Consider the following 55682-nt stretch of genomic DNA (forward strand, 5'->3'; position numbering starts at 1 on the left):
TGATCAAGGAGCTGTGGGCTTACTCCGATACGCGCATCGCCGTGCGTTACGCCTATGAATGGCACGATGATTCGGGTAACTGGTTCCGCTCTTATGGCAACGAAAACTGGGAATTCGATGAGCAGGGCCTGATGTTCCAGCGCTATGCCTGCATCAACGACATGCCGATCAAGGAAAGCGAACGCAAGTTCCACTGGCCGCTGGGCCGGCGCCCGGATGATCACCCGGGCCTGTCTGACCTCGGTCTGTAACAATCGACCCTGTAGGAGCTGCCGAAGGTTCGGCAGCTCCTACAGGGGATTTGTGGGTGTCAGGCGACAGCGGCAGTCTTCTCGGCCTCCAGTTCGCGCACCAGCGGTAATACGCGCCGCCCGAAATATTCGACCTCTTCCTGAAAGTGCAGGAACCCCGCCAGCACCAGATCCACACCCACTGCTTTCAACGCCACAATCCGCTCGGCAATCTGCAACGGCGTGCCAATCAGATTGGTCTTGAAGCCATCGTTGTACTGCACCAGATCCTCAAACGTCGATTTCGCCCAGTTGCCCTCACCCTCCGGCGATGCCCGGCCCGCCTGTTTCGCCGCATCACCAAAGGCGTTCACCGCTTCCGGGTCAGCCTGATCGATGATCTGCGCGAGCACGGCGCGCGCCTCTTCTTCGGTATCACGGGCGATGACAAACGCGTTGACGCCAACTTTCACCGAATGATGATTCGCCGCTGCTTTGGCACGAATATCGTCGACCTGCGCCTTGATCCCCTCGACGCTGTTGCCATTGGTGAAATACCAGTCCGAGACCCGGGCGGCCATGTCCCGCGCTGCACGGGAACTGCCGCCCTGGAAAATCTCCGGACGGCCCAGCGGTTTCGGTTTCAGGCTGTAATTGTCGAAGCGATAGAAATCGCCGCGAAAGCTGAAGTTGTCCTGACTCCACACGCCTCGTAGCGAGCGAATGAACTCTTCGGAACGGCGATAACGCTCGTCGTGCTCCAGCCAGTGCTCGCCGATGGCCTGGAACTCGCCTTTGAACCAGCCGCTGACGATGTTCACCGCGATACGGCCGTTGGTGAGTTGATCGATCGTCGCCAGTTGCTTGGCCGCCAGCGCTGGTTGCCACGGGCCGGGCAGGATTGCCGCGATCACTTTGAGTTTGCTGGTGGCCGCGAGCAACGCGTGGCTGAATGCCACGGATTCATGCTGGAACTCGGCACCGTAACCGGCGGTGAAACGGATCTGTGTCAGCGCGTATTCGAACCCGGCGGCCTCGGCGATCTGCGCCAGTTTGCGGTTGTAGTCGATGCCCCAATCGGTGCGCTGTTCGATCTTGCTGACCACCAGCCCACCGCTGACGTTCGGCACCCAGTAGGCAAATTTAACGGCTTGCTGACTCATTGGCGTTTCCTCGGGACGTTTGCGGAGATGAGAGTGGTAGAGCAGCAAGCGTGCCAGGGTTGAAATGCCCGGTTTTATTGATGTTCGGCGTGGGATTGATGTTTTGTAGAGGGGGATTTGTTGGCGGGTTGTTGTGTGGGCAACAGTTGGTTTATTTGTTGGCGCGACTGTCCTCATCGCTGGCAAGCCAGCTCCCACAATGATCAGGGTGAACAATGATCTTGGGTACAACGCAAAAAACTGTGGGAGCTGGCTTGCCAGCGAAGGCTGTCAGACGGGTCGCCGCAACACTTGGAAATGAGTAACATGACCGCCCTCCCCGCAGCCAAATCTGCGCCCTGCCGAATAAGCCGATTCCATGCCTTTCGAACTCAGCGTTGACCTCACCACCCTCGCCATCCTGGCCGTTGTCGCCTTCATTGCCGGTTTCATCGATGCCATCGCCGGCGGTGGCGGTCTGTTGACCACGCCTGCCCTGCTGACGGCCGGCCTGCCGCCGCACCTGGTGCTCGGCACCAACAAATTGAGTTCGACCTTCGGCTCCGCCACCGCCAGTTTTACCTTCTACCGCCGCAAACTATTCCACCCACGGCAGTGGGTGCACGCGATTGTCGGCACGCTGGTCGGCGCATTGACCGGCGCCATCGTCGCTCATTACCTGCCGGCCGAATGGCTGAACAAGATGCTCCCGGTCATCGTCTTCGCCTGCGGTCTCTACCTGCTATTCGGCGGCACGCCAAAAGCGCCACTCGACAGTGACGCCCCGATCAAAAAGAAATGGCAATCGAGCCAAGGCTTCAGCCTCGGTTTCTACGACGGCGTGGCCGGGCCCGGCACAGGCGCGTTCTGGACGGTGAGCAGCCTGCTGCTCTATCCGATCGACCTGGTCAAGGCCAGCGGCGTAGCGCGCAGCATGAACTTCGTCAGCAACATTGCGGCGCTGTCGGTGTTCGTGTTTTCCGGGCAGGTGGACTGGATCATCGGCCTGAGCATGGGCCTGTCGGTGATGGTCGGCGCGTTCTTTGGCGCGCGCACCGCAATCAGCGGTGGCGCCAAGTTCATTCGCCCGGTGTTCATCACCGTGGTGCTGGGTTTGACCGTGCGCCTAGCCTGGCAGCACTGGTTCAGCGTGGCCTAAGCGCCGCGCCACGTAGACGTCGATCAGGTAGCGGGCAATCGACTTGGACGCCGGCAGCGGCGGCAGGTCGTGCACGTTGAACCACTGGGCATCTTCGATCTCGTCTTCCTGACAGACAATCTCGCCACCGGCGTATTCGGCATGGAAGCCGAGCATCATCGAATGCGGGAACGGCCAGCACTGGCTGCCCAGGTACTGAATGTTCTGCACCTCGATCTGCACTTCTTCGCGCACTTCCCGAATCAGGCAATCCTCGGCCGACTCGCCCGGCTCGGCGAACCCGGCCAGCGTGCTGTAAACCCCGGTGACGAAACGCGGTGAACGCGCCAGCAGAATCTCGTCGCCGCGGGTGATAAGCACAATCATGCTCGGTGAAATGCGCGGATAACTGCGCAGATCGCACGGCTGGCAATACATCGCCCGCTCACGCGGCACTTGCGTCATGGCTTGCCCGCAATTACCGCAGAAACGATGCTCGCGGGCCCACGTACCAATCTGCGCGGCATACCCAAGCACTTTGTAGATCGTGTGATCGCCATCGAGCATGAACGCCCGCAGACCTTTCCAGTTGCAACCCGGCACTTCGCTGGCACTGCGCAGTTCCAGCAGGTACACCGGCTCGCCATCCAAATGGCCAATGCCGTGCTCGGCGAGGACCCACAAGTCCTGCCGCTTGAGCCATTCCCGCGGGAACAGTGCGCCGTTGTCGTCGAACAAAAAGCCTTCCGGGCTGCGCGCCACGGCCCAGCCGCCGGGTTGATCGGTGTCCAGTACTGCAGTGGTCCAGCGAGATGTCATGGTTTCTCAGTCCAGGAATTCGGGTTTCTGTTTGCTCATATGGGCGGCCATGGCCACGCGCAAGTCGGTGGATTGCAACATGGCGGCGTTCCAGGTGGCAACGTATTCGAGACCGTCGTCGATGCGATGGTCGCGCATGTAGCTGATCATTTCCTTGGTGCCGGTCACCGCGATCGGCGATTTCGAAGCGATGTCGCGAGCGATGTCGAGCACACCTTCGAGCAGCGCGTCCTTGTCGCTGTAGACGCGATTGACCAGACCGATGCTGCGCGCCTCTTCGGCGCCAAAAGTGCGACCGGTGTACGCCAGTTCACGCAGCATGCCGTCACCGATGATCCGTGGCAACCGTTGCAAAGTGCCAACATCGGCGGCCATGCCGATATCGATTTCCTTGATCGAGAATTGGGCGTCTTCAGCGGCGTAACGCATGTCGCAGGCGGCGATCAGATCGATCGCGCCACCCAGGCAGTAACCTTGAATAGCCGCGAGTACCGGTTTGCGGCAGTTGTCGACGGCGTTGAACGAGGCTTGCAGGGTGAGGATCTTGCGGCGCAGCAGGCGCGCATTGCGGCCGACGTCCTTGCCCAGTTCATTGGCGACGCCGGCGAGCATCATCAGGTCGATTCCCGAGGAAAAATGTTTACCGTTGCCACTGAGCACCACCACGCGCACTTCGTCGGTGTCGTCGATCCACTGGAAGATCTCGACGATCTCGCTCCAGAACGCCGCGTTCATCGAGTTGATCTTCTCCGGGCGATTGATCTGCACATGGGCGATGTTGTCGGCCAGTTCGACGCTGAAGGCGGAGTATTGAGTCATGGCAGTGATCCTTTACCGGGCTGAAAATGAGGCCCGAACTATAACAAGGCATCACAGTGGCGGTTCGGCCAAATGCGGGACTGGCTTGAGTTTTACTTTGCCTGTGCCGGCCTCTTCGCGAGCAAGTCGAATCGTCGCACCGTCGCTCCCACATTTAGAAATGCATTCCCCTGTGGGAGCGAGCTTGCTCGCGAAGGCGTCCGATCAATCACTACAAATCATCTGGCCAAACGCCTTAGCCCAAACAACATCCCCCCCGCCCCCAGCAACATCACCGCCAAAAACAGCGGATAAGAAACCCACCACGGCGTCCCCGCCGTCATCATGCTGAACTCCGACATGCCGCCAATACTGGCAATCAGGTTCAACGGCAGAAACACCACGTTGATCAAGGTCAGCTTGCGCAGCAGGTTGTTCATGCTGTTGTTCATCAGATTGCCACGCGCATCGATCAGCCCGGAAAACACCGTCGAGTAGATTTCCGCCTGCTTGTAGCATTGGTTGTTTTCGATGATCAGGTCGTCGATCAGGCCGAGCGCTTCACTGCCGAAGTGCTGTTTTTCCGCATGATTGCGCAGGCGCGTCAGCACCGCGCCGTTGCTGTGCAGGGCATTGATGTAATAGATCAGGCTTTCGCTGAGGTTGAACATCTGCACCAAGTGCTGATTCTGCATCGAGGCGTTGAATTTTTGCTGCAGCTCGCGGGCGACCAGTTTGATCACCTTCAGGTGCCCGAGGTAGTGATGGATGTTGTTGAACAGCAGATCAAGCAACACATCCAGCGGCGTATTCAACGGCTGGCGGGTACCGAGGCCGTGCAGCGGCGTGTCGTCGGTGGCGATCACTAGCAATTGCCCCGGCGCGAACAGCAGTCCGCAGGACGACACCTCAAACGCCAGACTGCCACCGCCGGAATAATTTTCCGGTCGTTTCCAGATCAGGAACAAGTGGTCGGGATGAAACTCGATGCGCGACACCTCGTCCGGGTCCAGCGCTGACGCCAAGGCGTGTTCATCAACCTTGAAATGACTGTGCAGCAAGTCGCGCTCGGCGGCATCGGGGTTGCTGAACAGCATGACCTCGGCGTCCAGTCGCTCGACCCGCTGCAGGGCGCCGTGGCTCAATGCGAAGCTGTTGATCATCGGGGTTTCACCAGGCCTGACCGCGACGCTTGAGTTCCAGGCGGCGCACGAACTCTTCCAGCACCAGTGAATACAGATCGTCGTGCAAATAGGCGTCTTCAATGCCGGCGTCGAGGTTGGGGTTGTCGTTGACTTCGATCACCACAACCTTGTCGCCCGCCTGTTTCAGATCGACACCGTAGAGGCCGTCGCCGATCAGGTTGGCGGTCTTCACCGCCAGCTCCACCACCGCACGCGGCGCCTCGTGGATCGCCATCGTTCGGCATTCGCCATTGACGTCCTGACCCTTGGCCTTGTGGTTGTAGATTTGCCAGTGACCTTTGGACATGAAGTATTGGCAGGCAAAGATCGGTTTGCGGTTGAGCACGCCAATGCGCCAGTCGTACTCGGTATAGAAAAACTCCTGAGCCAGCAGCAACACCGAGTGTTCGAACAGTTCGGCGGTCGCTTCGAGCAAGGCCTGCTGGCTTTCGACCTTGATCACGCCCCGGGAAAAACAACCGTCGGGGATCTTCAGCACCAGCGGGAAACCGAGGCGTTCGCCGACGCGTTCGAAGTCCTCCGGTCGCTCCTTGTAGAGAATTTCGGTGGCGGGCATGCCCAGTTGATGGCTGTTGAGCAGGTCGGTCAGATAGACCTTGTTGGTGCAGCGAAGGATCGACGTCGGGTCATCCATGACCACCAGCCCTTCACTTTCGGCCTTCTTGGCGAAGCGATAAGTGTGATTGTCGACGCTGGTGGTTTCGCGAATCAGCAAGCCGTCGTACTCGGCCAGACGCGCGTAATCCTTGCGCTCAATCAGTTCGACGTCGATGCCCATGCCTTTGCCAACCCGGACGAAATTCGCCAGTGCCTTGGCGTTGGATGGCGGCAAAGCTTCTTGTGGATCGTGCAGTATCGCCAGGTCGTAACGCGCCACTTGCGGCGAGCGCGGCACTCGCCAGACTTTACGGCTGAAACCGTCCAGCGCATTGGCAAACTGATCTTCCTGATCATCGCGCAACTTGTGCAAGGCGCCGGACTTTATACCTTCGATGTGCCAGCCGTTAGTTCGACGAAACTCAACTAACAAAATCGGACAGGGAAATACTTCAAACAATTGCCGGGCCAGATCCTGTAAGGGCTCAATATGTGTTCGGCCAAAATACAGGGTCAGAGTAAAACCTTCGGTATCACTGTAGAGATGATGACTAAGGGCTTTCTCCAGGGTTTTATCAAGATCGTCCAGCGCCAGGCCGTAGAGTGATTTTTTCGTCAGTTCGCTGATGGTGCGCACCGACGGAATCACCTTGTGCCCCCGTGCTTCGGCGAGTAGCGAGCAGTAGTAACCGTGGCCCAGGTACTTATAGCTGCGGCACAGATTGATCACCTGCACACGCTTGCCCGGCTCGCTGTCACAGCTGTGCTCGAGGTATTCCTGAGCCGTCAGGATGTCTTCACTGGGAAAATATGAAGCCCAGTCTTCCTTGCGCTCGACAATAATCAACACTTGACTGGAGGCTTTAATCGCTGAACTTAAAAGAGTTGCCGCCGGCAAACTTTGCTCGGATACTTCGCGCCAATGACCCTGTACCGCTGACATAGAGATTGATCCGTTGGAGAACAAGACCTTTTCTATTAAGCACGAAGTTTTTTGAAAGTCTCGTTTCGTTACGCAACTTTTACGGTGGTCATATGAAGGCTGTTTTTCGTTTGGCGGTAGTTGAAGACTTGCCGGCGCTGCTGGCACTGGAAATGCAATGTTTCACCACGGACCGGCTTACCAGTCGCAGCTTTCAATGGATGATCACCCGTGCTCACGGGCAGTTGCTGGTGGCGGAGTGCGACGGTCATTTGTTGGGTTATGCGTTGGTGTTGTTTCATCGCGGCACTTCGCTCGCGCGGCTGTATTCCATCGCGATCGCCGTTGAATCGCGGGGGACGGGCCTGAGCAAGCAACTGCTGCAATGCATCGAAACGCTGGCGCTGGAGCACGATTGTGCGTACCTGCGCCTGGAGGTGCGCCTCGACAACCCTGCGGCCATCGCGCTGTACGAACGCAATGGCTACCGGCGTTTTGCGCTGATTCACGATTACTACGAAGACCACGCCGATGCGCTGCGCCTAGAGAAACGTATTCTCCAGCACCGCGACTCGCGCAGCATCAAAGTGCCTTACTACCCGCAAACCACCGATTTCACCTGTGGCCCGGCGTGCCTGTTGATGGCCATGGGCGCACTGCAATCGGAACGTTTATTGGAGCGGCGCGAAGAACTGCAGATCTGGCGTGAAGCGACCACGGTGTTCATGACCTCCGGCCATGGCGGTTGCAGTCCGCAGGGATTGGCGTTGGCGGCGTGGCGTCGGGGGTTTCGCGTCCGTATGGCGCTGAGCATGAGCGGGCCGTTATTCCTCGATGGAGTGCGTGACGCGCATAAAAAAGACGTCATGCGCCTGGTCCATGAAGAGTTCACGGCGCAATTGCAGGATACCGATGTCGAGTGTGTAATCGGTGCGTTGCTGGATCTGCCGCGACTGCTGGATGCCGGTGGGCAACCGCTGGTGTTGATCAGCAGCTATCGGCTGACCCGCTCCAAGTCGCCGCACTGGGTAATCGTGACCGACTGCGACGAGGATTTCGTTTACCTGCATGACCCGGATGTCGATCACAGCCAGCATCGGCAGCCCATGGACTGCCAGCATGTGCCGGTCAGCCATGGGGAGTTCGAGAAAATGTGCCGGTTTGGCCGGGGTAAATTGCGTGCGGCGGTGGTGCTGTATCCCCGCGAAACGTGAGAACTCACCTGTAGGAGCTGCCGAAGGCTGCGATCTTTTGATTTTGAAAAACAAGATCAAAAGATCGCAGCCTCGTTGCACTCGACAGCTCCTACAGGAGGATCGTCTTTAGAGCGCGGGCTTCAGGCCGATCTTGTACAGCGAGCCATTCTCTTCATCCGTCAACACATACAGATAACCATCCGGCCCTTGCCGTACATCGCGAATCCGCTGCTTCAGCTCGCCCAGCAAGCGCTCCTCGTGCACCACCTTGTCGCCATCGAACTGCAAGCGGATCAATTCCTGAGTCACCAACGCGCCAATAAACGCATTGTGTTGCCACGGTTTAAAGCGATCGGCATCGTAAAACGCCATGCCAGTGACGCCCGGCGACTTCTCCCATACATGGTGCGGCGCGACCGTGCCTTCGGCCGTTTTGCCCTGGGCTTCCGGTATTGGCTGCATTGAGTAATTGATGCCGTGGGTCGCCAGTGGCCAGCCGTAGTTCTTGCCGCGTTCGATAATGTTCACCTCATCGCCGCCGCGCGGGCCGTGCTCGTTCTCCCACAGCGTGCCAGTCCATGGGTTGAGCGCCGCGCCCTGTGGGTTGCGCACGCCGTAAGCCCAGATTTCCGGGCGAACGCCGGACTGGCCGACAAAGGGGTTGTCATCCGGCACCTTGCCGTCCGGGTAGATGCGCACGACCTTGCCTTGCAGCTTGTCGAGATCCTGCGCGGTCGGCCGGTCATTGTTCTCGCCCAAAGTAATGAACAAATAACCGTCGCGATCAAACACCAGCCGTGAGCCGAAGTGATTGCCGACCGAAAGCTTCGGCTCCTGGCGGAAGATTACTTTGAAATCCTTCAGCGTCTTCAAGTCATCTGAAAGCCGTCCGCGCCCCACAGCGGTGCCGGCCTTGTCGCCGGCACCGCCACCTTCGGCATAGGACAGATACACCAGACGATCCTGTTTGAAATCCGGCGACAGCGCCACATCCAGCAACCCGCCCTGCCCCTTGGCCCAGACCTGCGGCACACCGGTGATCGGCGCCGATAGCTTGCCGTCGGCCGCCACCACGCGCAGATTGCCGGGACGCTCAGTGACCAGCATGCCTTGGCGATCCGGCAAAAACGCCAGCGCCCACGGATGTTCAAGGCCTGCGGTGATGGTCGTGACTTCGAGGGTGCCCTGTTCGCTTTGCAGCTCTTTGGGCGCGGCGGCAAAGGCCGGTGCACTGATCAGAGCACCAGCACACAGTGTGGCTAGAAGGGTTTTACGCAACATGCACGATTCCTTTTGTTCGTTTGTGGGGCCGGCAGGACTTCAGTTCTGCCGCTCAACGGTTGCTGTCTCCGCTGCGCGAAGGTGGATTGGGAATGAACGTGGGTGGCGTGCTCGGCACCGAGCGGATCGGCTGGCCATTGCCGATACCACGGTTCTCGACCGTAGGCTGACGTGGCGTCGGCACAGTGTTCGGCCCCCGAATGGGCGGAGCGCTCGGCTGGGTGCCCTGCATGCTGTTGGGGTTGGCCCGGCGGATCGGGCTGTTGTAAGGGTTATTGCTGTTGCCGGTCGGGCTTTGCGCCAGCAGGACATCGGCATGAACAAGCCCGCCACTGAGGGCCAGGACGACGATGCCAAGCAAAATTCGGTTCATGACGCTGCCTCTCGATGGGCCGGGGATAGAGCGTTCGAGTCCACGCTACGCTCAGGGTTCGGATTTGTTAACCCGCAAGCCTTAAACAACATGTAACACGGCTTGACCAAGTCATCGCCAACCCGCGCATTTCGGGGAAACTTTCCGCCAGGGCAGCAGGTCATCCGATCATCACTCGGAGAACTCACCATGGCTCGGGCAATCTGGAAAGGCGCAATCAGTTTCGGACTGGTGCACATCCCTGTCGCACTGGTCTCGGCGACCTCGTCGCAGGGCGTGGATTTCGATTGGCTCGACAGCCGCAGCATGGACCCGGTGGGCTATAAACGGGTGAACAAGGTCACCGGCAAGGAAGTCACCAAGGAGCACATTGTCAAAGGCGTGGCCTATGAAAAGGGCCGTTATGTGGTGCTCAGCGAAGAGGAAATTCGCTCGGCGCACCCTGTTTCAACGCAGACCATCGACATCTTTTCCTTCGTCGACGCCGAACAGATTCCCCTGCAAAACATCGACACGCCCTACTACCTGGCACCCGACAAGCGCGGTGGCAAGGTCTACGCATTGCTGCGCGAGACACTGAGCAAAACCAATAAAGTCGCCCTCGCCCGCGTGGTCCTGCATACGCGCCAGTACCTGGCGGCGCTGATGCCGCTGGAAGATGCATTGGTGCTGGTGAAACTGCGCTGGCCGCAAGAGGTGCGTGGCCTCGGTGAGTTGGAATTGGGTCCTGAAGTGACCAAGCCACAGCTGGCCAAGGGTGAACTGGACATGGCCAAGCGGTTGGTGCAGGACATGAGCGCCGACTGGAAGCCCGAGGATTACAAGGATGAGTTCGAAGACAAGATCATGGCGCTGGTCGAGAAAAAGGCCCATGAAGGCAAGATCGAGGATGTTGAAACGGTGGGTGGCGAGGAAGAGCGTAAAACCGCTGATGTGATCGACTTGACCGAGCTGCTCAAACGCAGTCTGGGTGGCAAAGCGCCGGCCAAGCCGAAGGCGAAGGCCGCGACCAAGACAGCGCCAGCCAAGAGGACAAAGAAGGCCTCGGGAGAATGACAATAGAAGGATTGTCAGCCAACTGACAGGTTGTATTTGAGAGAGTCTTCGCGAGCAGGCTCGCTCCCACAGGGTTCTGAGTCGAGTGCGAAATTCGCATTCACCCAATTTCACTGTGGGAGCGAGCCTGCTCGCGAAGGGGCCAGCCAAAGCAATGCAAAAACTCAGATCAGAATGAACACCGCCAGCAAACCACCGAAGATCGCCCACTTTTCCATGTAGTAACGTTTGCGATTGCGTTTCTTCAGCTCTTTACCACGCAGGCGAATCTTGTAGATCCGGGTAAACAAACGGTTGATCCCGCCCGTGCGGTCGCCAGCATCGTTCGGCGCGCCTGCCGCCGACATAACGGTACGGCTGAACCAGCTGTTGAACGCCGCCGCCCAGCGGTACTTCATCGGTCGTTCAATGTCGCAGAACAGGATGATGCGGTTCTTGTCGGTGGTGTTTTCGGCGTAATGAATAAACGTCTCGTCGAACATCACCGCTTCGCCGTCACGCCAGTGGTAGCTCTCGCCGTCGACGTTGATATAGCAGCCAGCGTCGTTTGGCGTGTCCAGACCCAGGTGATAGCGATACGAGCCTGCATACGGGTCACGGTGACGCACCAGTTTCGAACCCGGTGGCAGCTCGGCAAACATCGCGGCCTTGATCGAACCGATGCTCTGCACCAGTTCGGTGGTGCGTGGGCACAGCTTCATCGCCGACGGATGGCTCTCGCCGTACCACTTCAGATAGAAACGCTTCCAGCCGCTTTTGAAGAACGAGTTGAAACCGACATCGTCGTACTGGTTAGAGCGTTTGATCTCGCCGGCACGCAGCAAATTCTGCCCTTCTTCGCGGATTTCTTCCCAGTGCGCCTGCAACGGGCTCAAGTCAGGAAACTCGCTCGGGTCCAGGTACGGCTTGTTCGGCTTCTTCGAAAACAGATAAAGGAAGCAGTTGATCGGCGCAAGAAACGTCGAATGGTCACTCAGTTGTCGACCGAGCTTGTGGCGCACACGCCCACGCAAATGAACGTATGCAATGGAAATGACATAAATAGCAGCAATGATGAGTTTCACGGAAATCGTCACACGTCAGAAAGTGAACAAACTGCGCACCCGGCGGCCTGAGGCCTAGCGTCTTATGCAGTGGTCTGAATACACATGGCACGTCCTTGAGCCCGCGCCAGAAACCGGACGCTCGGTGAAAGGTGGCATTTTAGCCACAGTTTGTAACCGATAGTGAATCTTCAACTGTGAAAAACTGTCCCGTGATCATGCCAATCGGCGATCGTGGCGTGATCGCCCTATCGTTTAAAGAGCCAGACCAGTACAATCGCCGCCAAACTTTACGCGCCCCCCTTGGTTGATGACGGGACTCTCCCGCTTCAGCGCACTTTGACTCGGGCCAAGCGCTGCAGCCGCACCCTCGCTTTTTAAGAATGCTTCGCAGGAATAACTCTTGATTTCTACAGCTAACATCACGATGCAGTTCGGCGCCAAGCCGCTCTTCGAAAACGTTTCGGTCAAATTCGGCGCGGGCAATCGCTACGGTCTGATCGGCGCCAACGGTTGCGGCAAGTCGACCTTCATGAAAATCCTCGGCGGCGACCTCGATCCGTCCGGCGGTCAGGTCATGCTCGAGCCGAACGTGCGTCTGGGTAAATTGCGCCAGGACCAGTTCGCCTACGAAGAATTCACCGTGATCGACACCGTGATCATGGGTCACGAAGAGCTGTGGAAGGTCAAGGCTGAGCGCGATCGTATCTACTCGCTGCCGGAAATGAGCGAAGAAGACGGCATGGCCGTGGCCGAGCTGGAAACCGAATTCGCCGAGATGGACGGCTACACCGCCGAATCCCGCGCCGGTGAACTGTTGCTGGGCCTGGGTATTGGCATCGAGCAACACTTCGGCCCGATGAGCGAAGTCTCGCCAGGCTGGAAACTGCGCGTGTTGCTGGCGCAGGCGCTGTTCTCCGATCCGGAAGTGCTGTTGCTCGACGAACCGACCAACCACCTGGACATCAACACCATCCGCTGGCTGGAAAACGTTCTGACCCAGCGTAACAGCCTGATGATCATCATCTCCCACGACCGTCACTTCCTGAACAGCGTGTGCACGCACATGGCTGACCTGGATTACGGCGAGCTGCGTCTGTTCCCGGGCAACTACGACGAGTACATGACCGTGGCGACCCAGTCCCGCGAGCAACTGTTGTCGGACAACGCCAAGAAGAAAGCGCAGATTTCCGAGCTGCAATCGTTCGTCAGCCGCTTCTCGGCCAACGCCTCGAAAGCCAAGCAGGCTACCTCCCGTGCCAAGGCGATCGACAAGATCCAGCTGGCCGAGGTCAAGCCTTCGAGCCGCGTGAGCCCGTTCATCCGCTTCGATCAGAACAAGAAGCTGCACCGCCAGGCGGTCATCGTCGAGAAAATGGCCAAAGGCTTCGACGGCAAACCCCTGTTCAAAGATTTCAGCTTCCAGGTTGAAGCCGGCGAGCGCGTGGCGATCATCGGCCCGAACGGTATCGGCAAAACCACCCTGCTGCGCACCCTGGTCAACGAACTGACCCCGGACGCCGGCAGCATCAAGTGGACCGACGCCGCCGAACTGGGCTACTACGCCCAGGACCACGCGCACGACTTCGAAGACGACGTTACCCTGTTCGACTGGATGGGTCAGTGGACTCAGGGCGAGCAGATGATTCGCGGTACTTTGGGCCGCATGCTGTTCTCCAACGACGAGATCCTCAAGTCGGTCAAAGTGATTTCCGGTGGTGAGCAAGGTCGCATGCTGTTCGGCAAGCTGATCCTGCAAAAGCCGAACGTGCTGATCATGGACGAACCAACCAACCACTTGGACATGGAATCGATCGAGGCGCTGAACCTGGCGCTGGAAAACTACCCGGGCACGCTGATCTTCGTCAGCCACGACCGTGAGTTCGTATCGTCCCTGGCCACGCGCATCATCGAGCTGAGCCCGGATGGCGTGACGGACTTCAGCGGCACTTACGATGACTACCTGCGTAGTCAGGGTGTTGTGTTCTAAAAGCAGCTTCAAGTGTTGAGCTGCTAGCTTCAAGCTAAAGCCCTGTCCATGTGACGGGGCTTTTTGCATTCCAAGGTGAGGGATTTGCGGGTGCGGCTACCTTCGCGAGCAGGCTCGCTCCCACAGGGGAATGCATTCCAAAGGTGGGAGCGAGCCTGCTCGCGAAGGGGCCATCAGCCGCACCATCAATCCCCAGGGAAAGTAGTTAGCCTGCTTTCTTTTATCTGACACCCAAGCCATGATGCGAACTCTCCCACCGCCGCCCGCGAACGAGTCCTCATGTCTGCGCAGCAACTGCCACCGCAAAGCTCCATGGCGATCACCCTGCAGATCGTCTCCATCGTGTTCTATACCTTTATTGCGTTCCTCTGCATCGGTCTGCCGATCGCGGTATTGCCCGGTTACGTGCATGAGCAACTGGGTTTCAGCGCGGTCATTGCCGGGCTGGTGATTGGCTCGCAATATCTGGCCACCCTGCTCAGCCGGCCGATGGCCGGGCGCATGTCGGATACGGTCGGGACCAAGCGGGCGATCATTTATGGCTTGTGGGGAATTGTCCTCAGCGGTTTGCTGACGCTGCTCTCTACGCTGCTACAGGACTTTCCGCTCGCCAGCCTGATCATTCTGATTATCGGCCGTTTGCTGCTCGGCATCGCGCAAGGGCTGATCGGCGTCGGCACCATCAGTTGGTGCATGGGCCAGGTCGGTGTCGAGCACACCGCGAAATCCATCGGCTGGAACGGCATCGCTTCCTATGGCGCGATTGCGATTGGTGCGCCGTTGGGCGTGGTGATGGTCGCCGATTACGGCTTCACCAGCCTCGGCATCGCACTGGCCGTGCTGGCAGCCGGTGCACTGGTGCTGATCCGCAATAAGCCTTCGGTGCCGGTGATCCGTGGCGAACGGTTGCCGTTCTGGGCGGTGTTCGGGCGGATCGCCCCGTATGGCGCCAGCCTGACCCTAGCCTCGATCGGCTACGGCACGCTGACCACTTTCATCACCCTGTATTACCTCAACCGTGGCTGGACCGGCGCGGCGTACTGCCTGACGGTGTTTGGTGTGTGCTTCATCCTGTCGCGGCTGATGTTTATCTCGGCGATCAGTCGGTTTGGCGGGTTCAGGTCCGCCATCGCGTGCATGACCATCGAAACCTTGGGGCTGGTGCTGTTGTGGCTGGCGCCGTCGACCGCGTTCGCCTTGATCGGCGCGGGGCTGGCGGGGTTTGGCCTGTCGCTGGTGTATCCGGCGTTGGGTGTCGAGGCGATCAAACAGGTGCCCAGTTCCAGTCGTGGTTCCGGGTTGGGCGCTTATGCGGTTTTTTTCGATCTGGCGCTGGCGATTGCCGGGCCGTTAATGGGCGCGGTGGCGTTGAATCTGGGGTATTCGTGGATATTCTTCTGTGCGGCGCTGTTGTCGGTGATTGGGTTGGGTCTGACCCTGCTGCTCCAGCGCCGGGCGATTTCCTGAACCTTGAACCAAACCCTGTGGGAGCGAGCCTGCTCGCGAAAGCGGTGAATCAGTCAGCACATATATTGACTGACACTACGCTTTCGCGAGCAGGCTCGCTCCCACAAGGGTTCTGCACCTGACTATTGATCCGCGGTCTGCATGCCGGCCCGGGTCGGCTTGCCCAGAGTATGCGAGAAGAACCGCCCGGCCTCGGAGATCAGGTTGCGATGGATATCCTCGCGATCCACGCCATCAGCATCGGTACACAACGCCGGCATCGCGCGAATCTGCTCTTCGTTGCACGGTGCCATAAAGACGAAGTGCCCTGCCCCGGCCAGTAGTTTGAAATCCGGCGCCGTTGGCAGTTTGCGCGCCAGCGCGGCAGCGTTCTTGTCGAAGGCCACCAGTTTGTCGCCATCACCGCTGTAGAGCAGCACCGGCACATGCACGTCAGCCAGGGTGTGACGACCGAACTTGAGGCTCAGCGGTGCCATTAACAGAAGCGCATGGACACGCGGATCGGCCACCGGTTGCAGGTCATCACGATCGACGATCAATTCGCCCTGCGTATTGCAGGCATCACGATCATCCGGACGTTCCTGGCAATAACGCCGCAGACGATCCAGATCCGGTTGCGCCCCGGACAGGATCAACGCGGTCTCGCCGCCCGCCGAATAACCGATCACCCCGACCTGATCGGCGTTGACGTACGGCGCAAGCATGCGGTCGCCAAGGGTCGCGGTAATCGCTTCGGAAATCTGGATGGGCCGCCCGTAGAGATTGCTCAGGGTGCCGAGCCGGCTGTGGTCTTTGGAGTTGTCGCCGGGATGAATCACCGCCACCACCACAAAGCCTTTGCGCGCCAGCGAGGTCGCGAGGTCGTGCAGCGCCAGCGGCGTGCCGGTGTTGCCGTGGGAAAGCATCAGCATCGGAAAGCGGCCGATGGCGACTTTGGTGTCTTCGCCGGCCTCGACTGAATAGCCTTCGAGCAGGCTCATGTGTTCACGGTCGCTGGAAGGATAGAAGGCAATGGCGCGCATCGGCTGCAAATCCAGCGGATCGAGGAACGTCATCTCGTGATAACCGACGCTCCACACCGGGTGTCGCCCAGGCGCAGCCTGCACTGAATTCAGGCTGCCAAGCAGGCAAATCAGTAACGCTGCACAAAGACGCATCATGGGATGCCCCACCCTGTTGTTACTCAATCGAAAGATCCGTGGCGTTGCGGGCCAGAAACGCCGGGGATTCGGCGTTTCGGTACGACAATGCACTCAGACGCTGATTGTGTGATTGCATAACCCGGGCCAGATTATGTAACAGCCAGAAACAAAAAACTCCGTATTCGCCCCTTGCGGAACCAGAATACAGAGTTTTTTGGGTGTTACCTGAACATCAGCTGTTCTTTACGCAAGCCTTACGCGGCGGCGAACAGTTGCTCGCTGATCTTCGCTTGTGCAGCGGTCATAGCGTTGTTGCGCACTTCTTCGCCATAAGCGAGGCCTTCGGCACGAACGATTTCGATGTCGGTGATGCCAAGGAAGCCCAACACCAGCTTCAGGTACTCTTCGTGAGCGATGCCACTGGCCTGACCGGCATGAATGCCGCCGGAGGTGGAAACGATCACCACTTTCTTGCCACCGCACAGGCCTTCAGGGCCGGCTTCGGTGTAACGGAAGGTTTGACCGGCGACTGCAACGCGGTCGATCCACGCCTTAAGCTGGGTCGGTACGGTGAAGTTGTACATCGGTGCGGCGATGACGACGGCGTCGGCAGCGATGAATTCGGCCAGGGTCGAAGCGCTCAGTTCGGCTTCGTGCTGTTGAGCAGCGTTACGCAGCTCAGCGGTGGTGCCGGCGGCGACCAGGGTGGTCGACGAGAAGTGGCTGATGGCGTCGGCGGCCAGGTCGCGGTAGGTCACCACGGCGCTTGGCTCGGCGGCTTGCCAGGCTTTGACGACTTCGCCGCTCAACTGACGGGAAGCCGAGTTGTCGCCCAGAATGCTCGAATCGATATGCAGCAGTTTCATGTGGAATCTCCTGGAAGGAATCGCCGGTGGCGACGGAATGGAGACAATCCTACGCAAGAAACCAATGGATTATTAGCCGCCTTAAATGCGATAGTTTGTCCCACTGATAGAACAGTTGGATTTCCCAATGCAAGACCTCAACGATCTCTACTATTTCGCCAAAGTCGTCGAGGCCGGCGGTTTTGCCGCGGCCGGGCGATTGCTGGGCATTCCCAAGTCACGCCTGTCGCGGCGCATTGCCGAACTGGAAGAACGCCTTGGCGCGCGTTTGCTGCAGCGCACCACCCGACAACTCAACCTCACGGCGGTTGGCGAACGTTATCTGCGTCACTGTCAGGCGATGTTGCTGGAAGCGGAAATGGCCGATGAAGCGGTCGCCAGCATGTCCAGTGAGCCGCGTGGACGTTTGCGGGTGTCATGCCCGACCGGTTTGGCGCATGAGATGCTGCCGTGGGTGATCAGCGAATTTCTCGGTAAATTCCCGCAGGTGCAACTTGAAGTCGTTCTGCTCAATCGCCGCGTCGATCTGGTCGGCGAAGGCTTTGATGTGGCGTTGCGCGTGCGTGAACATGGAGATGAGGATCCGTTGCTGGTCACCCGGCGTCTGCGCCAGGCGCAAATGGTCGTGGTGGCCAGCCCGGCGTTTATCCAGGGTCAAACGATTCACCATCCACAAGACTTGAAAACGCTGCCGGTGCTCGGCGCGCTGGAGGCGGATCGTCTGGTTCATGTGCGCCTGTTCGATCAGCAGGGCAACAGTTTTGAGCTGAACATGGAAGCACGCCTGGGCATCGACGACTTCATTGTGCGCAAAGCCTGCGTGCTGGCCGGCCAGGGTTTTACGTTGCTACCGATGATGTACTGCGAAGAAGAACTGAGAAACGGCACCCTGGTGCAATTGCTGCCAGAGTGGTCGTTGCCCGGCGGCTGGCTGCAAGCGGTGTATCCGCATCGACGCGGCGTGATGCCGGCGGTGCGCGCGTGGATCGATCATCTGGTCGAGTCGTTCAATGCCTGTGGGGAGCGGTTGTTATGAGCAAAGGAAAGATGAACGAAGCCGACGTCGCCGCGTTCTGCCTGGCATTGCCCGGGGCTCGGGAAGATTACAAGTGGGGCGGCGTGCGGGTGTTTTCGATTGCCGGCAACAAGATGTTTGCCTTGCAGGGGCTGCGTGGGGATTCACTGGCGTTCAAGGTCGACAAGGATCTGTTTCTCGGTCATTGCGACCGCCCGGGGATTCATCCGGCGCCGTATCTGGCGCGGGCACAGTGGATCATCATGCATCCGCCCTACCCGTTGGGTGCCGAGGAGTTGCAGGGTTTGCTGCAGCGCTCGCATCAACTGGTGGTGGGCAAGTTGCCGAAAAAGACCCAAATCGGATTATTGCTGTAACCCCGATCTCCCTGTGGGAGCGAGCCTGCTCGCGAAAGCGGACTTTCATTCAACGATGATGTTGTCTGATACGGCCTCTTCGCGAGCAGGCTCGCTCCCACATTGGTTTTTGCAGTTCTTTAGAACAGGGTCAACAGGTTCGAGCCGAGAAACAGCTGGTCGATCCAGAACACTTGGTGCAATACGACAATCACCCAGAACAGAATCTGAAACGAGACCTTGCGCGTCTTGTGCCGGAACACTTGTTGGGCGATCAACGCGCCAGGCCAGCCGCCGGCCAGTTCCACCGCATGCAGGATGTTTTCCGGCGTGCGCCAGGCATCCGTCTGCGCCTTGCGCTTGTCAGCCCAGTACATGAAGAACGCCAGCACGCTGACGATCCCGTAAGCGGCTAACGGCACCAGCGAAATCCCGCGCAGCCACATCGACACTGAGCCGAACAACGGCAGCGCACAGACGATCAACAGAACCAGCAGTTTCAGCTTCAGGTTCTGGATGTTGTTGCCGCGCGAAGGTCGTCCTTCAGGGCGGCGTGCGCGGGAATCACTCATGGCTTGGCCGCCGCCCAGTCGATCCAGCCAAACTGCCACGTCGCCAGAATGACCAGGCCAAACACGATCCGATACCAGGCAAACGCCGCATAGCTATGGCTGGCGATGAACTTGAGCAAGCCGCGCACGGCGATCATGGCGAAGATGAACGCCGTGACAAAACCGATGGCGAACACCGGGAAGTCCGCCGGCACAAACAGGTGGCGGTACTTGTAACCCGAATAGACCGCCGCTCCGACCATGGTCGGCATCGCGAGGAAGAACGAAAACTCGGTGGCAGTCTTGCGCGACAGGCCGAACAACAAGCCGCCAATGATCGTCGAGCCGGAACGCGAGGTGCCGGGAATCATCGCCAGACATTGGGCGAAACCGACTTTCAGGGCATCTTTCCAGGTGATCTCATCGACCGTTTCGGCGTGCACTTCATGCTGACGCTTTTCCGCCCATAACATGATGATGCCGCCCACCACCAACGCGGTCGCGACGGTGATCGGGTTGAACAAGTATTCGTGGATCAGGTCGGCAAAGATCACCCCCAGCACAACGGCGGGCAAGAAAGCGATCAGCAGATTGGCGGTAAAACGCCGGGCGCTCGGCTGGGTCGGCAAACCGATGACCACGTCGAGAATCTTGCGCCGAAACTCCCAGACCACCGCGAGAATCGCGCCGAGCTGGATGATGATATTGAACGCCATGGCCCTTTCGCCGCCGAAATTCAGCAAGTCGGCAACAATGATCTGGTGTCCGGTACTGGAAATGGGCAAAAACTCCGTCAGCCCTTCTACAACTCCTAGTATCAGTGCCTGCAAGGCCGTCCAAAGATCCATCAATCCCCCAAAGAGCGATGCGCGCTGGCATGCTCCGATAGTATTTTTCTAGCGTTCACTGCGATCAGCGTAGCTGGTTATGGCTGTACCGATTCCGCACGCACAGGATCCACACGAAACGGTCAAAATTCCGTGAAATATCAATTTGGATTCAGGTTTTCACGCGCGGGGCCGAAATCCTAACAGACAAGCCTTAATAGCGCTGCCGCGTTATACGACTTGGGTCGCGTATGCCCGCTCACGAAATCGTGGTTGGATGCTGGCGGTCGTTTATTACAAGAAAAAGAATCCGGAGTGACAGCGTTATGAACAGCTTGCGCAGTGTGTCGATCAGCCGACGCTTGTGGCTCATCTTGATTGTGGCGGTGGTCATGTTGCTGACCTTGGGCATGTTGATGCTCAAGCAGATCCACGACGATCTCTATCACGCCAAGGCCCAGAAAACCCAGCACGTGGTACAGACGGCCAGCGGCCTGCTGACCTATTACCACGATCTCGAAACCGCCGGCACCTTGAGCAAAGACGCGGCACAGAAGCAGGCGCTGACGGCGATTCGCGGCCTGCGCTACGACCAGAGCGATTATTTCTGGATCAACGACCTCACGCCCGTGATGGTCATGCACCCGACCAACCCAAAACTCGAAGGCCAGAACCTCTCGGCGATCCGCGATCCGGACGGCTTTGCAGTGTTCAACGAAATGGTTGCCATCGCCAAGGCCAAAGGCGCCGGCATGGTCGACTACCGTTGGCCGAAACCGGGTGCCAGTGAGCCGGTGGCCAAGACCTCCTACGTCAAATTGTTCGAGCCTTGGGGCTGGGTGCTCGGTTCCGGGGTTTACGTCGACGACGTCCAGGCTGAATTCCAGGGGCAGGTGATCAAGGCTACGGTCATCGGCCTGGCGATTGCCGTGATCATGGCGTTGCTGGTGATCCTGATCGCGCGCAGCATCGTGCGTCCGTTGCAGGAAACCGTGAACGCCATGGCCAACATTGCCAGCGGTGAAAGCGACCTGACCCGCAGCCTCGATACCCATGGCAAGGATGAAGTCACTGAGCTGGCGCATCACTTCAACGCCTTTACCGCCAAACTGCGGCGGGTGATCGGTGATTTGCAGGTGTCGGCCAGTGCACTGGGCCAATCGTCCAGCGAACTGGGCAACGATGCTTCGCAGGCGCAGCAACGCAGCCAGCAGCAATCGCAGCAGATGGAACTGGTGGCGACCGCGATCAACGAGGTGACCTATGGCGTGCAAGACGTGGCGAAGAACGCCGAGCACGCCGCCGCGGAAATGCGCGATGCGGAAGCGCAGGCGCAACAGGGCCAGATCAATATCGACGGCAGCCTGCAGCAGATCGACAAGCTGTCCGGGACTATTGATCAAGCGGTTGAGGTGATTCGTACCCTGGCAGCAGAAAGTACGCAGATCGGTAGCGTGCTGGAGGTGATCCGTTCGATTGCCGAGCAGACCAACCTGCTTGCGCTCAACGCCGCGATCGAAGCGGCGCGGGCCGGTGAGCAAGGTCGCGGGTTTGCCGTGGTGGCGGATGAAGTACGCTTGCTCGCGCAGCGTACGCAGAAGTCGACCGCGGAAATCCAGTCGATGATCGAGCGCCTGCAGAACCATTCCGAAGCCGCCGTGAAGGTGATCGGCGACAGCAGCAAAGCGTCGCAATTGACCATCGAGCAAGCGGGATTGGCCGGCGCCAGTCTGAATGCTATTGGCCAAGCGTTGCGTAATCTCAATGGTCTGAATGCGTCGATTGCCAGCGCCACCTTGCAGCAGGCGCATGTGGTCGAGGACATCAATCAGAACGTCACCCAAGCGGCCGGCCTCTCGCACAGCACGGCGATCGCGGCCGAACAGTCGAGTGCGGCCAGTCTGCGCCTTGGTCAATTGAGCGAGCAACTCAACGGCCTCCTGCGCCAGTTCCGCGTCTGACCCGTGTAACTTTGGTGAGCCCGCCCCTCACCCCAGCCCTCTCCCCGAGGAGAGGGGGCTGACCGAGGTGTCTCAAGCTATACGTCGACCTGAAAAATCGAGTCGATTATGGATTCAACGCAGAAAGATCAGGTCGGCGTATCTCGAACATCCAACTTGGTCAGTCCCCTCTCCCTACGGGCGGTCCGACGTTTCGGGAGGGTTAGGGTGAGGGGCTTTTGATCTACAGCGATCATCAGCACCTAGCCCAATGCAGTACAATCCGCCCCTCCTCAATTTCCCCCAAGGAACCTACATGTCCGGGCTTGAACTGTTTGCCGCCGCCCTTGGTGTGATTGCCGTATGGCTGACGGTCAAACAGAATCCGTGGTGCTGGCCAATCGGCCTGGTCATGGTGCTGCTCTATAGCTGGATCTTCTTTGAAGTAAAGCTGTACTCGGACATGTTGCTGCAAGTGATCTACGCCGCGTTGCAAGTCTATGGCTGGTGGCAATGGACCCGCGCCGGGACGATGCATGACGGTCGTGAGGTCACCCGACTCGATCAACGCTCTATCCTGATCGGCCTCGGTGCAGGTGCCGTCGGCAGCCTGCTGCTCGGTGCGGCCATGGCCCACTGGACCGACGCCGCGCAACCGTGGCTCGATGCTGCGCTCACCGGTTTCAGCCTGGTTGCGCAACTGTGGATGGCGCAGAAGCGCCTGCAGTGCTGGGCACTGTGGTTCGTGCTCGATGTGATCTTTGTCGGCTTGTTCATCTATAAAGGGTTGTACCTGACCGCTGCGCTGTACGGTCTGTTTACCCTGCTGGCGATCCAGGGCTTTCGCGAATGGCGCGCTGACCCGGCGTTGCGCACATGAAGGTCGTGGTCCTGACCGGGCCCGAATCCACCGGCAAGAGCTGGCTGGCGGCGGGCCTGCAACAACGCTTTGGCGGCTTGCGCGTGGATGAGTACGTGCGCCGCTTTATCGAACTCAATCCCCGTGACACCTGTCTGGCCGACATCCCTGATATCGCTCGGGGTCAGTTGCAATGGGAAGATGCAGCGCGGGCACAACAACCGGCGCTGCTGATTCTCGACACCCATTTGCTGAGCAACATACTGTGGAGCCAGACGCTGTTTGGCGATTGCCCGGACTGGCTGGAATCAGAGTTGCTGGCGCGGCATTACGACCTGCATCTTTTACTCTCGCCTGAGCAGATCGACTGGACCGATGACGGTCAGCGCTGCCAACCGGATCTGGACGAGCGAATGGCGTTTTACCAGGCTACGCAAGAATGGCTTGAACACCACCACCAGCGTTTCCAGGTCATTCAGGGCCATTGGGCCGAACGCCAGACCCGGGCTTTTGCCGCCGTCGAGCAATTGCTGGCTGAATGACCCGGTCAGCGGGTCAGATTACCCAGCGATTTCCCCTGGTTTGGGGGCAAAGTGTCCGTTCCTGAAACACTCCGTGAGTTGCAAAGGGCCCGTTTCAGCGCAGTTCATGGCTTTGTCATGCGAGTTGTTACGCGGTTGAAACACACCGCCGCAAACCCTTGTTCCAGAGCTTTGCTCAGCCGATAGACAGCTCAGCGCAACCCAGCGTGTTTCAGCCTTGAAACAGCTTGTGTTTCAAGTGTGCACGCTGAAAACACAAACCATTGAAATTCAACAACATTCCAAAAGCGGCATAGCTTTCGCTCTCTCCTTCACAACGCTGACTAGGGCCAGCCCACTGAAGAAGGAATTGCAGCCGTGGGGAACATCCAAAAAGGTTTGACCTGCCTTCTGCTGATCGGATCAGCAGCCAGCACATTGATCAGCTTCAACGTGCAGGCAGAGGGTAACGGCGTGATTGTCCTCAATCGCGATGTTCAGCCGATTCCTATTGGTCGTAGCGGCGGTAAAGACCCCTACCCAACCACCGTCAATGCCAACCCTTCAGGCCGCATCAATCAGGCGATGAGCAGCACTGAGCTCAATGACGGCGAGTTTGCCAGCGTGGCCAGTGGCTCTTCGATCCGCGGCAACATCAGCACGCCGACGGCGAATCTGCCCGGCATGAACACCCTGACCAATACCAACGGCCTGCCCGGCATGAGCAGCGGCCACGGCGGCGGCGCCGGCGGATCCATCTCCAATACCGTCAACCGCGCCATGGGCGCAGGCCTTGCGCCGCTGACCCGCATGGCTGGAGGCCAATAAGATGAATCGTTGCCTGCTCCTGCTTGCCCTCTTCGGCTGCGCCAGTGCCATGGCGGCCGACCCCAGCTCAGTGAACAACGCGAACATTCAGGACACCGGCATTCAGTACCGCGGCAACTACAACGTCAACCAGGCCGCTGGCGACCAGATGCAACAGACCAACACCAAGGCGATCGCCATTGGCACCTCAGCCAGCGCCACCACCAATGTTCGCCAAACGATCGATACACCCGCCAATCCTTCGACGAATGCCAGCGCAACCATTGGCGGCAACGCTTTCAGTAATGGCAACGGGATCCTCGGTGTGAACCAGGGTGCCGGCGCCAACAACCAGATGGCCAACGTCACGCGCATCAGCATCAGTGCTGCCCCGCAGAGCGTTGACGACAGTGCCCTTTCCCAACAGAACGTGGCGCTTTTACCGAGCTCAGGAGCAACTGGTACCTCACCCGGCAGTCGCCAGGTCACGACAAGTGATCAGGCCTTCACCGGCAGCCGCGGGGTAATTCAGGTGAACCAGAGTGCCGGGGTGGGGAACCGTATGGCTAACACCCTGAGCATCCGGGTCGCTGACTGACCCAAACAACAAAAGCAGTGCAATTAGAAAGTACCAACACTTAACCAACTAATAAGCACGATGGAGAAACACCATGAAACCTACAATGGCTCTCAAACCACTGGTTTTCGCACTTGCAGCAGTGATGGCAATCGCAGCACAGGCAGGCGGTCGTGATGACGATCATGGTAACGGGCACGGCAATGGTCATGGCAACCATGAACCAAAAGGCCCTACCCTGGAACAACTTCTGCAAATCGGCGCCGGCGCTGGTGCTGCCGTACTCGACACGCAGAACAGCGATGGCAACCTGGTGGGCAACCAAGGCACCAAAAATGATGCCTCCGTTCGCGACTCGGCCAATGGCACCAACGGCAACGTCGGCATGAACAACACCGCCGGCGATGGCAACCAACAGGACAACGCCGCTGCACTGGCAACTGCCGACGAAAGCTTCATCTTCGGCACTGCCGTGTCCGTCTCCAGCGCCACTCAAGTCAACAACAACAACGCGGTTGCCAACTACTCGACAACCAACAACGCCAACCTCAACAACGTGGGTAACGGCGGTTCCGGCAACATCGGTGTGAACAACAGTGCCGGCAACTTCAACCAACAGAAAAACAACCTGGCCATTGCCGTATCCGGTGGTCGTGTAGCTAACGCCGCTGCCGCTGCCAACCAAAGCTCCACTGGGTTGACTGTGTCCAACAACGGCACTCAAACCTACAAAACCGATACTCTGAGAGGTACCTTCACCGCTGCTGGCGCATTCGCAGCAGCTGGCAAAGCGACCATCGAAGGCGACAAAGGCCATGGTGGTGGCGGTTATGGCGACAACGACCGTGGTCATGGCGGCAGCGGCGGCAGCAAAGATCAGAAAGCGACCTTTGAAGCTGTCGGCATCTTCGGTCTCGCCGGTGTAACCACGCAACAAGTGCTGACCCCTGACGGCTGGAAAAACCCTGTGACCAACAACGCAAACATCTCCAACGTTGGTAACAACTTCTCCGGCAACGCTGGTTACAACAACGCCGCCGGTGTTGGTAACCAACAAAGCAACTCGCTGTCCATCGCTGCAGGTTGCAAAGCCTGCCTGTAGTCGCGATCGAAACGAAAGCCCCGGAAACGGGGCTTTTCCTCAGTCCGCAAAGGCGTATCGATCATGCGTAAGACTGCCCTCCTCGCCCTGCTTTGTCTGTCCGGCCTGACCCAGGCTGCCCAGATGCCAGTCGCTGCCCTCCCAGGCGGCGTACTCGTCTACAAAAACGTGCAAAGCATTCGTGAGCGCAAGTTTGCCGACATTGTCGAACAGAAAACCGATTTCAGCTGCGGCGCTGCTGCACTGGCTACGGTGTTACGCCAGGCCTATTGGCTCGACGTCGATGAGGAGCACATCATCAAAGGCATGCTGGTCAACGCTGATCAGGACCTTGTTCGTACTCAAGGGTTTTCCATGCTGGACATGAAGCGCTACATAGAAAGCATCGGCATGCGCGCCAGGGGTTACAAGATTCCACCGGAAAAACTCGACGCTGTAACGATCCCGGTGGTGGTACTGATGGAAATTCGCGGCTACAAGCATTTCGTGGTGCTGCAGCGTTCGGACAAGGATTGGGTTTACATCGGAGACCCGGTTTTAGGCCACAAACGCTACAAACACGATGACTTTGTCAAAGGTTGGAACGGCATAGTCTTCGCCATCGTCGGCCCCGGTTATGACAAAACCAATGCATTGCGCAGCCCGCCGACACCGCTGACGGCGAAGAACAAGCTGGATAACTTCAACCCTGTCAGAGATGCTGAATTGATGGACTTCGGGTTCATACAGAGCGACTTCTTTTAATCGCCGATTATAAAGAATGGGGCTGGATGTCCCGGGAGCAGCAGATGAAAACCTCATACTGGCTGGCCGCCGCCTGCCTGGCAGCGAGCGCGTCAGGCTATGCCAATGCAGGATTCAAACCTATCGAGATACAAGACAAGGAGTTGTCCGAACTACGTGGTCGTTATGTGATGCCGGGGCGGATTATCAGCTTCGGCATTGTCATGAGCAGCACCTGGCGCAACGCCAGTGGTGATCTGATCGGGGCAGCCACCTCGATGCAACTTCAGGCAGCAACGGTTAAACCCGAATTCTATGTGCAAACGATCAAGGAGCACGGCAACGGCAGCACCCTTCCTACGGGTACCGGCACGATCACCGGTGGCGCCGGTCTCGACAGCAGCCAGGGCATAACACAGAGCGTACGTGCCGCGGGTGACAGCAATACCGCCTACAACAACGTCGCCATCAACGTTAAAGAAGCCAGTCAGGCGCCAGCACTGGTGCCCACCCAAGGGCAGGCCCTGATGGCCGGGCAGACAATCGGCGGCAGCAATGCGGCGGGCAGCGTCGCCGTCTCGGCAAGCGGAGGCGGCGTACAAATGGCCATTCAGGCCTCAGGCAATCAAGGAACGGCCCTGCAACAGGTCGCCCAGGGTGGCTTGCTGCAGAACACCCGTCTGCTCGGCAGTGCCAACGTGGTCAATAACATGACTCAACTCAACGTCGTCCTGAACAATAACGGCATGAGTGCCGGCGCACTGGATTGCAACCTGACGCAACTCAGGGCACTACGCAATATTGGATATTGAACTACGCTGAGTCTCGATCATTGGGCTTAAAGGGACGGCTTATTCATGTATCGATCAGTATCACTGCGTGCCGCTGTTTGTTTGAGCACTCTTCTACCTGCAGCCATGCTGCAAGCGGCACCGGACGCCGACGTAGAAGTCCTGAAACAAGAACTTCTGGAGCTGAAGCAACGATACGAAGTACAACAAAAGGCCCTGGCGGTACTCGAACAACGGGTTCGCCAGGTCGAAGATCAACCGGCGGCACCGCAACCGAAACGGTTGGCCAAGTCGCCGTCAGATCTCAAAGGCAATCCAAAAGTGGCCACCGGCACCGGGGCCGCAGCAGCGTCGGGGGGCGCAGCCGGAGGTAGTGGGGCTTCTTACGGGCAATCGCTGGCAGATGATTCGCAACCGGCACAAAGTGTGTCCAACCTGTACGACGAAGCCAGTGGTTTCTTCGGCGGTGGCAAATTCAGCTTCGAAACCGGTATCACCTACTCGCGCTATGACACCCGTCAGCTGATCCTCAACGGCTTCCTGGCACTGGACTCGATTTTTCTCGGCAACATCAACCTTGACCGGATCAAGGCCGACACCTGGACCCTCGACCTCACGGGCCGCTACAACTTCGACAATCGCTGGCAGTTCGACCTGAACGTGCCGGTGGTCTACCGCGATTCGACTTATCAATCCGGCGGCGGCAACGGCGGTGCGTCCAACGTCACGACCGAGCAGGACGTAACACGCGATCCAACCATTGGCGACGTCAACTTCGGCATTGCTTACAAGTTCCTCGACGAGTCGGCCAACACGCCGGATGCGGTCGTGACCTTGCGCGTCAAGGCGCCAACCGGCAAGGATCCGTTCGGGATCAAGTTGCGCCAGACCGACGCGAACTCCAACCTGTTCGTGCCTGACACCCTGCCCACCGGCAACGGCGTCTGGTCGGTCACGCCGGGCATCTCGCTGGTCAAGACGTTCGACCCGGCGGTGCTGTTCGGCAGCTTGTCCTACACCCACAACCTGGAGGAGTCGTTTGACGACATCAGCTCGACGGTCAACCAGAAAAACCCGGGCAAGGTAAGGATCGGCGACAGCTTCCAGATTGGCGCCGGTATTGCGTTTGCGCTGAACGAGAAGATGAGTATGTCGTTCTCGATGTCTGACCTGGTGCAGCGTAAAAGCAAGCTCAAACAAGATGGCGGCGATTGGCAATCGGTGGTCTCCAGTGACGCCAACGCCGGTTATTTCAACGTCGGCATGACCATTGCGGCCACCGACAACCTGACGATTGTTCCGAACTTGTCGATCGGTTTGACCGACGATGCACCGGACTTTTCCTTCAGCCTGAAATTCCCGTACTACTTCTAGGTAAAAGCAAAAGATCGCAGCCTTCTGCAGCTCCTACATCGGGTTTGTGTAATCCCTGTAGGAGCTGCCGCAGGCTGCGATCTTTTGATCTTCAGGTACCTAGCGAATCTGGTGTTTATGCAGCAGGCGGTAAAACGTCGGCCGAGACACGCCAAGGACCTTGGCCGCAACACTGAGGTTATCGCTGTGCCGGTTCAACACATCGCACAGCGCCTGGCGTTCGGCGCGGGTCTTGTAATCTTCCAGCGTGCCCATCGGCGTGGCGATCGAATGCTGGCTGATCAACCCCAGATCTCGCGCCTCGATCTGCCGCCCTTCAGCCAACACCAGACCACGGCGTACACGGTTGGCCAGTTCACGGACGTTGCCCGGCCAGTCATGCTTGCCCATGGCAATCAACGCGTCTTCACTGAAACTGCGTGGGCGGCGGCCGGTTTCGTGGCTGTAGAAATGGGAAAAGTGGTTGGCCAGCATCGACAGGTCGCCATGGCGTTCACGCAAAGGCGCAGTGACCACTTGCAGGACGTTGAGCCGGTAATACAGGTCTTCGCGAAAACGCTTCTTTTCGATGGCCGCCTCAAGGTCGACGTGGGTCGCCGCCAGAACGCGAACATCCACCGGGATCGGTTGACTGCCGCCGACACGCTCGATGTGTTTTTCCTGCAAAAAGCGCAACAGATTGGCTTGCAGTTCCAGCGGCAGATCACCGATCTCATCGAGAAACAGCGTGCCGCCATTGGCCGCCTCAATCCGCCCGACCTTGCGCTGATGCGCGCCGGTAAACGCGCCTTTCTCATGGCCGAACAGCTCGGACTGAATCAGGTGCTCGGGAATCGCCCCGCAATTGATCGCTACAAACGGTTTGCTGTGACGCTGGGATTGTCGATGCAGCGTACGTGCGACCAGTTCTTTACCGGTACCGCTTTCACCGCGGATCAATACCGGCGATTCGGTGGGGGCCAGTTTGCTGAGCAATTTGCGCAGCTCCCGGATCGGCTTGCTGTCGCCGAGCAGTTCATGTTCCGGCTGATCGACGTGGATCGTGCCCTGCCCGCGCAACCGCGCCATGCCGAATGCGCGGCCGAGGGTGACCTGCACCCGCGATACGTCGAACGGCAAGGTGTGGAAATCGAAAAACCATTCGCAGACGAAGTCACCGACGTTTTGTAATCGCAGAACTTCCTGATTGAGCACGGCGATCCATTCGGTGCCGCTGCGACTGATCAACTCCTTGACGGCTTCGGGACGTTCGAGGTGAAACGGCTGCAATCGCAATAAGCCGACATCACAACTTCGATCGGCGGCATTTTCCAGGGTGCAGCTATCAACATCCCAACCTACGGCGCGTAATCCGGGCAATAAGCGGTGGCAATCGTCGCAGGGATCGACCACCAATAAACGTCGTAACGCTGGCGCTTCGCTCATGACTGTTCCTTGGCGCCAAATTATTAGAAATGATTGTAAAAACAGTCATTTGGCAGACCCGACTGTAACATTAGCAAGATTTTGACAGGGCCTTGTATCGATTGCTTATAGGTGTACAAGCAAACACGTTATAAGAACGCAAGTTGTTAGTGAGCTATCGACTAATTTTTCAATTGCAACCTTTCATCCAGCTTTCAAAACCCCTCTGAAAAACAATCTGCTGAAAGAAAGTTGAAATTTCTTTGTTTCATGTGTGACCTGCCTGCGGGTTCGGTGCATCAGTACAAGTACCAGCCGCACGGTAAGCCCAACCGACGGCATATCACTTGATTGGGCACGACAGAGAGAAAAACCCATGACCGCCCCGCTCCGTATCAACGAAGCTCTTTTGATTGCCAACCACGCGTTCAAACCTTTCCAGTGCGTGGCCTGGGCGCCACAAGACGGCAATGGCGAACTGAGCCTGACCGTGATCGACCGGACCAATTCGCATATCGGTCGCAAACAGATCCCAAGCAGCACCTACTCCGATCCGGCGCAACTCGAGCAACTGCTGCAACAAGCTCGCGCTGAACTCAGCGAAGAAGGTCACAGTCTGCAATCCTGGTCGATGCCACACTAACAAGCAGGCAATGCGGATGACGATCAGGTCATCCGCCTCCTCTGTTAGTTGTAATCTTTTTACTCTCCGTACTTTTGTACAACTATTTGCAACTTGTTCAGGCTTAACTGCTTGGGCGGCTTGCTATTGGTTCAAAAAGACACTGTTCTGGCACAGTGCGACCCTCCATCTGTTAGTTCTTACAGTTGTACTTCTCCCGGTTCAGGGATTGAATGTTTCGCTCATGCAGTTACCCACCCGGTTTCCGGTACAGGTCAACTCGCAAGGAGATGCGTGCATGTCCACCCTGAACACTTTTGCGTTGCCGGCGGTACCGACGACGCTATTCAATCGCGCCGGTCAACTCGACAGGACGTTTGCCGCCACCGGCGTCGCCCAAGTGTATTTCGCTGGCAGCGTGTCCAGCCTGACGGAGGATATCGCCCTCGATGCGCAGGGGCGGATTCTGGTCGCAGCGAAAGTCGGTGTCGCCACCGGTAGCCGATTCGGTCTGGCCCGGCTGCTTGTCGACGGCTCAGCCGACCTGACCTTCGGCGACCACGGCAGCGTGATCGATACCTTTGCGCCAGGTTTCGAAGCCACCGCCGGCAAAGTCCAGGTGCTGCCCGATGGGCGCATCCTGCTCGCGGGTCTGCATTATGAAAACGCGCATCGCACCTTGCCGGCGTTGGCCTTGTTCGACGCACAGGGCAAGCCGGACCTGAGCTTCGGTGACAACGGCCGTCAAGTGGTGCGCCTGCCCGGCGACTTGTCCATGGGCAGCCGAGATGCCTGGCTGCCGCCGGGCGTACCCGGTGCCGAAGCCTGCGACTTTGTCGTGCAGGACGACGGACATATTCTGTTGATCGCCAATCACCACTTCGAGCTTGCCGACCATGCCGGCATGCTGATTCGCCTCAAGCCCGACGGCAACCTTGATGAAACCTTCAACGGCCGCGGCTTCGTAATGATTCGCCACTTGCTGCTCAACACCTGGCTTGGCAGCCTGCTGCTGCAAAAGGATGGACGAATTGTGGTCGCAGGCTCCATCGACTTTCCGCAGGAGGGGCTGTTGGCGCGCTACCTGCCCAATGGTCGCCTCGACGAGCGCTTTGCCGTGGATGGCTTCATGGCCTTCAAGGCGCACGGCCAGAGCGCTCAGGTCAGTCAGGTCATTGAATCCACCGACGCGCTGCACTGTTTCGGCAGCAGTCGCGACCCGATCCGTTGCATGGCCTACAGCGTGCACACCAACGGTCGCCCGGATCTGCACAACCATGGCGGCCAGACGCAACTGCTGGAAATCGGCCCCAGCGGCTGCCAATGGAGCGCCGCCCAACCCATGGCGGACGGCCGCATCATCGCGGTCGGTGCAACCATTGGCGGGATCGAAGCGGATTTTATTGTTGCCCGTTACCTGAGTGACGGCAGCCTCGATCACAGTTTCGGCGCAGGCAAAGGCTGGCTGCGCACGCGTCTGGGACGCAGTCTGGACACGGCCAATTCGCTGGCCGTGCAAGCGGATAACGCCATTCTCGTTGGTGGTTATTCATTGGATGGCAACTATCGGGCAATGGTGGCGCGCTACCTCAACCTTTGAAAAACACGGACTGTACTTGATCTTCAGCAACGCATCCGGCAACTTGCGCGCTTCTAAAGACAAGGAGCAGCCGATGTCCGGTTCAATGGCCCAGGCGTTCGCGCAAAATTTTCTCGGGCACTCGCCGCGCTGGTACAAGGCGACCATCGTCGGTTTTCTTATCCTCAATGCCGTGGTGCTGTTCAGCGTTGGTCCGGTGGCGGCCGGCTGGTTGCTGGTGATCGAATTCATCTTCACCCTGGCGATGGCGCTCAAGTGCTATCCGCTGATGCCCGGCGGTCTGCTGCTGATCGAAGCATTGCTGCTGAAGATGACCACGCCGCAGGCACTTTACGATGAGCTGGTGCACAACTTTCCGGTGATCCTGCTGCTGATGTTCATGGTGGCCGGCATCTATTTCATGAAGGATTTGTTGCTGTTTCTGTTCTCACGGCTGCTGTTGGGCGTGCGCTCAAAAGCGGCGCTGGCCTTGATGTTCTGCTTTCTTTCGGCGTTTCTGTCGGCGTTTCTCGATGCGTTGACGGTGACCGCTGTGATCATCAGTGCGGCGGTCGGTTTCTATTCCGTTTATCACCGTGTCGCGTCCGGCAACGATCCGCGCCAGGACAGCGAGTTTGCCGACGACCAGAACCTGCCAAAACTGCATCACGAAGACCTGGAACAATTTCGCGCCTTCCTGCGCAGTCTGTTGATGCACGGCGCAGTCGGTACGGCACTGGGCGGCGTGTGCACGTTGGTGGGCGAACCGCAGAACCTGCTGATCGGCCACGAAATGGGTTGGCACTTCGCTGAGTTCTTCACCAAGGTCGCGCCGGTTTCGCTGCCGGTGCTGGCGGCGGGTCTGGTCACCTGCGTGCTGCTGGAGAAACTGCGCTGGTTCGGCTACGGCACGCTGCTGCCGGACAATGTTCGCGCCGTGCTGGCCAACTACGCCGCTGAAGACAACGCCGAACGCACGGCACGCCAACGCGCGGCGCTGCTGGTACAAGGCGCGGCGGCATTGATCCTGATCGGTTGCCTGGCGTTTCACATCGCTGAAGTCGGTTTGATCGGCTTAATGGTGATTGTGTTGATCACCGCGTTTACCGGTATCACTGACGAGCATCGTCTGGGCAGCGCATTCAAGGATGCCATGCCGTTCACTGCGTTGCTGGTGGTGTTTTTTGCGGTGGTGGCGGTGATTCACGATCAACAGCTGTTTGCACCGTTGATCCAGTGGGTGCTGGCGCTGCCCGTCGATCAGCAGCCGGGCATGCTGTTTATTGCCAACGGCCTGTTGTCGGCGATCAGTGACAACGTGTTTGTCGCGACGATTTACATCACCGAAGTGAAGCAGGCGTTCCTTGCCGGGCACATGAGTCGTGAGCATTTCGAGACGTTGGCGATCGCGATCAACACTGGCACCAACCTGCCAAGCGTGGCGACGCCGAATGGCCAGGCCGCGTTCCTGTTCCTGCTGACCTCGGCGATTGCACCGCTGGTGCGCTTGTCGTACGGGCGGATGGTGTGGATGGCGTTGCCGTACACCTTCGTGATGGGATTGCTGGGCTGGTATGCGGTGAGCTACTGGCTCTGATCAACACTGAATAAACCTGTGGGAGCGAGCCTGCTCGCGAAGAGGGAGTGTCAGACAACAGATTCGTTGAATGACACACCGCTTTCGCGAGCAGGCTCGCTCCCACATTGGTTTTGGGGTGGGGTCAGCGAGGGAGGATGTATTTCTCGATCGCCTCGGCCACGCCGTCTTCGGTGTTCGGCGCGGTGACCACGTCGGCCTGACGCTTCACCGCCTCCTCCGCCTGCCCCATGGCAATCGACAAGCCTGCGCAATGGAACATCGCCGGATCGTTGCCGCCATCGCCGATAGCCGCTGTCTGCTCCAATGGAATACCGAGATGTTCGGCCAGCGTCGCCAGCGCGGTGCCTTTGTTGGCTTCCAGCGCCGTGACGTCGAGATACACCGGTTGCGAACGCGAGACCTGTGCCATGCCGTTAACCTTCGGCAACAAGCGCGCCTCCAGCTCGATCAACAGTTCCGTGTTGTTGCTGGTGGCGACGATCTTGTCGATACGCTCCAGGTACGGCTCGAAACTCTCGACCACCACCGGCGGATAGCCGAGGCCATGCTGTTCGCGTGGCACCATTGGCCCGTGCGGATCCTTGAGCAGCCAGTCGCCGCCGCTGAACACCCAGATTTCCACACCCGGCTGATCGGCGAATGTGGCCAGCGCAATCAGCGCAGTGGTGGCCGGCAGGTAATGCGCAACCAGCAAACTGCCATCCGGATTGACGATGGTTCCACCGTTAAACGCAGCCGTCGGCAAATCGACGCCCAAAGCTTCGATCTGCTGCAACATGGCCTTCGGCGGTCTGCCCGTCGCGAGACTGAACAGCACGCCGGCCTCGCGCAGCGAACGCACGGCGTCGATGGTGCGTTGACTCAGCGTGTGATCCGGCAGCAAAAGCGTGCCGTCCATGTCGCTGAGCAGAAAACGGACAGGTTGTTTCGGCAATTCACTCATCCCAGGCCATGCCAGACGCGGCCATCGCGAGTCAGCAGATCTTCGGCGGCTTGCGGGCCGTCTTCACCGGCGGCGTAGGTCTGCACACTTGCATCCTGCTGCCAGGCGTCGAGGAACGGTTGCACCGCACGCCAGCCGTTCTCGATGTTGTCAGCACGCTGAAACAGTGTCTGGTCGCCGGTAAGGCAGTCGTAGATCAGCGTTTCGTAACCGGTCGACGGCTGCATCTCGAAAAAGTCTTTGTAAGCAAAACCCAGCTCGATGTTGGCCATGTTCAACGCCGGCCCCGGCCGTTTGGCCAGCAGGTCGAACCACATGCCTTCGTTGGGCTGGATCTGGATGCGCAGGTAGGTCGGCTGCAATTCGTCGACTTCGGTGTCACGGAACTGCGCGTAAGGCGCCGGTTTGAAGCAGATGACGATCTCGGTGTCGCGCACGCTCATGCGCTTGCCGGTGCGCAGGTAGAACGGCACGCCGACCCAGCGCCAGTTGTCGATCATCACTTTTAGCGCGACGTAGGTTTCGGTGTTGCTGTCAGGCGAGACGTTGGGCTCCTGGCGATAACCGTTCAGCGGCTTGCCGTCGACTTGACCGGCACTGTACTGACCACGAACCGAGTTGGCCCGCGCCTCTTCAGTGGTCCACGGACGAATCGCCCCGACCACCTTGGCCTTCTCGCCACGCACCGCGTCAGCGCCGAATGCCGCCGGCGGTTCCATGGCAACCATGGCGAGCAATTGGAACAGGTGATTGGGCACCATGTCACGCAGGGCGCCGGTGTGTTCGTAAAAACTGCCACGGGTTTCGACGCCGACGGTTTCGGCGGCGGTGATCTGTACGTGGTCGATGTAGTGATTGTTCCAGAACGCTTCGAACAGGCTGTTGGAGAACCGGCTGACCAGAATGTTCTGCACGGTTTCCTTGCCCAGGTAATGGTCGATCCGATAGATCTGCTTCTCGGACATCACCTTGAGCAAACAGGCGTTCAACGCTTCGGCGGTTTGCAGATCGGAGCCGAATGGCTTCTCGATCACCACCCTTCTGAACGCTTCGGGAGTTTCTTCAAGCAAACCGGCGCTGCCCAATCGGCGCACCACTTCACTAAAGAAACGCGGCGCGGTGGCCAGATAGAACACCGCATTGCCGGTGCCGCTGTCGGCGATTTTCGCCGCCAGCGCGGAATAAGTGCTGTCGTCCAGAAAGTCGCCCTGGACGTAGCTGATACCTTTGGCGAGCTTGGCCCACAAGGCCGGATCAAGCATCTGATCGCCCTTGCCGACCTTCGCCGCCACTTCGGTGCGGATGAAGTCTTCGAGCTTCTCCGCGAAGGCTTCATCGGTAATGGCGTTGTGATCAACGCCGACGATCCGCAGATTGTCGTCAAGCAAGCCGTCGCGACTGAGGTTGTACAGCGCTGGCATCAGCAAGCGCTTGACCAGGTCGCCGTGGGCACCGAACAGAAACAGCGTGGTCGGTGGTGCGGGTTCTGCCTTGGATTTTCTGCGGATCGTATGGGTCATTTCTTCGGTGTCTCCACGTGGCCGCCGAAGCCGAAGCGCTGGGCCGAAAGAATCTTGTCGCCAAAGGTGCCCTGACCGCGCGAGCGGTAGCGCGAGAACAGCGAGTTCGACAGCACCGGCACCGGCACCGCTTGTTCCATGGCCGCTTCGATGGTCCATTGACCTTCGCCGCTGTCCGCTACGGAACCGGAGAAGCCGTCGAGTTTCGGATCGCTGGCCAGTGCATCGGCGGTCAGGTCGAGCAACCACGACGACACCACGCTGCCACGGCGCCACACTTCCGCGATGTCCGCCACGTTCAGGTCGAAACGCTGATCTTCCGGCAGACGTTCGCTGGACTTGGTCTTGAGGATGTCGAAGCCCTCGGCGAACGCGGCCATCATGCCGTACTCGATACCGTTGTGAATCATCTTCACGAAGTGCCCGGCACCGGCAGGACCGGCGTGAATGTAACCGTGCTCGGCACGATGATCTTCGGACTTGCGATCCTTGGTACGCGGGATGTCACCCATGCCCGGCGCCAGAGCAGCGAACAGCGGGTCGAGGCGCTGCACAGTTTCAGCGTCGCCGCCGATCATCATGCAATAGCCGCGCTCCAGGCCCCAGACGCCGCCGGAGGTGCCGACGTCGATGTAGTGCAGGCCTTTTTCGGCCAGGGTCCTAGCCCGGCGAATGTCATCCTTATAGTTGGTGTTGCCGCCGTCGATGATGGTATCGCCGGCTTCGAGCAACGTGCTCAGGGTGTTGATGGTGTCTTCGGTTGGCGCGCCGGCCGGCAACATGACCCAGACCGCACGCGGTTTGGCCAGGCCGGCAACCAGTGCCGGCAAGTCGGCGACGCCGGTGGAGCCCTCGGCGACCAGGTTATCGATGAAAGCGGTATTGCGGTCGTAAACAACGGTGGTGTGACCGTTGAGCATCAGACGTCGCGCAATATTGCCGCCCATGCGGCCCAGTCCAATAATCCCGAGTTGCATGTGCTGATGCTCCTTACTACAAATAAATGTGTGTCATTGGTTATAGCCCAACGCGACTGATGGAGGTTAGTCCAGAGCGTTGCGATGAAGTTTCCGGGCATTGTGCCCGATCCAGACTGATAACGCCCCGAATCCTGCCGAAGACACACGGACCATGAAAAATAAAAAAGTTCCATTCACAGGCAAAAGAAATCAAAATCGGCGCCGATAGTAAGTCAGTACCCCAAAACGGGGACGACCTACAGTTGATGCACGCCATTTGCGAGGTGAGCAATGGGCACAGTACACACAGCAATGCCGCCACAAACCCTGTACGTGACGATTCGTCGCGATGAATTGCGCCAGTTGAAAGACGAACGCGACCAGTTGAAGCAGGAGCTGGCGCAGCTGCGCCTTTTGACCCAAGGTGCACAACCGCAACCTTTGCCGGTCGTCCAGCGTCATCCCCACGCCTGATCCCCCGCCTGATTCGGGAACGGCAGCGGCTGTTCCCGACGCGCTACCCTCTGGCCGCATGCCCTACGGCAAAAGCGCCACTTAACAAAACTTTCACATTCTCTTCGTAATACTCCGCCTCATTCTGGCCGTACCTTTGTGTGCGGCCTCCGTTCGTCGGTTTCATGGATGTTCCGGCGGTGGTTGTAACGAGTGAGCTGGAGCGCCGAATGGCATTGTTCAAACGCAGCAAAACGACTGCGACAGGTTTCGACTGGGCCGGACTTCTCTGGCTGTTTGTATTCTTCTGGTACTTCTCGGGTATCACCCAACTGCTGATCCAGCTGACCGGCACCTCCGGCTTCAGCGGATTCCGTCAGGCGTTCTTCATGAGCGCGCTCTGGCTTGCGCCAATGCTGCTCTTCCCCAAACGCACCAAACTGCTCGCTGCCGTGATCGGCGTGGTGTTGTGGGCCTGCTCGATGGCCAGCCTCGGTTACTTCTTCATCTATCAGCAGGAATTCTCTCAGAGCGTGATTTTCATCATGTTCGAGTCGAACATCTCTGAAGCCGGCGAGTACATGACTCAGTACTTTGCCTGGTGGATGGTGCCGGCGTTCCTCGCACACACCGCCTTCGCTTACTTCCTGTGGACGCGTCTGCGCCCGGTGTACATGCCCCGTGGCCGTGCCCTGGTAGCGGCGACGGCGATCGTGATCGCGGTGGTCGGTTATCCGCTGGTCAAACAAACGATGCGCATGGGCACCTTCGCCCAAGGCTTCGAGAAATTCGAAACCCGCATCGAGCCAGCCGTGCCCTGGCAGATGGCCGTGGCTTATCACCGTTATCTGGATACCCTCGCCGACATGCAGGGCATGCTGCACAACGTGAGCAAGATCCCGCCGCTGAAAAACCTTCAGGACGCCTCGGCCGATCAGCCGAAGACCCTGGTGCTGGTCATCGGTGAGTCGACCAACCGTCAGCGCATGAGCCTCTACGGCTATCAGCGCAACACCACGCCGGAACTGGACAAACTCAAGGATCAACTGGCGGTGTTCGACAACGTCGTCACCCCGCGTCCATATACCATCGAAGCCTTGCAGCAAGTGCTGACCTTCGCTGACGAAGAGCACCCGGATCTGTACCTGTCGACGCCGTCGCTGGTCAGCATGATGAAACAGGCCGGTTACAAGACCTTCTGGATCACCAACCAGCAGACCATGACCAAGCGCAACACCATGCTCACCACGTTCTCCGAACAGGCTGACGAGCAGGTGTACCTGAACAACAACCGCAACCAGAACGCCGCGCAGTACGATGGCGACGTGATCGAGCCGTTCAACAAGGCGTTGGCTGACGCCGCACCGCGCAAACTGATCGTTGTGCATTTGCTCGGCACGCACATGAGCTACCAGTACCGCTACCCGCCGACGTTCGACAAGTTTCAGGATCGCAACGGCGTGCCAGCGGGCGTGCGTGATGATCAGGTGCCGACCTACAACAGCTACGACAACGCCGTGCTGTACAACGACTTCGTCGTGTCAAGCCTGATCAAGGATTACGCCAAATCCGATCCGAACGGCTTCCTGCTGTACCTCTCCGATCACGGTGAAGACGTGTTCGACTCGGTGGGCCACAAGACCCTGGGCCGCAACGAAAACAAACCGACCGCGCCGATGTACACCATTCCGTTCATGGCCTGGGCCTCGCCGAAGTGGAAAGCCAACCACGACTGGAACTTCGCCGCCGACCTCGATCGTCCGTACAGCAGCTCGCACTTGATCCACACCTGGGCCGACCTCGCCGGTTTGAGTTTCGATGAACTCGACCGCAGCAAGAGCCTGGTCAGCGACAGCTTCAAGGCTCGCCCACTGCTGATCGGCGACCCGTACCAGACCGAGCAGCGTGCGCTGATCGACTTCAGTTTGATGAAGCCGAAGAAACCCGACGCCACGCCGGCGGGTGTCGCGCAGAAGTAACACCGGAAGGGGCCGCAAGCGGCCCCTTTTTCATGTCCGCCGACATTTCAACTGACAAGACTCGATCCCGGTGTTTTAACCCCGGCAGCACCCTACCGCTCGTCACCACCTGTCAGAGTTGACAGTAGCCAGCGTTCTCGCCTCAGTGTTTGATCAGGCCATCCAGGCCAGCACTCTTTGTTGGCCGCTCAACCAGGAAGGTGTGCCATGACGACCCCTCAGCCAGACAACGGAGTGCTAGCGCTCTACCCCGACTCAGGGCAGGCGCTGCCGAAGGCTGCGATGTTTTGCGCTGGAGAAACCTGGCGGATTGCCAATGCGAGTAGCTTCGCGCCTACAAGGAATACCGGCAAATTCCGGGAGACTGCAGCGGTTGACTGCCCTGCCCTCACTCCCTATCCTCGCGCCTGTCACGACTCATTCGTGATCGGGTTTGACGGCCTGAAAAATTCAAGACGCACATTGCTCTCCAATGTGTGCGCGCACTCCTGTGTCCGACGCACTGCTCAATGGTGACTGTGTGCGGGGCATCTTCGGGTGCGCCGGGTGTCTTGGACCGGTCCGTCAACCTGCACACAGTTGCCACCTATTCGTTTGACGGCGATGAAGTGGCAGTTCTCTGACTTCCAAGAGGCTGCACCCATGACCGATCCAACCACAAGATCCACCCCCTTCGCCCCCTGCGACCACGTCGCCCACCACCTCTTCGCCGTCCAACCCGACATCCCCCTCCTCGACGCCCTCGAACACGCCAGCGTCTACCTCAACTGCGCCGAAGCCCTCGCCCATCAAGCCCCCACCGCCACCCGCCCGGAACACAGCGGCTCGTTGCACTGGGCCAGCCAGCAAATGCTCGGCACCGCCCGCGCGTTGGTACTGGCCTCCGTCGCCGGTCTGCACGCCGCGCAGGCCGGAGGTGAAGCATGAGTGCGCACATTTCGATGACTCACAACGAAGACAACATTCCGGTTTTACTGGTCTCCACCGAGGCACCGCTGGATGTCTTGCACAGCAGCGCAGCCAGTCGCTTTCTGGCGGTAACACAGATGATGGAAAGTCTGGCCAGCCTGGATATCTCGTCGGCCAAAGGTGCCGATGTGCAGCAACTGGCCCATGCTGCCGCGATGTTGCTGCGCGATGGCTGTGATGTGATGGATGTGTTGGGCCGGCAGATTCGTTTGCGGGTCTGATACCGACAAGAGTAAAAGATCGCAGCCTTCGGCAGCTCCCACAGAGATCGGTGCAGGAGCTGCCGAAGGCTGCGATCTTTTGATTTTCAAACGAGGTCCAGCCATACCTCTGAAACACTTACAAATAACAATATTTCTCGTTTGACACTAAATCCCGTCCCTCCCCCTCGTCTTTGAACAAACGGAATTTTTCCCTCGAAGACAAGGAGTCGGCTGCGATGTTCGCGCCCATTACCCGTTCCATGACCCTCACCCTCGGCCTGTGCAGCGCTGCGTTCAACGCCGATCTGCTGGCTGAAACCGAAGCCGAAAAACCGCCGCAGCCCGGCAATCCGGCACTGGAGCTGGCCGCGACCAACGTCAGCGCGCAAGGCCTGGGCACCACCACCGAGAACACCGAGTCCTATACCACCGGTGCGATGAGTACCGCGACGCGGCTGAATCTGTCGATCAAGGAAACCCCGCAATCGGTGTCGGTGATCACGCGTCAGCAGATGGATGATTTCAAGCTTGGTACATTGTCCGAGGCCATGCGCCAGACCACGGGCGTGGTGGTTCAGCATCTGGATTCGGATCGGGTCAGTTATTCGTCGCGTGGTTATGCGATCAACAACTTCCAGATCGACGGGATGCTCAACACCTTCGATCGCATGAAGTCCGATTCCGACACGATCATTTACGACCGTATCGAGGTGGTGCGCGGTGCCACCGGGCTGACCACGGGTGCGGGTGATCCGTCGGCGACCATCAACATGGTGCGCAAGCGTCCGACCGCGCAATGGCAGGCGTTGGCCGGGGTCAGCGGCGGCAGTTACGACAATTACTACAGCTACGTCGACGTCGGCGGGCCGCTGGCCTTTGACGGTCGCCTTCGCGGGCGCACGGTGTTGGCCTACCGCGACAACCAGTCGATCAAGGACAAATACGCGCTGCAACGGGAGGTCGGTTATGGCGTGCTTGAGGCGGATCTGACCGACTCCACCGTGCTGGCGGTCGGGTACGACTATCAGAACAAACATGTGCAAGGCTCATCCTGGGGCACCGTGCCCTACTGGAATGCCGATGGCAGCAAGGCCGGTCTGGGGCGTTCGACCAACATGGCGACGTCGTGGAGTTCCTGGCCGCTTCAAGACAAAACCGCGTTCGCCACCCTCGATCAACAACTGGCCGGCGGCTGGCGTCTGAAGGCTGCGTACACCCATCGCGAGAGCAATACCGACGGCAAGGTCTATTACGGTGGTGCCGGTTTTCCTGCGGCTGATCGCAGCGGCATGATCGCCTACACCTCGCACATGATCGGCACGCAGAAAATGCAGGCGTACGACTTTAACGTCTCGGGCCCCTACTCGCTGTTGGGGCGTGAGCACGAAATGATGTTCGGCTACGGTGAGGCCGAACGCCGCTCGAATTCCCCGTACACCATTGCCGGCGCGCGCCCCAAGGATTACGGGACCATCCGCGACTGGAAATACATGGGCGATATCGCCAAATTCAGCGACACCGTCACCGACCTCACCGGCTCCAAGGACGATACCCGGCAGAAAGCCGGATACATCGCCACGCGCCTGAGCCTGACCGATGAACTGCACGCGGTGCTGGGCAGTCGCTACGGCAGTTGGGAGGCGTCCAGCACCAGCAACAGCTACGACGCCAACCGGCAACTGACCGAGGTGGATAACACCCGTCAAAAACAGAACGACGTCTGGACGCCTTACGCCGGACTGCTGTACGACCTGACCCCGGAATACACGGCGTACGTGAGTTACACCGACATCTTCAAACCCCAGGGCAACCGCGACAAGAATCGCAAATACATCGACCCGGTGATCGGCAAAAACTATGAAGTGGGCCTCAAGGGCAGCCTGCTCGAGGAACGCCTGAACCTGTCCACGGCGGTGTTCTGGAGCAAGCAGGACAACGTCGCCGAACTCGACAACTCGGTCCCGGCGGATCCGGTTACCCGTGAGCAGTTCTACAAATCCGGCGGCAAGGGCAACAAGGTCAACGGCTTTGAAGCGGAAGTGTCCGGCGAAATCCTTCAGGGCTGGAACATGACCGCTGGATACACCTACACCCACTCGGTCAACGGCGAAAGCGAACGGACCAACACCAATCAGCCGATGAACCTGTTGCGCGTCTCCACGGCGTACCGTTTGCCGGGCGAATGGCAAGCGCTGACCGTGGGCGGTGCGGTGAACTGGCAAAGCGATGTTTATGGCACGTCGAGCCGACCGGTTGGCGGCGACACCGAAGAAGCGCGAATCGCCCAGAGCGCCTATACCGTGGTCAATCTGATGTCGCGTTATGAATTCGACCGACACCTGTCGGCGTCGCTCAACGTCAACAACCTGTTCGACAAAAAGTATTACGACAACGTCGGTTTCTATAACGGCGTGTATTGGGGGGATCCGCGCACGGTAACGGTCAGTCTCGACTGGAAACTCTGACCGGCCTCCTCTAATGCGGTGCGCCTTGGCCTGAGGCGTGCCGCGTCTGTCCTATATCGCGCTGCAACATGCTGCAAAACCTCCACTGAACCGGCGTTAACCCCGCGTTAATTCACGCCACCCAGACTCTCTTCCGAGATCTGCTTCATGGACGAACGGCTCCCACTTGTTCAGTAGGAGGCACCATGAAAATCACTACCGTAATCCTTGCCGGGCTGTTGGCCCTGGGTTCTGCCAGCGTGTTCGCCGAAGGCGGCGCTGAGCGCATGCGTTATTACTACGACAACTTCCCGGTCCAGCACGCCCAGAGCGAGCAGAAGAGCGACGCCAACGCGAAAGAAATTCGCGTTCCCGCCGACCAGACGGCGCAAGTGACCGAGTCGTATCGCGACTGAAATTAGCGAGTAACCGATGGACCTTCCGTGGCTCCGCTCTGGCCTGGGAGAAGACAGTTTGGCGCCCTGAATGGGGCGCTTTTTTTATGGGCATTTAGTTGATTAGTCAGGATTGGGTGTTCGGCTTTTGATTTGTGCTGGATTCGCCCCTCATCGGAACGCCGCCCGCCCAGCCCTCTCCCGAGGGAGAGGGAGCCGATTTGTGGTGTTTTCGGGATCGGCGTTTGCCTGGTAGGCAGGGCTGGGCGTTCGGCTTTTGATTTGTGGCGAATTCGCCCCTCATCGGAACGCCGCCCGCCCAGCCCTCTCCCGAGGGAGAGGGAGCCGATTTGTGGTGTTTTCGGGATCGGCGTTTGCCTGGTAGGCAGGACTGGGCGTTCGGCTTTTGATTTGTCGCGAATTCGCCCCTCATCGGAACGCCGCCCGCCCAGCCCTCTCCCGAAGGAGAGGGAGTTGATTTGTGGGCTTTTCAAAACCTGAGTTCGGCTCGATGTTTCAGTTCGGCGGACCTCGCCCAAGCACCTCGGTCAGTCCCCTCTCCCTCTGGGAGAGGGCTAGGGTGAGGGGCTTCTAGACTTGCAGATTCTTGATCCAGAACTGCATGCGCCCGTGATCCGGGTCGAACATGCCCGGCGCAAAGCCGAATTTGCTGTAGGCATTCTGCGCTACGGCGTTGCCTTCCAGCACTTCGAGGGTGATCTTGCAGCAACCGCGCTGGCGAGCAATCTCTTCTACTTTCTGCAGCATTTTCTGGCTCAGCCCGAGGCCGCGGAACGTGCTGACCACCGCCACGTCATGGACGTTGACCAACGGTTTGCAGGCAAACGTGGAAAACCCTTCAAAACAGTTCACCAGCCCCGCCGGCTCGCCGCCGACAAAGGCCAACACGCTGAACGCGTGCGGGCGCCGGGCGAGTTCTTCGGGCAGTCGGCGCAACAGGTCAGGGTCGAGCGAATGGCCGCCGCCCATCGGGTCTTCTGCGTAATGATTGAGCACGATACCGATGGCCTCGGCGTGCGTTGGATTGCTGTAGCTGGCCTGAAGTACAAGAATCTCTGCGGAATCCATTTCCATCCCCAAACACAAAAGCCCCGGCGCGCAAAGTGCGTACTGAAAGGCTGTCTGACCTTAGCGCGGGGGTGATCGGGCGGGCAACCCGCAAATGCAAAAGATCAAAAGATCAAAAGATCAAAAGATCGCAGCCTTCGGCAGCTCCTACAGATAATCGGGTGTAGGAGCTGCCGAAGGCTCGGGCCGCGATCGGACGATCTTTGGCTTTTTCAGTGACCCCAGATCAACTCTTCAGTCCAGCCCAGTTCAGCAAAATCTTCGGCGCGCAGTCCGCTTTCGCCAACACAGAAAAACTCATCCAGTTGCGGCGGTTTCACCGCAGTATCGCTGAGCATCGCATGCACCTGCCCGCGGTGATGAAGCTGATGCTCGAACAGGTGCGAAAGCATACGCAAGCGGCTGTCGTGCTGCGGCGTATCACGGGCGATGGTGACGATCCGAGCCAGATCGGCATCGCGCAATTGTTCGCAATAAGCAATCAGCCGCCGATCAACATGCGCCTGCTCTTCGCGCAAATGCGTGGCGTCGGTAAACGGTTCGTCCACGTTGAAAAATACATAACAGTCAGGATGCGGCTCAGCCCCGCGCAGCTCGCGCTCCAGCGCATCGACGTAGAACCAGTCACAGGTGAGGATGTGATTGAGGGTCAGGCGAATGCTCGGAAAAAAGCTCACCCGGGGCGCCGCCAGATCGGCCGCGCCAAGCTGCGACCAGGCCTTGGCCAGGCGATGATTGGCCCAGGCATTCTGATAAGCCATGGTCAGCAAATGATGGGATAACGGTTGGCTCATGTCGGCGCCCTCCTCACTCAAGCTTCGGCAAAGCGCTGCAGCTGCATCTCCTGCAAGCGACTGAGGGTGCGCCGGAACGGAAATTCCAGATAACCCTCGGTATACAGCGCGTCCATTGGCACTTGCGCCTCGATGTACAGCGGTACTTTGCGGTCGTAGCACTCGTCGACCAGCGCGATGAAACGCCGCACGCCGTCATCGTGAACCGACAATTGCGGCAACTCACGGTCGCCTGCCACGACCCGCTGCGCGCCATCTTCGGTGCCGCGCGCGATGCGTCCTTCGCGTTTCTGTGCGCTGAGATTGGGCACTTCGCTCAACAGAATAGCCGTGTAGCGGTCGCACAGCGCGATGAAATCCATGGCGGCGAACGGTTGCTCGCACAGATCCGCGTAGCGGCACCACAACACCGCTTCACTGGCCTGCACCACGTTCAACTGGCGATGCCCGACCGCCACCGGTTCGGCGCTGGCCGCTTGCCCGGCGGTCAATGCCCGAAAGACCTCATCCAGCGCACTGCCCGTAGATGTGGCCACAAAATAGCGTTGCAGGCCCGCCCCCGGATGCAGGCGATGATCCTCGGCGCCATTCACCGCTACCACCTGCATATGCGCCTTGATCGCGGCAATGGCCGGGACGAAGCGATCGCGGTTGAAGCCGTCGGCGTACAGATCGTCGGGCGGCAGATTGGACGTGCAAACGATGACCACGCCTTCATCGAACATCACCTGAAACAGCCGACCGAGAATGATCGCGTCACCGATGTCGTTGACGAACAGTTCATCGAAGCACAGCACCCGCACCTCGGATGCCAGCTCTTTGGCCAGCACACGCAACGGATCGGCAATCCCGGTCAACTGGAACGAACGCTGATGCACCCAGCCCATGAAGTGATGAAAGTGCTGGCGTCGCGCAGGCACCCGCAAGCTCTGATAAAACTGATCCATCAGCCAGGTCTTGCCACGCCCGACCGGACCCCACAGATAAACGCCGGTGACCGAACGGGCACCGGCGTGCAGCGTTTCATGGCATTTTTGCAACGCCCAGACTGCGTGTTCCTGAGCTTCATCCTGGATGAAGCCCTTATGTTGAACGGCATGTTGCCAGGCGCTGAGAGGAGAGTCGAAAGTCATGCGCGGCAGTATGCCACGCCGATTACAGGGAAATATCCAGTCGGGCGATTTTCCCCTGCTCGTTCAATCGAAATGTGTAGCGCAGTTGCGCCGGACTGCCGGGGAAGGTTCCGGAAATCAGCCCGTGCACCAGCACTTTGCCGGTGCGTTGCTGGACCTCCAGCACTTCGACCCGAGGCTGATAGCGTTGCCCGGTGTCTTGCATCCATTGTGCGATGGCGTGCGGGCCGACCTGATGCTGGCCCTCGTCGAACACGTTGGCATCCTCGGCAAAAAAACTGGCGACCCGCGACGTATCGCGTGCGTTGGCCGCATCGATATACGCAGCGATCGCCGGGGCCAGTGCAGAGACGGGATGGGACATGGTTGCAGCTCCTTTTGTTTGGTTCTGCGAGCATCCTAAAACAGCGTTGCGTCAGTTTTTGTCAGGAGTGAAGCGCCCGCTTTCATCCAGTTGCATCTGCTCGCGCCAGGTGCGCAAAAGGTCGCTGCGCCGCCCCGGATAACCCTCGCCCTGACGGCTGGCCGCGCTGATCCGGTCGGTACGAAACGTACGATAGGCGCCGCGCAATTCGCACCACGCGACGATGATCCGCACCTCGTTGAGAAAACCCAGCGCCAAGGGCCAGATCAAGCGTTGGCTCGGCACCTGCTGCGCGTCGGCGTAATCGATGTGCAACTTGGCTTGATCGCGGATGGCGTGGCGGAACACGTTCAACGGCACGGCGTTTTGCGGAAAACCATAGCCCGGCGGGCCCGGCATCACGGTGGGATTGCGCAGCGCTTCCTGGGCTTGCGGATCGAGCACAGCGGCAATTTTCGCCAGCGCGTCCGCTGCCGCTTTGCCGAGCACTTCATCTCCGCGCTGATCAACGTAGCGCAGACCAAGGACAATGGCCTCGGTCTCGTCGGCATTGAGCATCAGCGGCGGCAGAAACAGGCCGCTGCGCAACACATAACCGATCCCCGCCTCGCCATGGATCGGCGCGCCGAGGGCGGTCAGCTCAGCGATATCGCGATAGAGCGTGCGTTCGGACACTTCCAGTTCGGCAGCCAGGGTCGCCGCCGTCACCGGGCGCTTCTTGCCGCGCAGCACTTGCAGCAAAGTCAAAAGACGAGTGGTACGCGACACGATGTGCAGGCTCTGGACGAAAAAGATGACGGAGCTTAGCAGAGGCTGGTGTCAGAAAATGGCAGGAGCCTTGGCTGAAAATGTGGGAGCGAGCTTGCTCGCGAAAGCGGCGGGTCAGTCGCCAACGATGTTGGCTGATCTGACGCCTTCGCGAGCAAGCTCGCTCCCACAGGGGGACGCAGTGTTGCGTCAAATATCGACTTTGTGTCGGGCGGCGTAGAGGCAGAGCATCTCCATCGCCAGTGTGGCGGCGGCCAATGAGGTGACCTCGGCGTGGTCGTAGGCCGGGGCAACTTCGACCACGTCCATGCCGACCAGATTGATGCTGCGTAAACCGCCAAGAATCTCCAGTGCTTGCACGGTGCTCAGGCCGCCGCAGACCGGGGTGCCGGTGCCCGGCGCAAACGCCGGATCAAGGCAGTCGATGTCGAACGTCAGGTACACCGGGTTATCGCCCACCCGCGCGCGGATCGCTTCGACAATCGCCTCGCAACCACGCCGATGCACCTGTCGGGCATCGAGTACCTGAAAGCCCATGTGATCGTCATTGGTCGTGCGCAAACCGATCTGCACCGATCTTGCCGGATCCACCAGCCCTTCCCGAGCGGCGTGCCAGAACATGGTGCCGTGATCGATCCGCTTGCCCTCCTCGTCCGGCCAGGTGTCGCTGTGTGCATCGAAGTGAATCAGCGACAGCGTGCCATGTTTGCGCGCGTGGGCCTTGAGCAGCGGGTAGCTGATGAAGTGGTCGCCGCCAAACGTCAGCATCGCGCTGCCGGCGTTGAGAATGCGCTCGGCGTGAGCTTCGATGCTTTCCGGAATACTCTGCGGGGAGCCGTAATCAAAGTCGCAGTCACCGTAATCAATCACAGCCAAGTGATCGAACGGGTCAAACGTCCACGGCCAATGGCGTTCCCAGGCAATCCCGGTGGACGCGGCGCGTATCCCCCGTGGTCCGAAACGGGCGCCGGGGCGGTTGCTGGTGGCGGTGTCGAACGGCACGCCGCTGACCGCAACATCGACGCCGCGCAGATCACGGCTATAGCGCCGGCGCATGAAACTGGTGATGCCGGCGTAAGTACTTTCGGCAGCGGTGCCGTAGAGGCTGTCGCGGGTCATGGCCTGGTCGTTTTGCATGGGCACATCCATCGTGGTGCTCCTGTTGTTATTGATGGCTACGGAAAGTGGTCCAAAGGCGCGTGCGCTGGCGCATGTCCTTGAGGCTCATGCTGCGATCGGCGTACAGCCGCGCGCGCACCTCGCTCGGCGGATAGATGTCGGGGTCGTTGCGTACGGCCTCATCCACCAGCGGCGTGGCGGCCTGGTTGGCGGTGGCAAAAAAAAGCATGTTGGTCAGTTCGGCCACGGAGTCGGGGCGCAGCATGAACTCGATGAACGCCCGCGCGGCTTCAGGGTGCGGCGCGTCTTTGGGGATGGCCAGATTGTCCTGCCACACCAGCGTGCCTTCCTTGGGAATGCGGTAGGCCACTTCGTACGGTTTATTGGCCTTGTGTGCCTGATCAGCGGCCATGCTTGCGTCGCCGTTGTAAGTCAGCGCGAGACACACGTTGCCGCTGGCCAGGTCATTGATCTGCCGGCCGCTGGCGACGTAGAGCACCGATGGTTGGAGTTTCTGCAACAACGCCTCGGCGGCGGCCAGGTCGTTTTTGTCCGTGCTGTAGGGATCCTTGCCCAGGTAATGCAGGGCCAGACCGATAACTTCCTGCGGCGAATCGAGGATCGCGATGCCGCAGTCCTTGAGCTTGCTGGCGTTCTCGGGTTTGAACAGCAGATCAAGGCTGTTCAGCGGCACATCAGGCAAGCGTTGTTTTACGGCCTCGACGTTCATGCCCAGGCCCAGCGTGCCCCAGGTGTACGGCACGCCGTAGCGATTGCCGGGGTCGACGGCAGCCATTTTTTCCAGCAAGTCCGGATCAAGGTTGGCGTAGCCCTTGAGACCCTCGTGACGGATTTCTTTCAACGCGCCGGCGGCGAGTCCTCGGGCCAGAACGCTGGACGACGGCACCACCACGTCATAACCGCTGCCGCCGGTGAGCAACTTGGTCTCCAGCACCTCGGAGGTGTCGAAAGTGTCGTAACGCACATGAATGCCAGTCTCCTGCTCAAACCGTTGCAGGGTTTGCGGCGGCACGTAATCGGCCCAGCTGTAGAGATTGAGCGTCTTGTCTTCGGCCTGAGCCTGAAGAGCCACGGACAACAGCAGCGCGGGGAAACACAGCTTGAACAAGAGAGCCATGACGAACACCTGACCGGAGAAAGTGGTTGCAGGATGCGCCGTCGGATACATTAGAAAAATTGCCGAATAATTATCCTGACTTTATCCCGGAGTAATGTGATGTTGGGTCAACTGCACGACGTGGATCTGCAACTGTTGCGCCTGTTTGTGCGGGTGGTCGAGTGCGGCGGTTTCAGTGCGGCCCAGGGTGATCTGGGGCTGAGCCAGTCGAGCATCAGCCAGCAAATGGCCAAACTGGAAACTCGCCTCGGCTATCGCCTGTGCAGCCGTGGCAAGGGCGGATTCAGTGTCACGCCCAAGGGCGAGCAATTGCTGATCGCGGTGCGCACGTTGTTTGAATCGATCGAAGCCTTCCGTCATCAATCCAACGGCGTCGCCGGGCGCTTGATCGGTGAAGTGCGTCTGGGGATTTCCGAGTCGGTCGATCAATCCGTATTACAACGCGTGGCCGAGGCGATCCGGCGTTTTCGCGAGCGCGACGAGTCGGTGCGCATCGAGCTGATCAGCGCCATGCCCGGCGAGATGGAACGGCTGTTGTTGCAACAGCGGCTGGATCTGGCGATCGGCTATTTCTCGCAAGTGCAAAGCGCGTTCGACTATCGCCAGTTGTTCAGCGAAACCCAGCATTTGTACTGCGCTGCCGGCCATCCCCTGTTTACCGATGAAACGCCGAGCGATGCCGCGTTACAGGCCTGCGACCGGGTCGATCACCCCTATCGTTTTTTGCGCAGTGACGAGCCGTTTCAGGGCAAGGTCTGCTCGGCGCGGTCGGAGCAGGTTGAAGGCACGCTGACGTTTATCCTGTCGGGTAAACATGTGGGTTATCTGCCGGATCACTATGCGCGGAGCTGGCAATCAAAGGGCCTACTGAAGCCGATCCGTGAGGGCGAGTTGAGTTTCGAAGTCGCCTTTCATCTGGCCCGGCATCGGGCGCAGGTGCCGGGGGATGCGCAAAAAGCTTTTGAAGAGGATTTACTGGCCGCATTCAATCTCGCGTAGGAGCTGCCGCAGGCTCGGGCCGCGATCGGACGATCTTTTGATCTTCAAAGATCGCAGCCTCGTTTCACTCGACAGCTCCTACACGGGCGTTTGCCGATAGCGGCCAATAAAACCTGACCTTTCAGGCAGTTATTGCTCGTTGCCCTCGCCGCCCTCTTCCGGCATTCTGCGCCTCCATTTTCTGACCCGGCCCCGCCTCGCGGCGCGCAAAACACCATGACCGCCTCTGAAAAAGCCCCGCGCAACAACGACCTGATTTACGGCCTCAACGATCGTCCACACCTGACTGCCACGGTGTTTGCCGCGTTGCAACACGTGCTGGCGAGCTTCGTCGGCATCATCACCCCGACCCTGATCATGGGCGGCGCCCTCGGTCTGCAAAGCGAAATTCCCTACCTGATCAGCATGGCGCTGTTCGTCTCCGGGCTCGGCACTTTCGTCCAGGCCAAGCGCTTCGGCCCGGTCGGTTCGGGGTTGTTGTGCCTGCAAGGCACCAGTTTTTCCTTTATCAGCGTGATTCTCAGTGCCGGGTTCATGGTCAAGGCGCGCGGTGGCGGCACCGATGAAATCCTCTCGACGATCTTCGGCGTGTGCTTTTTCGCTGCGTTCATCGAGGTGGTGCTGAGCCAGTTCATCGGCAAACTGCGCATGCTGATCACCCCGGTAGTCACCGGCACCATCATCACGTTGATGGGCCTGTCGTTGATCAAAGTGGCGATGACCGACATTGCCGGCGGTTTCGGCGCGCCTGATCTGGGTGCAGCCAGCCATGTGTTTCTGGCCGCGCTGGTGATTGGCACCATCGTCGTGTTGAACCGCGTCGACGTGCCGTTTCTGCGCCTGGGCGCGATTGTTATCGGCCTGACTCTGGGCTATGTGGTCGCCTGGCTGATGGGCACCGTGGATTTCGCCTCGATGCCAGAGGTGCCGCTGGTCAGTGTGCCGGTGCCGTTCAAGTACGGTTTCAACTTCGACTGGGTGGCGTTCGTGCCGGTGGCGGTGATTTTCCTTGTGTCGCCGCTGGAGGCTGCCGGTGACCTGACCGCCAACTCGATGATCTCCCGGCAACCGGTCAAAGGCCCGCTGTACATCCGCCGGATCAAGTCCGGCCTGCTCGCTGACGGCCTCAACTCGGCCATGGCCGCTGTGTTCAACAGCATGCCGATGGTGACCTTCGCGCAGAACAACGGGGTGATTCAACTCACCGGCGTGGCCAGCCGTTACGTAGCCTTCTTCATTGCCGGTTTGCTGGTGTTGCTGGGGTTGTTCCCGATGATCGGCGCGGTGCTGCAACTGATGCCGAAACCGGTACTGGGCGGCGCCGAACTGGTGATGTTCGGCACCGTCGCGGTGGCCGGGATCAAGATCCTCGCCGAGGCGGGCCTGCATCGACGCAACATGCTCATCGTGGCGATTTCGCTGGGCATGGGCCTGGGCATCGCGGCGGTCCCGGAAGTGTTGCGTGAACTGCCGCAAGCGCTGCGCAACATCTTCGAATCGCCGATCACCGTCGGTGCGTTGTGCGCTATCGTGCTGAACATCTTCCTGCCGGAAGAATTCATTGAACTGGAAGAAGACGATTTCGACCCGGAAGCTTCTATTCTTCAGGTCATGGAAAACCCGGACATGCCGGCCAAAGGTGAACCTGCCCCGGCGGCGGCTGTCGCACAGTTGAACCGCTAACGTCTGGCCTGAAAAAGGGCTGAACCGGTGACGGTTCAGCCCTTTTTTGTTGAGAGACCGTTTATGCGCCGCTTCCAAGCCGTCATTCTGTCACTGCTTTTATTGTCCCTCAGCGCCTGCGCGCTGTTCCCCAACCGTGATCCGGTGAACATCAACGTGGTCGGCCTCGAACCGTTGCCGAGCCAGGATCTGGAAGTGCGTTTCGCTATCAAGTTGCGCGTACAGAACCCGAATGAGACGGCCATTGATTACAACGGCATCGCGTTGGATCTGGAGGTCAACGGCCACTCGCTGGCGTCCGGTGTCAGCGATCAGAGCGGCTCGATCCCACGGTTTTCCGAAAGCATCGTCACAGTACCGGTCAGCATCTCGGCGTTCTCGGTGCTGCGCCAGACCTTGGGCCTGAGCCAGACGCAAACCCTCGACAACCTCCCCTATGTGCTGCGCGGCAAGCTTGCCGGCGGTCTGTTTGGCACCATGCGTTTTGTCGACAGCGGCAAGCTCAGCCTGCCCAAGGCCACCGCCGCCACCTGGTAAAAATGCGCTAACCTGCTTCGTTCATTGAAGACATTCAGGGAGGCTGCAGGTTTATGGAAGACATGCCGACGCTGTACACCGAACGACTGATCCTGCGCCCGTTGCAACTGGCCGATGCCGACGCCGTGCAGCGCGAATTTCCGCATTGGGACGTGGTGCGCTATCTGAACGCGGCCGTGCCATGGCCGTACCCGGAGGACGGTGCCCTCGCCTATCTGCGCGACATTGTCTTGCCGGCGGTTGCGGCGGGCAAGGAATGGCCTTGGACGATCCGCCTGAAATCGGCACCGGAGCAATTGATCGGCAAGATCAGCCTGATGGATCAGGCGGACAACCACCGCGGCTTCTGGCTGGCCCCGGCGTGGCAAGGCAAGGGCTTGATGACTGAAGCCAGCGCGGCGGTGACCGATTACTGGTTCAACGTTCTGCAACGTCCAGTGATGCGCGTGCCGAAAGCGGCGCCGAACATTGGCTCGCGCAAGCTCTCGGAGCGCGCCGGGATGCGCTTGATTCGGACCGATGAAGGCGACTTTGTCGGTGGGCGTTTCCCTCGGGAGCTGTGGGAAATCACTCGGGAAGAATGGCAGCAACGCCAATAAAAACTCGCTCTCGAAAACACTGAAAACCTTGTGGGAGCGGGCTTGCCCGCGATGGCGGTGTGTCAGGCACCATCAAGTCGACTGACACGGCCTCATCGCTGGCAAGCCAGCTCCCACAGGTTCTTTATCAGGCTGGGGTTATGTGTTGAAGCGCACGCCCGGTTTTGCCCGTTCATCCACACTCAACTCAAACACATCCGGCCGCGCATAGTGGCCGACCACATCGTAGTCATAGCGCGCCCGCACCAGTTCATCGGTGTCGATTTCCGCGCAGAGCAGCCCCGCTTCACCCCGTAACGGCCCTGCCAGCACATCACCCATCGGCCCGACAATCACGCTGCCACCGGCAATCAGCGGTCGATCCGCCGGCCAATTGGCGATTTCAACGCCCAATGCCTGAGGCGAAGCCTGCACCTGACACGCACTGACCACAAAGCAGCGGCCCTCATGAGCAATGTGGCGCATGCTGACTTGCCACATTTCACGCTCGTCCACGGTCGGCGCGCACCAGACTTCAATGCCTTTGGCATACATCGCGGTGCGCAGCAGCGGCATCATGTTTTCCCAGCACACCACCGCGCCGAGCTTGCCGACCTGGGTATCAAGCACCGGCAAGGTCGAACCGTCGCCCTTGCCCCAGATCAGCCGTTCGGTGCCGGTGGGCATCAGTTTGCGGTGTTTGGCAACGAGGCCGGCCTGCGGGTCGAAATACAGCGCCGTGCAATACAACGTGCTGCCAGCGCGTTCGATCACGCCGATCACCAGATTGGCCCCGGTGCGTGCCGACAGCCCCGCCAGCGCTTCGGTTTCGGCGCCCGGCACATCGATCGCATTGGCAAAATAACGGGCGTAGGCTTCACGGCCCTCAGGCAGGCGATAACCCAATTGCGTGCCGAAACCCTCGCCCTTCGGATAACCGCCCAGCAGCGCTTCCGGCATCACCACCAGCGCCGCGCCGGCCTCGATGATCGCGCCTTCCCAACCGAGAATCTGTTCCAAAGTCGCACCTTTGCCTTCGGGCAACGCGCCGATTTGCAGCGCAGCAACAATTGATTTGGCCATCGCGATAACTCCATCAGGTTCAGTGGTTGCCGATTCTGCGGCGCCACGAGATCATGAATAAAGCCCCGTTCGCTGCTGAATGATATGAGCCAAATGAATATCGTAAACGTCGACCTCAATCTGCTGAAAGTCTTTGAAGCCCTGCACGAAGAGTCCAGCGCCAGCCGCGCGGCGTTGCGTCTAGGGGTGACGCAATCGGCCGTCAGTGCCGCGCTGCGCCGCTTGCGCGAGGTCTACAGCGATCAGTTGTTCGTGCGCACCGGACGCGGACTGGCGCCGACGCTGAAAGCCAATCAGTTGAAACCGGTGGTCAGCGAAGCGCTGAACAAATGCCGACAAAGCCTGGCGATGGTCGACCCGGCGGGCAATCAGTACGACGGACGCTCAGTGACCGTGGGGCTGTCAGATGACTTCGAGATTGCCTACGGTCGTCGCCTGATTGAAGAAGTTGCCCGCAGCGCACCGAAGTTGCGCCTGATCTTTCGTCAGACCCACAGCCAGATCGTTGCACAAGCGCTGATGGATCGCAGCATCGACCTGGCGATTACTGCCGGTGGCTTCGCCGAGCGCTTGCTCAGCCGTCAGGTGTTGGGCGAAGGCGGTTACGCGTGTCTGGTCG

At 59.1% G+C, this 55682-nt stretch carries 55 protein-coding genes (2 of these 55 cut by a window edge); 31 read left to right on the forward strand and 24 right to left on the reverse strand.

The genetic code is table 11. The features are described from left to right. Nucleotides 1-251: the 3' portion of a nuclear transport factor 2 family protein gene (locus RMV17_RS14555; protein ID WP_034153955.1), read on the forward strand. The gene continues 229 nt to the left of window position 1, outside the view; the window shows 251 of its 480 coding nt (coding positions 230-480); its start codon lies off the left edge, out of view; its stop codon occupies nt 249-251. 59 nt (nt 252-310) lie between these two features. On the opposite strand, the gene sfnG is transcribed toward RMV17_RS14555, so the two are convergent. Continuing rightward, nucleotides 311-1393, reverse strand: a complete 1083-nt coding sequence (gene sfnG, locus RMV17_RS14560; protein WP_311886984.1) for a dimethylsulfone monooxygenase SfnG — start codon at nt 1391-1393, stop codon at nt 311-313. Nucleotides 1394-1751: 358 nt separating this feature from the next. On the opposite strand from sfnG, the gene RMV17_RS14565 reads away from it, so the two are divergent. Then, nucleotides 1752-2531, forward strand: a complete 780-nt coding sequence (locus RMV17_RS14565; RefSeq protein ID WP_201238216.1) for a TSUP family transporter — start codon at nt 1752-1754, stop codon at nt 2529-2531. Here the strand turns inward: RMV17_RS14565 and nudC are convergent. The 4 genes from nudC to RMV17_RS14585 all read right to left on the reverse strand — a co-directional run bounded on the left by nudC (nt 2499) and on the right by RMV17_RS14585 (nt 6872). Continuing rightward, nucleotides 2499-3329, reverse strand: coding sequence for an NAD(+) diphosphatase (gene nudC / locus RMV17_RS14570; RefSeq protein WP_311886985.1), 831 nt, complete (start codon nt 3327-3329; stop codon nt 2499-2501). The two genes, RMV17_RS14565 and nudC, sit on opposite strands and share 33 nt — an antisense overlap. A 6-nt stretch (nt 3330-3335) precedes the next feature. Beyond that, nucleotides 3336-4148, reverse strand: coding sequence for a crotonase/enoyl-CoA hydratase family protein (locus RMV17_RS14575; RefSeq protein ID WP_108224694.1), 813 nt, complete (start codon nt 4146-4148; stop codon nt 3336-3338). A gap of 218 nt (nt 4149-4366) precedes the next feature. Beyond that, nucleotides 4367-5290 carry a magnesium transporter CorA family protein gene (locus RMV17_RS14580; protein WP_034153950.1) on the reverse strand — a complete coding sequence of 308 codons (924 nt, stop codon included), beginning with the start codon at nt 5288-5290 and terminating at the stop codon, nt 4367-4369. A gap of 7 nt (nt 5291-5297) precedes the next feature. Then, the gene (locus RMV17_RS14585; RefSeq protein WP_311886986.1) at nt 5298-6872 is read right to left on the reverse strand and encodes a RimK family protein; all 1575 of its coding nucleotides are present in this window, start codon (nt 6870-6872) and stop codon (nt 5298-5300) included. Between the two features lie 92 nt (nt 6873-6964). Here RMV17_RS14585 and RMV17_RS14590 point away from each other — a divergent pair, with 92 nt between their 5' ends. Further along, complete coding sequence (locus RMV17_RS14590; RefSeq protein ID WP_311886987.1) at nt 6965-8065, forward strand: peptidase C39 family protein; 1101 nt, start codon at nt 6965-6967, stop codon at nt 8063-8065. Nucleotides 8066-8173: 108 nt separating this feature from the next. Here RMV17_RS14590 and RMV17_RS14595 read toward each other — a convergent pair whose 3' ends face one another. Beyond that, the gene (locus tag RMV17_RS14595) at nt 8174-9328 is read right to left on the reverse strand and encodes a PQQ-dependent sugar dehydrogenase (RefSeq protein WP_311886988.1); all 1155 of its coding nucleotides are present in this window, start codon (nt 9326-9328) and stop codon (nt 8174-8176) included. 52 nt (nt 9329-9380) lie between these two features. After that, nucleotides 9381-9701, reverse strand: a complete 321-nt coding sequence (locus RMV17_RS14600) for a hypothetical protein (protein WP_311886989.1) — start codon at nt 9699-9701, stop codon at nt 9381-9383. 189 nt (nt 9702-9890) lie between these two features. Between RMV17_RS14600 and RMV17_RS14605 the strand changes: the two genes are divergently transcribed. Next, nucleotides 9891-10757, forward strand: coding sequence for a Ku protein (locus RMV17_RS14605; RefSeq protein WP_311886990.1), 867 nt, complete (start codon nt 9891-9893; stop codon nt 10755-10757). 164 nt (nt 10758-10921) lie between these two features. On the opposite strand, the gene lpxO is transcribed toward RMV17_RS14605, so the two are convergent. Beyond that, nucleotides 10922-11821 (reverse strand): lipid A hydroxylase LpxO, encoded by a 900-nt coding sequence (gene lpxO / locus RMV17_RS14610; RefSeq protein WP_034153945.1) that lies wholly within the window; start codon nt 11819-11821, stop codon nt 10922-10924. A gap of 382 nt (nt 11822-12203) precedes the next feature. On the opposite strand from lpxO, the gene RMV17_RS14615 reads away from it, so the two are divergent. Together RMV17_RS14615 and RMV17_RS14620 are read left to right on the forward strand one after the other, a co-directional pair. Next, a complete protein-coding gene (locus tag RMV17_RS14615) occupies nt 12204-13790 on the forward strand; it encodes an ABC-F family ATPase (protein ID WP_007914779.1) in 1587 nt (528 codons plus the stop codon). 279 nt (nt 13791-14069) lie between these two features. Next, nucleotides 14070-15257 carry an MFS transporter gene (locus RMV17_RS14620; RefSeq protein WP_034153943.1) on the forward strand — a complete coding sequence of 396 codons (1188 nt, stop codon included), beginning with the start codon at nt 14070-14072 and terminating at the stop codon, nt 15255-15257. A gap of 122 nt (nt 15258-15379) precedes the next feature. On the opposite strand, the gene RMV17_RS14625 is transcribed toward RMV17_RS14620, so the two are convergent. Further along, nucleotides 15380-16417 (reverse strand): alpha/beta hydrolase family protein, encoded by a 1038-nt coding sequence (locus RMV17_RS14625; protein ID WP_108224741.1) that lies wholly within the window; start codon nt 16415-16417, stop codon nt 15380-15382. A gap of 236 nt (nt 16418-16653) precedes the next feature. Further along, on the reverse strand, nt 16654-17265 hold the full coding sequence (locus RMV17_RS14630) for an FMN-dependent NADH-azoreductase (RefSeq protein WP_034153941.1): 612 nt from the start codon (nt 17263-17265) through the stop codon (nt 16654-16656). 127 nt (nt 17266-17392) lie between these two features. Here RMV17_RS14630 and RMV17_RS14635 point away from each other — a divergent pair, with 127 nt between their 5' ends. Together RMV17_RS14635 and RMV17_RS14640 are read left to right on the forward strand one after the other, a co-directional pair. Then, nucleotides 17393-18301, forward strand: a complete 909-nt coding sequence (locus RMV17_RS14635) for a LysR substrate-binding domain-containing protein (protein WP_034153940.1) — start codon at nt 17393-17395, stop codon at nt 18299-18301. After that, the gene (locus RMV17_RS14640; RefSeq protein WP_034153939.1) at nt 18298-18657 is read left to right on the forward strand and encodes an MmcQ/YjbR family DNA-binding protein; all 360 of its coding nucleotides are present in this window, start codon (nt 18298-18300) and stop codon (nt 18655-18657) included. Before RMV17_RS14635 ends, RMV17_RS14640 begins: the two co-directional genes overlap by 4 nt. A gap of 119 nt (nt 18658-18776) precedes the next feature. On the opposite strand, the gene RMV17_RS14645 is transcribed toward RMV17_RS14640, so the two are convergent. After that, nucleotides 18777-19208 (reverse strand): DUF1294 domain-containing protein, encoded by a 432-nt coding sequence (locus tag RMV17_RS14645; protein ID WP_311886991.1) that lies wholly within the window; start codon nt 19206-19208, stop codon nt 18777-18779. Continuing rightward, nucleotides 19205-20035 (reverse strand): undecaprenyl-diphosphate phosphatase, encoded by an 831-nt coding sequence (locus RMV17_RS14650; protein WP_034153937.1) that lies wholly within the window; start codon nt 20033-20035, stop codon nt 19205-19207. The genes RMV17_RS14645 and RMV17_RS14650 overlap by 4 nt, the downstream gene beginning before the upstream one ends. Before the next feature lie 305 nt (nt 20036-20340). Here RMV17_RS14650 and RMV17_RS14655 point away from each other — a divergent pair, with 305 nt between their 5' ends. From RMV17_RS14655 to RMV17_RS14695, 9 genes are all read left to right on the forward strand, one after another. Further along, nucleotides 20341-21975, forward strand: coding sequence for a methyl-accepting chemotaxis protein (locus tag RMV17_RS14655; RefSeq protein ID WP_034153936.1), 1635 nt, complete (start codon nt 20341-20343; stop codon nt 21973-21975). A gap of 295 nt (nt 21976-22270) precedes the next feature. Further along, entirely contained in the window at nt 22271-22834 is a 564-nt protein-coding gene (pnuC, locus tag RMV17_RS14660) for a nicotinamide riboside transporter PnuC (RefSeq protein WP_034153935.1), read from the forward strand. Continuing rightward, nucleotides 22831-23355 (forward strand): AAA family ATPase, encoded by a 525-nt coding sequence (locus RMV17_RS14665; protein WP_311886992.1) that lies wholly within the window; start codon nt 22831-22833, stop codon nt 23353-23355. The genes pnuC and RMV17_RS14665 overlap by 4 nt, the downstream gene beginning before the upstream one ends. 357 nt (nt 23356-23712) lie before the next feature. Next, on the forward strand, nt 23713-24162 hold the full coding sequence (locus tag RMV17_RS14670; RefSeq protein ID WP_034153933.1) for a hypothetical protein: 450 nt from the start codon (nt 23713-23715) through the stop codon (nt 24160-24162). A gap of 1 nt (nt 24163) precedes the next feature. Next, nucleotides 24164-24739 carry an adhesin gene (locus tag RMV17_RS14675; protein ID WP_311886993.1) on the forward strand — a complete coding sequence of 192 codons (576 nt, stop codon included), beginning with the start codon at nt 24164-24166 and terminating at the stop codon, nt 24737-24739. A gap of 73 nt (nt 24740-24812) precedes the next feature. Continuing rightward, nucleotides 24813-25820 (forward strand): hypothetical protein, encoded by a 1008-nt coding sequence (locus RMV17_RS14680; protein WP_034153931.1) that lies wholly within the window; start codon nt 24813-24815, stop codon nt 25818-25820. 63 nt (nt 25821-25883) lie between these two features. Then, entirely contained in the window at nt 25884-26564 is a 681-nt protein-coding gene (locus RMV17_RS14685) for a C39 family peptidase (RefSeq protein ID WP_034153930.1), read from the forward strand. Between the two features lie 44 nt (nt 26565-26608). Next, on the forward strand, nt 26609-27355 hold the full coding sequence (locus RMV17_RS14690) for a hypothetical protein (protein WP_034153929.1): 747 nt from the start codon (nt 26609-26611) through the stop codon (nt 27353-27355). A gap of 45 nt (nt 27356-27400) precedes the next feature. Continuing rightward, nucleotides 27401-28708 carry a transporter gene (locus RMV17_RS14695; protein WP_108224746.1) on the forward strand — a complete coding sequence of 436 codons (1308 nt, stop codon included), beginning with the start codon at nt 27401-27403 and terminating at the stop codon, nt 28706-28708. Between the two features lie 99 nt (nt 28709-28807). Here the strand turns inward: RMV17_RS14695 and RMV17_RS14700 are convergent, their stop codons facing one another. Then, on the reverse strand, nt 28808-30133 hold the full coding sequence (locus tag RMV17_RS14700) for a sigma-54 dependent transcriptional regulator (RefSeq protein WP_016983762.1): 1326 nt from the start codon (nt 30131-30133) through the stop codon (nt 28808-28810). A gap of 355 nt (nt 30134-30488) precedes the next feature. Between RMV17_RS14700 and RMV17_RS14705 the strand changes: the two genes are divergently transcribed. The 3 genes from RMV17_RS14705 (at nt 30489) to nhaB (ending at nt 33910) form a co-directional block, all read left to right on the forward strand. Further along, nucleotides 30489-30755, forward strand: coding sequence for a hypothetical protein (locus tag RMV17_RS14705; RefSeq protein ID WP_311886994.1), 267 nt, complete (start codon nt 30489-30491; stop codon nt 30753-30755). Nucleotides 30756-31032: 277 nt separating this feature from the next. After that, entirely contained in the window at nt 31033-32334 is a 1302-nt protein-coding gene (locus tag RMV17_RS14710; RefSeq protein WP_311886995.1) for a hypothetical protein, read from the forward strand. Between the two features lie 73 nt (nt 32335-32407). After that, the gene (gene nhaB, locus RMV17_RS14715; protein ID WP_311886996.1) at nt 32408-33910 is read left to right on the forward strand and encodes a sodium/proton antiporter NhaB; all 1503 of its coding nucleotides are present in this window, start codon (nt 32408-32410) and stop codon (nt 33908-33910) included. Nucleotides 33911-34034: 124 nt separating this feature from the next. On the opposite strand, the gene RMV17_RS14720 is transcribed toward nhaB, so the two are convergent. Genes RMV17_RS14720 through gnd form a run of 3 tightly spaced genes read right to left on the reverse strand, consistent with a single transcriptional unit; the run spans nt 34035 to nt 37353 of the window. Then, nucleotides 34035-34856, reverse strand: coding sequence for an HAD family hydrolase (locus RMV17_RS14720; RefSeq protein WP_108224749.1), 822 nt, complete (start codon nt 34854-34856; stop codon nt 34035-34037). Continuing rightward, nucleotides 34853-36376 (reverse strand): glucose-6-phosphate dehydrogenase, encoded by a 1524-nt coding sequence (gene zwf / locus RMV17_RS14725; protein ID WP_311886997.1) that lies wholly within the window; start codon nt 36374-36376, stop codon nt 34853-34855. The genes RMV17_RS14720 and zwf overlap by 4 nt, the downstream gene beginning before the upstream one ends. Next, a complete protein-coding gene (gnd, locus tag RMV17_RS14730) occupies nt 36373-37353 on the reverse strand; it encodes a phosphogluconate dehydrogenase (NAD(+)-dependent, decarboxylating) (protein WP_034153922.1) in 981 nt (326 codons plus the stop codon). Before gnd ends, zwf begins: the two co-directional genes overlap by 4 nt. 273 nt (nt 37354-37626) lie before the next feature. On the opposite strand from gnd, the gene RMV17_RS14735 reads away from it, so the two are divergent. From RMV17_RS14735 to RMV17_RS14760, 6 genes are all read left to right on the forward strand, one after another. Beyond that, nucleotides 37627-37809, forward strand: coding sequence for a DUF6026 family protein (locus tag RMV17_RS14735; protein WP_016983768.1), 183 nt, complete (start codon nt 37627-37629; stop codon nt 37807-37809). Nucleotides 37810-38018: 209 nt separating this feature from the next. Continuing rightward, nucleotides 38019-39767, forward strand: coding sequence for a phosphoethanolamine transferase CptA (locus RMV17_RS14740; RefSeq protein WP_311886998.1), 1749 nt, complete (start codon nt 38019-38021; stop codon nt 39765-39767). 546 nt (nt 39768-40313) lie between these two features. After that, nucleotides 40314-40694: a DUF3077 domain-containing protein gene (locus RMV17_RS14745; protein WP_311886999.1), complete on the forward strand. Its 381-nt coding sequence runs from the start codon at nt 40314-40316 to the stop codon at nt 40692-40694. Further along, entirely contained in the window at nt 40691-40957 is a 267-nt protein-coding gene (locus RMV17_RS14750; protein WP_108224751.1) for a short-chain dehydrogenase, read from the forward strand. Before RMV17_RS14745 ends, RMV17_RS14750 begins: the two co-directional genes overlap by 4 nt. 218 nt (nt 40958-41175) lie before the next feature. Then, nucleotides 41176-43404, forward strand: a complete 2229-nt coding sequence (locus RMV17_RS14755) for a TonB-dependent siderophore receptor (protein WP_311887000.1) — start codon at nt 41176-41178, stop codon at nt 43402-43404. A 185-nt stretch (nt 43405-43589) separates the two neighbouring features. Further along, the gene (locus RMV17_RS14760; protein ID WP_034153918.1) at nt 43590-43799 is read left to right on the forward strand and encodes a hypothetical protein; all 210 of its coding nucleotides are present in this window, start codon (nt 43590-43592) and stop codon (nt 43797-43799) included. A 570-nt stretch (nt 43800-44369) separates the two neighbouring features. On the opposite strand, the gene RMV17_RS14765 is transcribed toward RMV17_RS14760, so the two are convergent. The 7 genes from RMV17_RS14765 to RMV17_RS14800 form a co-directional block, all read right to left on the reverse strand. Then, nucleotides 44370-44867 (reverse strand): GNAT family N-acetyltransferase, encoded by a 498-nt coding sequence (locus RMV17_RS14765; protein ID WP_311887001.1) that lies wholly within the window; start codon nt 44865-44867, stop codon nt 44370-44372. A 212-nt stretch (nt 44868-45079) separates the two neighbouring features. Continuing rightward, nucleotides 45080-45661, reverse strand: a complete 582-nt coding sequence (locus tag RMV17_RS14770; protein ID WP_311887002.1) for a DinB family protein — start codon at nt 45659-45661, stop codon at nt 45080-45082. A 17-nt stretch (nt 45662-45678) separates the two neighbouring features. After that, the gene (gene zapE, locus RMV17_RS14775) at nt 45679-46794 is read right to left on the reverse strand and encodes a cell division protein ZapE (RefSeq protein WP_311887003.1); all 1116 of its coding nucleotides are present in this window, start codon (nt 46792-46794) and stop codon (nt 45679-45681) included. A gap of 22 nt (nt 46795-46816) precedes the next feature. Beyond that, nucleotides 46817-47158: a nuclear transport factor 2 family protein gene (locus RMV17_RS14780; protein WP_034156008.1), complete on the reverse strand. Its 342-nt coding sequence runs from the start codon at nt 47156-47158 to the stop codon at nt 46817-46819. A 51-nt stretch (nt 47159-47209) separates the two neighbouring features. After that, nucleotides 47210-47926, reverse strand: coding sequence for a YafY family protein (locus tag RMV17_RS14785; RefSeq protein WP_034156007.1), 717 nt, complete (start codon nt 47924-47926; stop codon nt 47210-47212). A gap of 189 nt (nt 47927-48115) precedes the next feature. Further along, nucleotides 48116-49075: an agmatinase gene (speB, locus tag RMV17_RS14795; RefSeq protein ID WP_311887004.1), complete on the reverse strand. Its 960-nt coding sequence runs from the start codon at nt 49073-49075 to the stop codon at nt 48116-48118. Nucleotides 49076-49091: 16 nt separating this feature from the next. Further along, entirely contained in the window at nt 49092-50183 is a 1092-nt protein-coding gene (locus tag RMV17_RS14800) for a polyamine ABC transporter substrate-binding protein (protein ID WP_311880764.1), read from the reverse strand. Nucleotides 50184-50282: 99 nt separating this feature from the next. Between RMV17_RS14800 and RMV17_RS14805 the strand changes: the two genes are divergently transcribed. The 4 genes from RMV17_RS14805 to RMV17_RS14820 all read left to right on the forward strand — a co-directional run bounded on the left by RMV17_RS14805 (nt 50283) and on the right by RMV17_RS14820 (nt 54001). After that, a complete protein-coding gene (locus tag RMV17_RS14805) occupies nt 50283-51182 on the forward strand; it encodes a LysR family transcriptional regulator (RefSeq protein WP_311880766.1) in 900 nt (299 codons plus the stop codon). Nucleotides 51183-51398: 216 nt separating this feature from the next. Continuing rightward, nucleotides 51399-52865, forward strand: coding sequence for a nucleobase:cation symporter-2 family protein (locus RMV17_RS14810; RefSeq protein WP_034156004.1), 1467 nt, complete (start codon nt 51399-51401; stop codon nt 52863-52865). Between the two features lie 63 nt (nt 52866-52928). Continuing rightward, complete coding sequence (locus tag RMV17_RS14815; RefSeq protein ID WP_034156003.1) at nt 52929-53402, forward strand: LEA type 2 family protein; 474 nt, start codon at nt 52929-52931, stop codon at nt 53400-53402. Nucleotides 53403-53455: 53 nt separating this feature from the next. Further along, complete coding sequence (locus tag RMV17_RS14820; protein WP_311880773.1) at nt 53456-54001, forward strand: GNAT family N-acetyltransferase; 546 nt, start codon at nt 53456-53458, stop codon at nt 53999-54001. 138 nt (nt 54002-54139) lie between these two features. On the opposite strand, the gene RMV17_RS14825 is transcribed toward RMV17_RS14820, so the two are convergent. Beyond that, nucleotides 54140-55063 (reverse strand): carbon-nitrogen hydrolase family protein, encoded by a 924-nt coding sequence (locus tag RMV17_RS14825; RefSeq protein WP_311880775.1) that lies wholly within the window; start codon nt 55061-55063, stop codon nt 54140-54142. 84 nt (nt 55064-55147) lie between these two features. On the opposite strand from RMV17_RS14825, the gene RMV17_RS14830 reads away from it, so the two are divergent. After that, nucleotides 55148-55682: the 5' portion of a LysR family transcriptional regulator gene (locus RMV17_RS14830; protein WP_311880776.1), read on the forward strand. The gene runs 374 nt beyond the window's last position; the window shows 535 of its 909 coding nt (coding positions 1-535); the start codon lies at nt 55148-55150; its stop codon lies off the right edge, out of view.

Source organism: Pseudomonas sp. VD-NE ins, assembly GCF_031882575.1.
Taxonomy (GTDB): Bacteria; Pseudomonadota; Gammaproteobacteria; order Pseudomonadales; family Pseudomonadaceae; genus Aquipseudomonas; species Aquipseudomonas fluorescens_BZ.

Excerpts from the sequence above, each read along its gene's own strand:
- RMV17_RS14655 (WP_034153936.1), top strand. The coding sequence starts at position 20,341 with ATGAACAGCTTGCGCAGTGTGTCGATCAGCCGACGCTTGTGGCTCATC.
- RMV17_RS14680 (WP_034153931.1), top strand. The coding sequence starts at position 24,813 with ATGAAACCTACAATGGCTCTCAAACCACTGGTTTTCGCACTTGCAGCA.
- RMV17_RS14685 (WP_034153930.1), top strand. The coding sequence starts at position 25,884 with ATGCGTAAGACTGCCCTCCTCGCCCTGCTTTGTCTGTCCGGCCTGACC.
- RMV17_RS14800 (WP_311880764.1), bottom strand. The coding sequence starts at position 50,183 with ATGGCTCTCTTGTTCAAGCTGTGTTTCCCCGCGCTGCTGTTGTCCGTG.
- RMV17_RS14815 (WP_034156003.1), top strand. The coding sequence starts at position 52,929 with ATGCGCCGCTTCCAAGCCGTCATTCTGTCACTGCTTTTATTGTCCCTC.
- RMV17_RS14770 (WP_311887002.1), bottom strand. The coding sequence starts at position 45,661 with ATGAGCCAACCGTTATCCCATCATTTGCTGACCATGGCTTATCAGAAT.
- nhaB (WP_311886996.1), top strand. The coding sequence starts at position 32,408 with ATGTCCGGTTCAATGGCCCAGGCGTTCGCGCAAAATTTTCTCGGGCAC.
- nudC (WP_311886985.1), bottom strand. The coding sequence starts at position 3,329 with ATGACATCTCGCTGGACCACTGCAGTACTGGACACCGATCAACCCGGC.
- RMV17_RS14640 (WP_034153939.1), top strand. The coding sequence starts at position 18,298 with ATGAGCAAAGGAAAGATGAACGAAGCCGACGTCGCCGCGTTCTGCCTG.
- speB (WP_311887004.1), bottom strand. The coding sequence starts at position 49,075 with ATGGATGTGCCCATGCAAAACGACCAGGCCATGACCCGCGACAGCCTC.
- RMV17_RS14760 (WP_034153918.1), top strand. The coding sequence starts at position 43,590 with ATGAAAATCACTACCGTAATCCTTGCCGGGCTGTTGGCCCTGGGTTCT.
- zapE (WP_311887003.1), bottom strand. The coding sequence starts at position 46,794 with ATGACTTTCGACTCTCCTCTCAGCGCCTGGCAACATGCCGTTCAACAT.
- RMV17_RS14765 (WP_311887001.1), bottom strand. The coding sequence starts at position 44,867 with ATGGATTCCGCAGAGATTCTTGTACTTCAGGCCAGCTACAGCAATCCA.
- RMV17_RS14620 (WP_034153943.1), top strand. The coding sequence starts at position 14,070 with ATGTCTGCGCAGCAACTGCCACCGCAAAGCTCCATGGCGATCACCCTG.
- pnuC (WP_034153935.1), top strand. The coding sequence starts at position 22,271 with ATGTCCGGGCTTGAACTGTTTGCCGCCGCCCTTGGTGTGATTGCCGTA.
- RMV17_RS14735 (WP_016983768.1), top strand. The coding sequence starts at position 37,627 with ATGGGCACAGTACACACAGCAATGCCGCCACAAACCCTGTACGTGACG.
- RMV17_RS14755 (WP_311887000.1), top strand. The coding sequence starts at position 41,176 with ATGTTCGCGCCCATTACCCGTTCCATGACCCTCACCCTCGGCCTGTGC.
- sfnG (WP_311886984.1), bottom strand. The coding sequence starts at position 1,393 with ATGAGTCAGCAAGCCGTTAAATTTGCCTACTGGGTGCCGAACGTCAGC.
- RMV17_RS14675 (WP_311886993.1), top strand. The coding sequence starts at position 24,164 with ATGAATCGTTGCCTGCTCCTGCTTGCCCTCTTCGGCTGCGCCAGTGCC.
- RMV17_RS14565 (WP_201238216.1), top strand. The coding sequence starts at position 1,752 with ATGCCTTTCGAACTCAGCGTTGACCTCACCACCCTCGCCATCCTGGCC.
- RMV17_RS14695 (WP_108224746.1), top strand. The coding sequence starts at position 27,401 with ATGTATCGATCAGTATCACTGCGTGCCGCTGTTTGTTTGAGCACTCTT.
- RMV17_RS14820 (WP_311880773.1), top strand. The coding sequence starts at position 53,456 with ATGGAAGACATGCCGACGCTGTACACCGAACGACTGATCCTGCGCCCG.
- RMV17_RS14580 (WP_034153950.1), bottom strand. The coding sequence starts at position 5,290 with ATGATCAACAGCTTCGCATTGAGCCACGGCGCCCTGCAGCGGGTCGAG.
- RMV17_RS14805 (WP_311880766.1), top strand. The coding sequence starts at position 50,283 with ATGTTGGGTCAACTGCACGACGTGGATCTGCAACTGTTGCGCCTGTTT.
- RMV17_RS14780 (WP_034156008.1), bottom strand. The coding sequence starts at position 47,158 with ATGTCCCATCCCGTCTCTGCACTGGCCCCGGCGATCGCTGCGTATATC.
- RMV17_RS14650 (WP_034153937.1), bottom strand. The coding sequence starts at position 20,035 with ATGGATCTTTGGACGGCCTTGCAGGCACTGATACTAGGAGTTGTAGAA.
- RMV17_RS14625 (WP_108224741.1), bottom strand. The coding sequence starts at position 16,417 with ATGATGCGTCTTTGTGCAGCGTTACTGATTTGCCTGCTTGGCAGCCTG.
- RMV17_RS14630 (WP_034153941.1), bottom strand. The coding sequence starts at position 17,265 with ATGAAACTGCTGCATATCGATTCGAGCATTCTGGGCGACAACTCGGCT.
- RMV17_RS14600 (WP_311886989.1), bottom strand. The coding sequence starts at position 9,701 with ATGAACCGAATTTTGCTTGGCATCGTCGTCCTGGCCCTCAGTGGCGGG.
- RMV17_RS14575 (WP_108224694.1), bottom strand. The coding sequence starts at position 4,148 with ATGACTCAATACTCCGCCTTCAGCGTCGAACTGGCCGACAACATCGCC.
- RMV17_RS14665 (WP_311886992.1), top strand. The coding sequence starts at position 22,831 with ATGAAGGTCGTGGTCCTGACCGGGCCCGAATCCACCGGCAAGAGCTGG.
- gnd (WP_034153922.1), bottom strand. The coding sequence starts at position 37,353 with ATGCAACTCGGGATTATTGGACTGGGCCGCATGGGCGGCAATATTGCG.
- RMV17_RS14585 (WP_311886986.1), bottom strand. The coding sequence starts at position 6,872 with ATGTCAGCGGTACAGGGTCATTGGCGCGAAGTATCCGAGCAAAGTTTG.
- RMV17_RS14710 (WP_311886995.1), top strand. The coding sequence starts at position 31,033 with ATGTCCACCCTGAACACTTTTGCGTTGCCGGCGGTACCGACGACGCTA.
- RMV17_RS14700 (WP_016983762.1), bottom strand. The coding sequence starts at position 30,133 with ATGAGCGAAGCGCCAGCGTTACGACGTTTATTGGTGGTCGATCCCTGC.
- RMV17_RS14750 (WP_108224751.1), top strand. The coding sequence starts at position 40,691 with ATGAGTGCGCACATTTCGATGACTCACAACGAAGACAACATTCCGGTT.
- RMV17_RS14645 (WP_311886991.1), bottom strand. The coding sequence starts at position 19,208 with ATGAGTGATTCCCGCGCACGCCGCCCTGAAGGACGACCTTCGCGCGGC.
- RMV17_RS14635 (WP_034153940.1), top strand. The coding sequence starts at position 17,393 with ATGCAAGACCTCAACGATCTCTACTATTTCGCCAAAGTCGTCGAGGCC.
- RMV17_RS14720 (WP_108224749.1), bottom strand. The coding sequence starts at position 34,856 with ATGAGTGAATTGCCGAAACAACCTGTCCGTTTTCTGCTCAGCGACATG.
- RMV17_RS14825 (WP_311880775.1), bottom strand. The coding sequence starts at position 55,063 with ATGGCCAAATCAATTGTTGCTGCGCTGCAAATCGGCGCGTTGCCCGAA.
- RMV17_RS14690 (WP_034153929.1), top strand. The coding sequence starts at position 26,609 with ATGAAAACCTCATACTGGCTGGCCGCCGCCTGCCTGGCAGCGAGCGCG.
- RMV17_RS14605 (WP_311886990.1), top strand. The coding sequence starts at position 9,891 with ATGGCTCGGGCAATCTGGAAAGGCGCAATCAGTTTCGGACTGGTGCAC.
- zwf (WP_311886997.1), bottom strand. The coding sequence starts at position 36,376 with ATGACCCATACGATCCGCAGAAAATCCAAGGCAGAACCCGCACCACCG.
- RMV17_RS14740 (WP_311886998.1), top strand. The coding sequence starts at position 38,019 with ATGGCATTGTTCAAACGCAGCAAAACGACTGCGACAGGTTTCGACTGG.
- RMV17_RS14810 (WP_034156004.1), top strand. The coding sequence starts at position 51,399 with ATGACCGCCTCTGAAAAAGCCCCGCGCAACAACGACCTGATTTACGGC.
- RMV17_RS14595 (WP_311886988.1), bottom strand. The coding sequence starts at position 9,328 with ATGTTGCGTAAAACCCTTCTAGCCACACTGTGTGCTGGTGCTCTGATC.
- RMV17_RS14590 (WP_311886987.1), top strand. The coding sequence starts at position 6,965 with ATGAAGGCTGTTTTTCGTTTGGCGGTAGTTGAAGACTTGCCGGCGCTG.
- RMV17_RS14705 (WP_311886994.1), top strand. The coding sequence starts at position 30,489 with ATGACCGCCCCGCTCCGTATCAACGAAGCTCTTTTGATTGCCAACCAC.